This window comes from Candidatus Omnitrophota bacterium, assembly GCA_028693815.1.
GTDB lineage: Bacteria > Omnitrophota > Gorgyraeia > Zapsychrales > Aceulaceae > Aceula.
Genome location: JAQUUP010000004.1, coordinates 57,672 through 106,129 on the forward strand (window position 1 = coordinate 57,672; position 48,458 = coordinate 106,129).

General features: G+C 37.1%; 43 protein-coding genes and 1 tRNA gene (1 of these 44 only partly in view). 42 read left to right on the forward strand and 2 right to left on the reverse strand.

Annotation, left to right across the window (positions count from 1 at the left end; all coding sequences use genetic code 11):
• Window positions 1-136, reverse strand: partial view of a PilZ domain-containing protein gene (locus PHY73_02400; GenBank protein MDD3374557.1) — the 5' end (the start) only. The gene continues 401 nt to the left of window position 1, outside the view; the window shows 136 of its 537 coding nt (coding positions 1-136); the start codon lies at window positions 134-136; the stop codon falls past the left edge of the window.
• 167 nt (window positions 137-303) lie between these two features.
• On the opposite strand from PHY73_02400, the gene PHY73_02405 reads away from it, so the two are divergent.
• The 6 genes from PHY73_02405 to PHY73_02430 all read left to right on the forward strand — a co-directional run bounded on the left by PHY73_02405 (window position 304) and on the right by PHY73_02430 (window position 4,729).
• Window positions 304-1,464, forward strand: coding sequence for a DNA polymerase IV (locus tag PHY73_02405; GenBank protein ID MDD3374558.1), 1,161 nt, complete (start codon window positions 304-306; stop codon window positions 1,462-1,464).
• A gap of 45 nt (window positions 1,465-1,509) precedes the next feature.
• Window positions 1,510-1,890: a cyclophilin-like fold protein gene (locus tag PHY73_02410; GenBank protein MDD3374559.1), complete on the forward strand. Its 381-nt coding sequence runs from the start codon at window positions 1,510-1,512 to the stop codon at window positions 1,888-1,890.
• Between the two features lie 124 nt (window positions 1,891-2,014).
• Window positions 2,015-3,103 carry a DNA recombination protein RmuC gene (gene rmuC, locus PHY73_02415; GenBank protein ID MDD3374560.1) on the forward strand — a complete coding sequence of 363 codons (1,089 nt, stop codon included), beginning with the start codon at window positions 2,015-2,017 and terminating at the stop codon, window positions 3,101-3,103.
• 2 nt (window positions 3,104-3,105) lie between these two features.
• Window positions 3,106-3,813: a peptidoglycan editing factor PgeF gene (gene pgeF / locus PHY73_02420; GenBank protein ID MDD3374561.1), complete on the forward strand. Its 708-nt coding sequence runs from the start codon at window positions 3,106-3,108 to the stop codon at window positions 3,811-3,813.
• An 89-nt stretch (window positions 3,814-3,902) separates the two neighbouring features.
• Entirely contained in the window at window positions 3,903-4,217 is a 315-nt protein-coding gene (locus PHY73_02425) for a divalent-cation tolerance protein CutA (protein MDD3374562.1), read from the forward strand.
• A 14-nt stretch (window positions 4,218-4,231) separates the two neighbouring features.
• Window positions 4,232-4,729 (forward strand): TlpA disulfide reductase family protein, encoded by a 498-nt coding sequence (locus PHY73_02430; protein MDD3374563.1) that lies wholly within the window; start codon window positions 4,232-4,234, stop codon window positions 4,727-4,729.
• A 4-nt stretch (window positions 4,730-4,733) separates the two neighbouring features.
• Here the strand turns inward: PHY73_02430 and PHY73_02435 are convergent, their stop codons facing one another.
• Window positions 4,734-6,230 (reverse strand): peptidyl-prolyl cis-trans isomerase, encoded by a 1,497-nt coding sequence (locus PHY73_02435; protein ID MDD3374564.1) that lies wholly within the window; start codon window positions 6,228-6,230, stop codon window positions 4,734-4,736.
• A gap of 241 nt (window positions 6,231-6,471) precedes the next feature.
• Here PHY73_02435 and PHY73_02440 point away from each other — a divergent pair, with 241 nt between their 5' ends.
• The 36 genes from PHY73_02440 to PHY73_02615 all read left to right on the forward strand — a co-directional run.
• The gene (locus tag PHY73_02440) at window positions 6,472-17,169 is read left to right on the forward strand and encodes a response regulator (GenBank protein MDD3374565.1); all 10,698 of its coding nucleotides are present in this window, start codon (window positions 6,472-6,474) and stop codon (window positions 17,167-17,169) included.
• A gap of 118 nt (window positions 17,170-17,287) precedes the next feature.
• Window positions 17,288-18,163 carry an ATP phosphoribosyltransferase gene (gene hisG / locus PHY73_02445; protein ID MDD3374566.1) on the forward strand — a complete coding sequence of 292 codons (876 nt, stop codon included), beginning with the start codon at window positions 17,288-17,290 and terminating at the stop codon, window positions 18,161-18,163.
• 127 nt (window positions 18,164-18,290) lie between these two features.
• The gene (locus PHY73_02450; GenBank protein ID MDD3374567.1) at window positions 18,291-19,271 is read left to right on the forward strand and encodes a tetratricopeptide repeat protein; all 981 of its coding nucleotides are present in this window, start codon (window positions 18,291-18,293) and stop codon (window positions 19,269-19,271) included.
• Window positions 19,272-19,291: 20 nt separating this feature from the next.
• Complete coding sequence (gene ispE / locus PHY73_02455) at window positions 19,292-20,149, forward strand: 4-(cytidine 5'-diphospho)-2-C-methyl-D-erythritol kinase (protein MDD3374568.1); 858 nt, start codon at window positions 19,292-19,294, stop codon at window positions 20,147-20,149.
• Window positions 20,150-20,181: 32 nt separating this feature from the next.
• On the forward strand, window positions 20,182-20,625 hold the full coding sequence (locus tag PHY73_02460) for a septation protein SpoVG family protein (GenBank protein MDD3374569.1): 444 nt from the start codon (window positions 20,182-20,184) through the stop codon (window positions 20,623-20,625).
• Window positions 20,626-20,642: 17 nt separating this feature from the next.
• Window positions 20,643-20,713 (forward strand) — tRNA-Gln (locus PHY73_02465).
• A 21-nt stretch (window positions 20,714-20,734) separates the two neighbouring features.
• Window positions 20,735-21,997: an NTP transferase domain-containing protein gene (locus tag PHY73_02470; GenBank protein MDD3374570.1), complete on the forward strand. Its 1,263-nt coding sequence runs from the start codon at window positions 20,735-20,737 to the stop codon at window positions 21,995-21,997.
• Window positions 21,990-22,928: a ribose-phosphate pyrophosphokinase gene (locus tag PHY73_02475; GenBank protein ID MDD3374571.1), complete on the forward strand. Its 939-nt coding sequence runs from the start codon at window positions 21,990-21,992 to the stop codon at window positions 22,926-22,928. Before PHY73_02470 ends, PHY73_02475 begins: the two co-directional genes overlap by 8 nt.
• Before the next feature lie 37 nt (window positions 22,929-22,965).
• Window positions 22,966-23,661, forward strand: coding sequence for a 50S ribosomal protein L25 (locus PHY73_02480; GenBank protein MDD3374572.1), 696 nt, complete (start codon window positions 22,966-22,968; stop codon window positions 23,659-23,661).
• Between the two features lie 4 nt (window positions 23,662-23,665).
• Window positions 23,666-24,259: an aminoacyl-tRNA hydrolase gene (gene pth / locus PHY73_02485; GenBank protein ID MDD3374573.1), complete on the forward strand. Its 594-nt coding sequence runs from the start codon at window positions 23,666-23,668 to the stop codon at window positions 24,257-24,259.
• On the forward strand, window positions 24,246-24,575 hold the full coding sequence (gene rpsF, locus PHY73_02490) for a 30S ribosomal protein S6 (protein MDD3374574.1): 330 nt from the start codon (window positions 24,246-24,248) through the stop codon (window positions 24,573-24,575). Before pth ends, rpsF begins: the two co-directional genes overlap by 14 nt.
• Before the next feature lie 21 nt (window positions 24,576-24,596).
• Complete coding sequence (gene ssb, locus PHY73_02495; protein MDD3374575.1) at window positions 24,597-25,037, forward strand: single-stranded DNA-binding protein; 441 nt, start codon at window positions 24,597-24,599, stop codon at window positions 25,035-25,037.
• Window positions 25,038-25,051: 14 nt separating this feature from the next.
• Window positions 25,052-25,321: a 30S ribosomal protein S18 gene (rpsR, locus tag PHY73_02500; protein ID MDD3374576.1), complete on the forward strand. Its 270-nt coding sequence runs from the start codon at window positions 25,052-25,054 to the stop codon at window positions 25,319-25,321.
• Complete coding sequence (gene rplI / locus PHY73_02505; protein ID MDD3374577.1) at window positions 25,318-25,761, forward strand: 50S ribosomal protein L9; 444 nt, start codon at window positions 25,318-25,320, stop codon at window positions 25,759-25,761. Before rpsR ends, rplI begins: the two co-directional genes overlap by 4 nt.
• Window positions 25,743-27,125 carry a replicative DNA helicase gene (gene dnaB / locus PHY73_02510; protein ID MDD3374578.1) on the forward strand — a complete coding sequence of 461 codons (1,383 nt, stop codon included), beginning with the start codon at window positions 25,743-25,745 and terminating at the stop codon, window positions 27,123-27,125. Before rplI ends, dnaB begins: the two co-directional genes overlap by 19 nt.
• Window positions 27,126-27,141: 16 nt before the next feature.
• Complete coding sequence (gene bamA / locus PHY73_02515) at window positions 27,142-29,553, forward strand: outer membrane protein assembly factor BamA (protein ID MDD3374579.1); 2,412 nt, start codon at window positions 27,142-27,144, stop codon at window positions 29,551-29,553.
• 28 nt (window positions 29,554-29,581) lie between these two features.
• Window positions 29,582-30,085, forward strand: coding sequence for an OmpH family outer membrane protein (locus PHY73_02520; protein ID MDD3374580.1), 504 nt, complete (start codon window positions 29,582-29,584; stop codon window positions 30,083-30,085).
• Between the two features lie 126 nt (window positions 30,086-30,211).
• Window positions 30,212-31,243, forward strand: a complete 1,032-nt coding sequence (lpxD, locus tag PHY73_02525) for a UDP-3-O-(3-hydroxymyristoyl)glucosamine N-acyltransferase (protein MDD3374581.1) — start codon at window positions 30,212-30,214, stop codon at window positions 31,241-31,243.
• A gap of 8 nt (window positions 31,244-31,251) precedes the next feature.
• Window positions 31,252-32,586, forward strand: a complete 1,335-nt coding sequence (locus tag PHY73_02530; GenBank protein MDD3374582.1) for a bifunctional UDP-3-O-[3-hydroxymyristoyl] N-acetylglucosamine deacetylase/3-hydroxyacyl-ACP dehydratase — start codon at window positions 31,252-31,254, stop codon at window positions 32,584-32,586.
• A 2-nt stretch (window positions 32,587-32,588) separates the two neighbouring features.
• Entirely contained in the window at window positions 32,589-33,362 is a 774-nt protein-coding gene (gene lpxA, locus PHY73_02535; GenBank protein ID MDD3374583.1) for an acyl-ACP--UDP-N-acetylglucosamine O-acyltransferase, read from the forward strand.
• Window positions 33,362-34,189 (forward strand): UDP-2,3-diacylglucosamine diphosphatase LpxI, encoded by an 828-nt coding sequence (gene lpxI / locus PHY73_02540; GenBank protein ID MDD3374584.1) that lies wholly within the window; start codon window positions 33,362-33,364, stop codon window positions 34,187-34,189. The genes lpxA and lpxI overlap by 1 nt, the downstream gene beginning before the upstream one ends.
• A 361-nt stretch (window positions 34,190-34,550) precedes the next feature.
• A complete protein-coding gene (thiE, locus tag PHY73_02545) occupies window positions 34,551-35,192 on the forward strand; it encodes a thiamine phosphate synthase (protein MDD3374585.1) in 642 nt (213 codons plus the stop codon).
• Complete coding sequence (gene thiS, locus PHY73_02550) at window positions 35,189-35,389, forward strand: sulfur carrier protein ThiS (GenBank protein ID MDD3374586.1); 201 nt, start codon at window positions 35,189-35,191, stop codon at window positions 35,387-35,389. Before thiE ends, thiS begins: the two co-directional genes overlap by 4 nt.
• Before the next feature lie 2 nt (window positions 35,390-35,391).
• Window positions 35,392-36,174, forward strand: a complete 783-nt coding sequence (locus PHY73_02555; GenBank protein MDD3374587.1) for a thiazole synthase — start codon at window positions 35,392-35,394, stop codon at window positions 36,172-36,174.
• Between the two features lie 2 nt (window positions 36,175-36,176).
• Window positions 36,177-37,289, forward strand: coding sequence for a 2-iminoacetate synthase ThiH (gene thiH, locus PHY73_02560; GenBank protein ID MDD3374588.1), 1,113 nt, complete (start codon window positions 36,177-36,179; stop codon window positions 37,287-37,289).
• Window positions 37,289-37,897 (forward strand): sulfur carrier protein ThiS adenylyltransferase ThiF, encoded by a 609-nt coding sequence (gene thiF / locus PHY73_02565; GenBank protein MDD3374589.1) that lies wholly within the window; start codon window positions 37,289-37,291, stop codon window positions 37,895-37,897. The genes thiH and thiF overlap by 1 nt, the downstream gene beginning before the upstream one ends.
• Window positions 37,898-37,962: 65 nt before the next feature.
• Window positions 37,963-38,556 (forward strand): transcriptional repressor LexA, encoded by a 594-nt coding sequence (gene lexA, locus PHY73_02570; GenBank protein MDD3374590.1) that lies wholly within the window; start codon window positions 37,963-37,965, stop codon window positions 38,554-38,556.
• A gap of 319 nt (window positions 38,557-38,875) precedes the next feature.
• Window positions 38,876-40,345 carry a lysine--tRNA ligase gene (lysS, locus tag PHY73_02575; GenBank protein ID MDD3374591.1) on the forward strand — a complete coding sequence of 490 codons (1,470 nt, stop codon included), beginning with the start codon at window positions 38,876-38,878 and terminating at the stop codon, window positions 40,343-40,345.
• Window positions 40,320-41,534, forward strand: a complete 1,215-nt coding sequence (locus PHY73_02580) for an ABC transporter permease (protein MDD3374592.1) — start codon at window positions 40,320-40,322, stop codon at window positions 41,532-41,534. Before lysS ends, PHY73_02580 begins: the two co-directional genes overlap by 26 nt.
• Window positions 41,535-41,536: 2 nt before the next feature.
• Complete coding sequence (locus PHY73_02585) at window positions 41,537-42,208, forward strand: ABC transporter ATP-binding protein (GenBank protein MDD3374593.1); 672 nt, start codon at window positions 41,537-41,539, stop codon at window positions 42,206-42,208.
• Between the two features lie 24 nt (window positions 42,209-42,232).
• Window positions 42,233-43,096: a branched-chain-amino-acid transaminase gene (ilvE, locus tag PHY73_02590; protein MDD3374594.1), complete on the forward strand. Its 864-nt coding sequence runs from the start codon at window positions 42,233-42,235 to the stop codon at window positions 43,094-43,096.
• Window positions 43,097-43,119: 23 nt separating this feature from the next.
• Complete coding sequence (locus PHY73_02595; GenBank protein ID MDD3374595.1) at window positions 43,120-43,650, forward strand: UvrB/UvrC motif-containing protein; 531 nt, start codon at window positions 43,120-43,122, stop codon at window positions 43,648-43,650.
• Window positions 43,647-44,699, forward strand: coding sequence for a protein arginine kinase (locus PHY73_02600; protein MDD3374596.1), 1,053 nt, complete (start codon window positions 43,647-43,649; stop codon window positions 44,697-44,699). Before PHY73_02595 ends, PHY73_02600 begins: the two co-directional genes overlap by 4 nt.
• A 42-nt stretch (window positions 44,700-44,741) precedes the next feature.
• Window positions 44,742-47,162: an ATP-dependent Clp protease ATP-binding subunit gene (locus PHY73_02605; protein MDD3374597.1), complete on the forward strand. Its 2,421-nt coding sequence runs from the start codon at window positions 44,742-44,744 to the stop codon at window positions 47,160-47,162.
• The gene (locus tag PHY73_02610) at window positions 47,163-48,128 is read left to right on the forward strand and encodes a hypothetical protein (GenBank protein ID MDD3374598.1); all 966 of its coding nucleotides are present in this window, start codon (window positions 47,163-47,165) and stop codon (window positions 48,126-48,128) included.
• Between the two features lie 91 nt (window positions 48,129-48,219).
• The coding region (locus tag PHY73_02615; GenBank protein MDD3374599.1) for a DNA repair protein RadA at window positions 48,220-48,458 on the forward strand (239 nt) is incomplete at its 3' end.

Genomic DNA, 48,458 nt, shown 5'->3' on the forward strand with positions numbered 1-48,458 from the left:
CATATTTGTTGATCCAATCAAGCGCAGCTGTTGCAAATCCGATTTCTTTTTTACGTTTTTCACTCTCAATCCATTTGTGCTTGCGGATTTCCATAAGTGCTAAATTATCTTTTAGAAATGAATATTTCTTTTGCATTTCGCCTCCTTTCTTAGGGGTTCGATAAATGATGAAGAATGATTATAGCAATCGAAAAATTGAATTCAAGGGTTAAAACAAATATTTTAAAAATAAAATTTAGAGTTTATAATAAAAATAAGATTCAACAGTCATTCAGAGGAAACAGAAGGAAAAACAATTTATATATGCTTGTAAAAACGATTGTACATATTGATATGGATGCTTTTTTTGCATCTGTTGAACAGGCTGATAATCCTGCATTAAAGGGTAAGCCGGTTGTCATCGGAGCAGACCCGAAGCATGGCAAAGGCCGTGGCGTTGTTTCGACATGTTCTTATGAAGCAAGAAAGTTTGGCATTCATTCGGCGATGCCGATATCAGCGGCATATCAAAAGTGTCCTCATGCGATATTCTTGCCGGGTCGAATGTCTCGTTATCGCGAGATTTCAGATCATGTTTTTAGAATCCTTTATGATTTTACTCCAGACATTGAGCCGATTAGTATCGACGAAGCTTTCCTGGATATTACAGGAACACGTCGTTTGCACGGAACGGCTGTAAAGACATGTTTAAAAATAAAAGAACGGATTAATAAAGAGACAGGCTTGACCGCCTCTGTTGGCATTGCTCCTATAAAGATGGCAGCAAAGATTGCCTCAGATCTTTGCAAGCCTGATGGCATTCTTGAGATTAAAAAAGATAAGATGTTAGATTTTTTGTGGCCACTTCCCATTGAAAAATTGTGGGGCGTAGGACCTAAAACAAAAATATATCTAAATAAACTTGGCATTCAAACAATTAAGGATTTAGCCAAGCATTCCAGGCAAGAGCTTTGTCAGAAACTTGGTGAGTCTGGAGATCATTTTTATTATTTGGCAAACGGCATTGATCCGCGCGGTGTTGAGTTGGAAGGAGAGACAAAGTCTGTTAGTCATGAGCATACTTTTGAAATTGACACGAAAGACAAAGAAGTTTTATATAAAATATTATTATATTTAAGTGAAAAAGTTTCTCGTCGTTTAAGACTTGAGGGGCTGAAAGGGAAGACGGTTACAATCAAAGTACGATATGAAGGCTTTCAAACATATACGCGTGCAGCGACGCTTGGTTTTTCAACGAATTTTGTTGATAACATTTATCAAAAAGCAAAAGAGTTGTTTGAGGGATTTTATTCTGCATCAAATAAAGTGCGCTTAATTGGCGTTAAGGTTTCTAATTTTAAGAATTTGTATGTTCAAGAGAATTTGTTTGAGGATCAGACGGATAAGAAAAAAGAGTGTATTCATAAGGCGGTTGATTCTATTAAGGATAAATATGGCGAGAAGTCTATTCATCGAGCAGCATAAAAAATGCTTTACAGAAATGGTGAGTTTAAGGATACTATATACCATATGAAAAATATTGTTATTCATATAGGGGATTTAGAAATTCGGGCTAAATTAAACGGTTCTCAAACTGCGGGTCTTATTTGGGATAGTCTTCCGATTAAATCGTTTACAAGTCTCTGGGGCGAGGAAATTTATTTTCAGATACCGGTCAAATGTGATTTGGAGGAAGGTTTTTCGTCAGAGGCAGCGGAAATAGGAGATTTGGGATATTGGCCTGAGGGAGATTGTTTTTGTATATTTTTTGGCCCTACGCCAATTAGCAAACCAGGAGAGATTCGTCCGGCAAGCAATGTTAATATTGTTGGAAAGATTGAAGCTGATTGGCAGGTTTTAAAGTCTGTTGGTGAGAATGAGACCGTTCTCATTGAAGAAGATGGTCAATAAATAAAGTTTCAAAATTTAAAGTTTTAATATTCCGACACGTTGCACGTGTGGGATAAATTCGTGCGGCTGGCTTGACGTTGCCTTAAGGGCTTCCGTAAGCCAGGCATTCATTTAAGGAGTATTTATGCAAATTTCTGTATGGGTTTTAATCGGGTCTGTTGCCGCTATTGTTGTTTCATTTGTTGTGTCGATTCTTATATTAAAGGAAATCGTTCGTAAAGAAGTGCGTCAGGAATTTGATTTTTCAAGAGGGCAACTTCAGGAAAAGTCAGAGACAGAAATGGAAATTAAGAAACAAGCTGTTGAAAGCTCTGTCAAAGATTTAAAAGAATCGATTGATAAGTATGCCCAGATGGTGCATCGTTTCGAAAAAGATCGTGATGAAAAATATGGAAGCCTTGCTAATGAGCTTAAGAATACTTCGCAGGCAACCGTTCGATTGCAGGAAACGACAAGTCAATTAACAAATGTTTTGGGGAATAACCAAAAGCGTGGCGAGTGGGGTGAACGAATGGCAGAGGACATTATCCAGCTCTGCGGACTTCGCGAAGGGGTTAATTATAAAAAACAAGCTAAAATTGATTCTTCTGGAACTAAGCCAGATTATACCTTTTTGCTTCCTAATAAGCATAAAATTAATATGGATGTAAAGTTTCCTCTGAGCAATTATCAGCAGATGGTCAACGCTGAAGATGTTAATCAAAAAGATATGCATAAAAAGCAATTTTTGTCTGACGTTAAACAGCGGCTTAAGGAGATTCAGAATCGATCATATATTAATCCTGCAGAAGGAACGCTTGATTTTGTGTTGGTTTTTATTCCTAATGAGCAAGTTTTTGGTTTTATTCAGGAGAATTTTCCAGGGTTGGTGGATGAGGCATTAAAGCAAAAGGTTGTTTTATGCTCACCTTTTACTTTGTATTCGATGCTTTCTGTTATTCGTCAGGCGTTTGAGAATTTTTATTATGAAAAAGCGACAAAAGAAATTATTCGTATGATTGATCTTTTTGTTAAGACATACGCTACGTTCAAAGAACGCTTTGCGTCATTGGGCGATGCAATGAAAAAAACTGTTCATCTGTATGCGGATATCCGCGACAAAAGCTTTAAGAATTTAGATACAAAGATTAATCGCATCGAAGATTTTAAAAAGGGAAAAATGTCCTCTTCAGAGGAACCTCTTATTATTGATGTCAAAGAAGAAGGTGAGTAGAATTGTCTGTTGTTCGTTATTCTAAAATCTTTCCAAAGTCAGTGGTTGCTTTGACAACCGACCGAGGATGTGATTTTTTCTTTTCTAAAAGTACTCCCAACCTAACTCATAAACAAAAGATGTTTTTCGTTCGACACAAAGTTAAAGGTGTTAATAATTTTTATAATATCCAACAAATCCATGGCAAACGTGTTATTCTTGCAAAAAAGAAAGATTTTAATAATCAAAAAAGTATTCCGAAAGCGGATGCTTTGGTAACAAACGAAAAAGGCGTTGTGCTAGCGGTCCGAACAGCGGATTGCATTCCTTTGTTTTTATTTGACCCTAAAAACAAGGCCCTTGGTTTAATTCATGGAGGCTGGCGATCGATTAAAAAAGAGATTGTCGCAGTGACCATAAAAATAATGACGGTTAAATACAAAACAAGGTCAAAAGATCTCAAGGTTGCTTTTGGGCCATCGATTCGAGCTTGTTGCTTTGAAGTTGAAAAAAGCTTTTTGAAGAAATTCCCAACGTCGGCAGTAGAAAAGAATGGCAAATATTACGTTGATCTGGTTTCAGTTGCAAAAAAGCAGCTCAAAGGCCTAGGTGTTCAGCAAAAGAATATTTTTGATGTTAAAATATGCACGTGTTGCAACCATCAATTCTTTTCTTTTCGTCGGGGAGATACTTCTTCTGGAAGAATAGCTTCTGTAGCTGTGCTTACGTAAGGTTAATTTTGGTAATAAACCGTTTGTAAAACAATCGCTTTAAGATAGAATAAGTCACAGATAGAATTATTAATGATTAGGTTTTGGAAATGAATATCGTTATTTTAATTACGGCAAAGAATCAGAGAGAAGCAAAAAAGATTTCTAGTAAACTTCTAGAAAAAAAGCTTGTGGCTTGTTGTAACATCATTAAAGGTGTTCAGTCGTTTTTTTGGTGGAAGGGTAAGATCGATTCGGCTAGCGAGGTCATGCTGGTTTTAAAAACAAAAAAGAGTCTTTTTTTAAAAATTGTTAGTACGGTTAAAAAACTTCATAGTTATGAAACGCCTGAGATTATTGCTTTGCCAATTGTTGCAGGTGATAAGAGTTATTTAAAATGGATCAATGCGTCTGTAGACGTATAAAACGGGAGAAAGAAATGAAAACATTTGGACGTATTTTTATTGTTTGTGCTTTAATTGTTTTTGCATTTAGTTTTTCAAATGTGTCAGGACAGTTTTTTGGTCTTCAGAATCCTCTCGTAGGGGAGCCGGCACCTGATTTTAGACTTTCAACTCTTAGCAAAGATTCTGTTAGTTTTTCTGAGTATCGCAATGGAGGAAGAGCGATTGTATTTTTTTGGGCAACATGGTGTCCTCATTGTCGAACAGCGCTAAGAGATTTGAGTCTTAAAAAAGATATGATTGAGCAAAAACAAATTAAAATTGCTCTTGTTGATGTTGGAGAAAGTGGTGCTAAGGTTGAATCTTATCTTAGAAAAAATAACATTAATCTTGATGTTTTTTTAGATAAAGATTCTTCTGTTGCAGAGGCGTATGCTGTTTCGGGAGTTCCAAGTTTTTATTATGTTGATTCCGACGGTACGGTGACTGCCGTTAATCATGGTTTGCCGCAGGATCTTGAAAGTCTTTTTTAAAGATTTAAGAATTAGTCTTTTTTTGTTCTTCTTTGAGTTTCTTGATATTATCAATAAGATTTGATTTTTGTCTTAGCTGATCTAAGAAGTTTTTAAATGCCGTATTCTTTTTTTCTTCAAGCAATTGTGTTTTTAATTCTTCCTTCTTTTCTTCAAACGCATTTTCGTCAATCGGGACAAATGCATTCAAGTAAACAATGCAATATCCAGTGCTTATTTCTGTTGGATCGCTGAGGCGATTTCCTGCGGTTAGTGCAAAAGCGGCTTTGTGAAAGTTTTGCGCAGTTCCAATACCAGGGAGGTATTGTCCTCGAGTAAAAGGGGCTGGTTTTTCAGCTTTTAGTTCAAGCTGTTTTGCCGCGACATCAAAAGTTTGATTAGACTTATCTTCAAATGATTTTTTTATTTTCTCTAAAACATCTTCAGATTTCTTTTTTGCTAATTCTTTAGATTTGTCATACGCCAGAGCTTCTTTGACTTTGTCTTTTACTTGATCAAGCTCAGGAACATAGGGTTCTTTTTGTTCTTTAAGTTTTAAGACATAGAATCCTTTGGATGTTTTGATAGGGCCGGCAATCGATTCTGGTTTTATGCTCAGGGCCTCTTGAAAGATTTCTAGTGGCCAGCCGAGATTAAGATTTGGGTTTTCTTGACTAAAGAATCCGCTTTCCTGAACTTTAAGATCATATTTCTTTGCTAAATCTAGAAAGTCGATATTGTCGCTGTTAAGATCTAGGGTAAGATTGTCAGCTTGACTCTCGATATTTATTTTTTGTTCATCTGTTGCATCCTTCGGGTATTCAAGCGCTAAATACTCAACATTGATCATAGGAGGAGTTTTAAAATTATTTTGATGTGCTTGATAATAAGAGGCAATTTCTTCATCTGTTGATTGAACATTCTTTTGATATTCCAAGAATGGAATTAGAACATAAGAAATATCGATTTTCTCATTTTGATTCTTGTAAGCTTCAAGCGCTTCCTCATCCGATACAGTCATAAGGTCTGTTTCTTGCTCGTAAATTTTTGTAAATACAAGAGAGCCTCGAATTCCTTCTTCAAAATCACGAGGGCTACATTTAAAGACATATTGAACAATTTGATTGTATAGAGCTGGATCAAATTTTCCATCTCTTTTAAAAAATCCGAGATTAGCAATAGTTTTGATTACTTCATTGTTCGCGATTTTAATTTTTCGTTTTTTTCCTTCGCGCAGAAGAATAAGTCTATCCCAAGCCTCAGATTCTAGATCAAGGAAATTTTTGATCTTAAAGAAATTTTCTCCATAACGCATAATGGCTTGATTTTGGACATGCATTAAAGCATCTTGAAAGTCTTCCATTGAGATCTTTTTTCCAGAAATCTCTCCTGCGTATCGAATAGAATTTGGCTGCATCAAAGAGGAAGAAATACCAAAGAAAACAAAGGACACCGTGATCATGACGGCCATAATCCATAAAAGTTTCTTGGCGACACCTTTTTTACGTAGAATTTTTAACATAAATAACTCCGATTGTTTATTTTGTTCCTGTGAATCGCGCGATTTAGCGTAATAAGGCAGGATTTTTTAATTAATTTTCTTAAAATTATACAAAATTTTTAATAAGAATCAGTATAGCTTTAGGTAGTGCGTTTGGCAAGGGGTTTTCCGCTAAAAATGAGGCTATTAGCACGCCTGGGCGGTTCCTGGCAAAAGGTCTAAAATATGCTATACTTTAAAAAATTTCTACTTATATAAAGATATGAATAAAAATATATTAAAGAATAGACCTTTTTTAAGGGCGATTTCCCTATTTGTTATTTTGGCTTTTGGGGAGAGCGTGCTTATTCCTCAATATGTTCCTAAGGTTTTGGCGCAGAGTGCTTTAGGAGTTCCTTCTTCAGGTGCAGTTATTCATTTAAGTCAGCCATTTACGCCTGTTATTTTTAGGGGTTTAAAGGTTTTCCCAAAAGATCCCCTAAGATTTGATTTTATTGTTGATCGTGCTGATTCTAAGCTTGAAAAGGAAGAATTTAAGTCTGAAACCGAAAAATTAATTCGTTACTTTTTGGCATCTTTGACAATTCCTGAAAAAGACCTTTGGGTTAATCTTTCTCCGTATGAGCAAGACCGCATTATTCCACGAAGTCTTGGAAAAACAGAGATGGGAAAAGATATGCTAGCTCAAGATTATTTGCTAAAGCAAATCACAGCTTCTTTGATTCACCCAGAGGGTGACACAGGCAAGAAGTTTTGGCAACGAGTTTATAGTCGGGCTTATCAAGAATATGGCACAACTGAAATTCCTGTGGACACGTTTAACAAGGTTTGGATTATGCCTCAAAAGGCTGTTGTTTATGAATTTGGAGATCGGGCTTTTGTGCTTGAGAGCAAGCTAAAGGTAATGCTGGAAACAGACTATTTGGCAATGCAAGAAGATAGAAGGGAGAGGATGGAAGATAGAGGAGGTGTTCCGATTTTGACTGCTGGGTCGCAGTCAAAACGGAATAAATTCGCGCAGGCTGACTTGACGTCGACTCAAAGTCTCCGTAAGTCAGGCGCTCATTTAAAAAGCAAGTTAGCCTCTGACATTATCCGCGATATTGTTATTCCCGAATTAGAAAGCGAAGTCAATTTTGGTGAGAATTTTGCGCAATTGCGCCAAATCTATCATTCCATGATTTTGGCAGCATGGTTTAAAAAGAAACTTAAAGGATCGATCCTCAATCAAGTTTATGCGGATCAGAACAAAATTAAAGGCGTTGATTTAGTTGAAGAGAATGTTTCGCAAGAAATTTATGATCAATATTTACAAGCATTTAAAAAAGGTGTTTGTGATTTTATTAAAGTCGAACATGATCCATATACGAATAAGAATATTCCAAGAAAATATTTTTCCGGCGGTATCGAATGGGTGGCATCAAGTAATATTGAATATGTTACAAATATTTCGAGTCAGCCGCCTGTTTGGGTGTCGAGCTCAAGCCTTGAAGGTGTTGATTTGAATCTCAAGCCGGTTTTCGATGCTCCTGATCAAGAAGCAGGATCTAATATCGTAGATCTAATTTCGGCTTTAAGCTTAGCTGGATATCCTCAAAAAAAGAATCAACAAAGAAATATTGTTTTGATTGGTTCAATAGATAGTCTTGAAAGCGCAATCTTTCTTTCAAATAAGTTTCCAAAATCAATTATTTATGTTGTTGAGGAAGATGAACAGTTTTTTGAAGAGCTTAAAAAGCAGCTTAAAGAAGTTGATGACGATCAAAATACGACAGGCATTCAGTTGATCCATGCGCATCCTTCAGATGTTTCGGATTCTTTGGCTAACGAAATGATTGATTTGGTTTTGATGGACAGTCATGTTGATTATTATGGATACATACAAAATGAACTTCCTGATATTTTAAAAGAAATTAAACGTATCCTAAAACCAAAGGGCATTTTTTGTGCTGATTCTATTTCTTATTTTAAAGAAGCAAAACAAGATCTTGAAGTTCTAGGGTTTTTTTATTCGCAGCCATCTGAAAAAAAATATAAGGATTGGATTTTGGTTGCTGAGAAAAAGATTTCTTCATCTGTCACCGATTCCGCGCAGTCTGTTATCTCGGATCTTAAAAAGGACTTGGGTCAAGGACCGTGGGTTTTTTATGCGTTTGGCGAAGTTCCTCATATTTATTGGGATGATAATTTGGATATTGAATTTTTTAAGAAAAAACAACAAGATTTTCTTAGATCCGCAACGCAATTGTCAAAATCAATTCCTTTTGAATTTGATCTAATACAGAGAGGAAGACTAGATTCTTTTACTATTGAGCTTCTTAAGAATGCCTATGATGCCCTTTTAGCTGTTTGGGACAAGGAGCTGCCTCAAAAGAATATTGCTTTGAAAAACTATATTCCACAAGTAATGTTTGATATGAGTATTGATGATGACTCTTTGATTATTTCGGTTTACGATAATGGAATCGGTGACACAGCAAGTCGAGAGATTTTTACAAAACATAAGAATCAAAAAGCTAACGAAGGGAAACGTTATTGTTATCTTGGCGGCGGTGGCTGGGGATTAATAAAGGTGCAGTATATCAAAAGTCTTTATAAAGGGGATTTTTCCTTAACGCTTGGAAACCGATCTAGCCGTTTTACACATGCAAAGATTACTATTCCTTTATCTAAGCTTGTTATCAAAAACAATGAAAAATTAGATAAGCTAAGCTCCTTTTTTATAAAATCTGACTCTGCGCAAGCGAAAGGCAACAAGATTTCTTCGCCTACAACCGACCCCGCGCAGGTGGTCTCAAGCGGAATCCTTTTACCGGTTGACATCGAAAAAGAAAAACAGGGTTTTATTTCAGATTGGAATAAGTATTATCAGGATGGACTTGGCGCTGAAAAAATGAAGCTGATGGTGGAAAAATCTAAAGGGGTCATGTCGATTTATGATTTTATAAAGATATGGATGGTAAAAAGCAAAAAGACGCTCGGAGGATATTCCTTGGGTATCAATGAAGAATCTTATTTTGGATTTTGCGATTTGGCTGGACTCACAAATCATTATGAAGGCTATAAAGAGATGGAAATAACGTTTTTTGGGAATCCAGATCACAGGTATATCCAAAAAATTTCAGCCACAGGAAAACCAATCGTTTTCTTTATTCCTAAAAACATTTTTACCTATTCAGACAATTATGCACAGCATACAAAAACCGAAATGAGATATTTGCTTGAAAATTTTTCTTATTTAGAAAACGTTTATTTCGTCTTTGGAGCTTATGAGATTATTCCCCAAGAATATGAAGAAGAATGGATGGAGAAATGTCCAATCCGGCTTAGCGGAAGAGAATGGTATGCAAAGCTTATCGAGAAGGTTTTTTCTGATGTGAACGACGTACGACGAACATCGAGCGACGCCCGCCTGCCGGCGAGGCAGGATTCACGCTTCACGATCGGCGAAGCTGCCGCCGACCTGCCTGACCGGCAGGCAGGCTCCGCGCAGGCGGGGGGAAAGTCCGCAGCCAATAACGAAAGTAAGTCAATCATCTCATCATCGATAGGGGTCAGGATGACTCAAGAAAAATTTAGTCATGAGCTGGGAAGACCTTTAAGTGAAGGTGAGTGGGCTCTTGTTGATGCGCTTTGGAGAATTGTGCCCTCTTCTAATGAGCAAAATCAATCTCTTTCTATCTGGAAGAGGGTGCGCAATCAGAAAATCTTTTCTAAAAAAGCATCAAGACCACGTTCTGCAGATGAGGATATTTTAGATATTTTTAGAAAGATGGATTTGGTGTTTAGAGGCGATGCTAAGCAAAAAAAGGATTTTATTTATCAAATGGAAAATTATGTTCATTTGTATTTAGAGAAAGAAAAGAATTTTGAAGGTTTGGAGCCTTTTGAGTTGCTAAAAACGGTGTTAGCTCAAGCTAATCAGTCTCGGCCTTTGGATCGGACATTGATCGTGTTGAGCGATGTAATCGACAGAGGATTAATTAAGTCTGAAGAAACTATCGTTGGAATTGCTGAGAAATTTCATTCTGATCCATCTCAATGGAAAGATATTCCTGATCAAAGCTCAAAAAAGAAGTCTATAATCGGGAGAAAACCGGTGGTTTTGTTGGTTGATGATAATCCAGGCCAGATCAGAGAGCTTAAGGTTTCTTTGGAGAATGCGGGATATGATGTTGACTTTGCCATGGCACCTGAAACAGGATTGAAGAAAATTGAGGAATCAATCCCTGATCTTATTGTCACCGATTGGGAAATGGCGCCTTTCATGGATGGCATAACATTTATTAAGAGACTTAAAAAATCTTATCCAGATATTCCGGTTGTCTTTAGGTCAGGTGACGTTGGAGATGGTGATGACAGCCGTAGCATGCGAGGGAGTTTTATTTTAGCTGCGTTTGATAATGTTGTTGCTGTTTCTGGGAAGTTTCGCGAAGAAGATGTCGCATTTCAAAAGATTCAAGAATTCGTCAAAACCTCCAGCCCGATGGGTGATCAGGTATCGATAGATCTTGATATGGAAAAACCGCAAAAAGGATCTGTTTACGTAGGAAACGATGAAGTTTTTCCTAAAGCGGTGAGAGAATTTTTAGGAGACAGAAGAGTTTTGGTTATGGAAAATATATGCGATCAAGAGGTGGATGCGCAAACTCTTTCTTTGGCTCCTAAAAAGATAGACAATCCTGTTGCGCTTAGAGTGATTGTTGTAAGGTCAGCAGATAATCTGGAGGATAAAAAGCCTCTTTGCAATGTCTTTGTTTTGGATGCCTCAGATAAAGATGCTCCTATGTTGGCGTATTCAAGCATGAAGATGAACACGGAAGAAGGCTATTATATGCAGACATGGTCGAAAAGGACAGCTCCTTTTAGTATTCCAAGACAAGCTTTTATTCAACGGTCAATAGTTTTATTGTTAGCTAAGGGAGGCATAAAGGAGCATAGATCTGATACTGAGGGAGGCTTGCAAAATGATCGATCTAACGATAGATATCTTAATATGAAGAACGATTCTCGCCTTGAGGTCATTGCTGATAAGGGCTATATTGTTAGATATATTGGTGCTTCGAGTGGTTTGATGGGGGATGGAAATGCTGAAGACAGTGATCAGGATTTGCATATAACGGAGGCGCTTCGAAAAAAAATATCAGAAAGTGGCATGGTTAAGGCGTTTTCGGAAACCGAATTTTTTGAGGATCAAAGGATTAAGAATGAAGATGATTTAATTGAGGCCCTTAATAAACATTCTCAAGGAGTATTTGATATTAGAGAGTTTAAGCAAAGAGAGTTTTTAGAAGACGTTTATGCGTTTGGACCACGCGGAGAAAGACATAACAAAGTAGTTGAGGAATTAGGATTTATCCACTATATGACATCTTTAGAGCCATATAATTTTGTTTTTTCTCATTTAATTAAGAAATTAATTCAGGAAAAATCTAAAATTGTTTTTTTTGTTGGCAGAAATCTTGATCAGCAACATTTCACGAAGCTTACAACTGAAGAGTTGAGATTGCTTTTTGATAAAGAGGGATCCATAGAAAATGTTTATTTTGTTTTTGGTCTTTATGATCCTTTGCCTAATGTTGAGAATGCGTATCAAATAAAAGAAGATTCTCATGATGATGTAACAGTCGAAATAGAAAAAGGGAGCGAGGACAGGGATCATCGGGTAGTGAAGAAACGCAGAGCCTTTCCCAAAACAGTTGCCAATGAAAAAGCTGTTAAGAAAATTGAAGAATTTTTAAAAACTGAAAAAGGATTTATCCAATATGTTCTTGATTTTGTGGAGAAAGAAAATGGTCTTACTTACTGGTTCTCCGATGGTTTTATCGCCTATCTTAAGAAAAGATTAGAAAAAGAATTTTCAATAAACATAACAACGCGAATGCTTGTCGATTTGTTTGGGCTTAATTCGGGTCTCTATAGCCTAGGGTTAAATGATAAGAATTTGAAAACAGGAGGAATTAGGGATAGCACCCGAGATGTTTTGATGAGTGATTTTATGAGCCATCAAGGGCCAGAGGCAGAAAAATCAAAACGATATTTTATTGAATTATGTTCAAATAAATATGTTCAAAAAATGTTTAAAAATCTTGAGCCAGGAGCGGTATCGATTAGGGATGGTGTTACGCTTTTTGATTATTTGCTTAAACGTCTAAAAGAAAGTTTTTCAGGCTACGTTATCGATTTTATCAATTCAGGTGGAAATTCTTTTTGGGATTTAAAAGGTTCACAAGGACTTTATGCCTATTCAAAGAAAAGGCTTGAGCAACACTTAGGTGGAGAGATAACAAATCTCATGTATTCTAATTTGCTAGGTTTTTCTTTTCCTAGTTCAGAAAAAAGGCGCCTTACAGGTGTTATATATAGTAAAACAAGAGATTTGATAGTTGCAAGATTTAGGCTTGAAGGAGAAGCGAGAAAAGGCATAGATAAAATTTATGAAAATCAAACAAGAAATATCGATGAGGAAAAGCTGCGCACAATAAGATTAAAATCAAAAGCTGAGAATTATATTCGGGGAGGGGCGTTTGAGAAGTATGTAGTTGATTATATTAAGAAATATGGATCAGGAGTTTTTGCAGATACTAAGGGGAAAGAAGGTTTTTATTTTTATGCTAAAGAAAGAGTAGAGCTTGATCTCAACGCCAAGATAGATGATTTGCTTTTTAATCGTATTTTAGGGGTTAAATTTAATTTATCAAAGAAAAAGAGATTTCATACAAGATCTATGCTGATGAACCTTAAAAAGATCGATCTGATATGCAATAAATTTAATATCGACAAAAAAATTAAGAAATATTTAAAAGGTATATGTTTTCAGAGTAGAGAGGGGAAAAAAGCTATTCTTAATGACTTTTATGTCCCATATTTTAAAGAAAAGCTTGAAGAATATTTAAAGCGAGGGGATCAGAATATTGTAAGCCTTTTTGGGAAAGATGGATTTTTTTACTATCTTTTTACTAGGGGATCTTTTTTATTGGAAGCGCACGCGCAATTTCTTGGTGTTGAAGAGGATGTTTTGGCTAATTTAATGGAAGGAAACATCGAAGGGTCCATTCTCGATGAATTAAAATCGATTCCGATTACCATAGGTCTCAGCGCTAAATTGAAAAATATATTTTTGAATCTTTTAGAAGAAGAAAAGGAAAACAAAAAGTTTTCTGGCATAACTAATTTAAAGGAGTTCGCTTTTGGTCCCAAAAGGCAGGTTTTAGAATCGGTAGCTTCTAGCGTTGTTACGCTTAGAGACGGCAGCACGATTCCTGAGAGCGTGTATCGAAATGTGCGTGATGCTCTTGGCTTGCCAGACAACAGAAATCCTGAAAAGAAGTATTTTACAATTTTTCAGGGTGGCAGCAGTGATGAGGCAATAAGGATTTTGAGCCTAATTGCTTCTAAAGAAAATTTTAATAAAAATGATTTTTTAAATTTAGCGATGGGTGGCAACCGGGATTTGTTTAAAGATATTTTGCGTTATTTAGCAGAAAAAAATTTGGTTGTTTTTAGTGGAAAGTTTGAAGACAATATAAAATTTGATCGAGATAGCAGCTTGTCTATGGATAGCACAGTTGCGCTCTTGATTCGCGCAAGCATTGATACGAGCGGAGACCCTTTCAGAGGAACTACATATTTTGCTTTTCAAGATCCGCTTTCGCAGGATAGTAGTAAGATTTCTTCTCCCACCATTGACCTCGCGCAGGCCATGACGGCAGGGGAAAAAACGAGTTCATCAGGTATCAAGCTTATCGATTCGAAATCGGTCAAGCAAGCCATTGAAGAGGCGAGTCCGTTCGATATTCAGGTTAATGGTCAAAAGATCCCCATTTATTTGTATTGTAATTTTTCTGATGATCTTAGGGCATACAAAAAGAATGTTGTTTCGTTGATGATCCAAGCGATGCCTTTTGGCAGGAATGTCCGTTCTCAAGAATACAGAGAGGGGATTGAGGGTCACCCGGCGCTTTCGAACCTTTTGAATATTTCATCTGATCTTGGAGAGCTTGAGAGAGGTGGGTTTTTTGGTTTACTAACTGCGTCCCTTGAGCAAAGATCTGATGGAAGCGTGGTTTTGTATTTTGAAGAGAATCAGTTTTCGAGCAATTTTAAGCGCATTAAGCCGGGTAGTGCGCGCAAAGCATATGAGGAGTGGGTTCCTCGAGCTCATAAACATCTCATTGATGTTTTAAAGAAAAATTTTAATGTGGTAGATGTATATGCGCTTTCCAAAGACGTTATCCATGAACATTATAAGAATGACCGCATTAGTAAGGCGCGGCTGAAAGGTGTATTTAAAAAAGACGCGGATGCGATCTGGAATGATCTTGTCGACCATCAATGGATTTTTTCATATTCTGTTGACGGATATGACATCGCGCGCGTTAATCCTGTGCCGCCTCAAGGCCGTGAAAGATTGGCCGGAGATTGGGATATGGAGAGATTAGATCGCTTTTTAAGTACTCCTCAATCGAAGGTGAGCGGAGAGAATTTAAGAGAAGCTTATAGCCTCCCTTATAATAGACCAGAGTGGCGACGCGTGACCATGCCTCTTCCTGAGGCTTTACGTTTCCAATGGGGAAACTCATTTTGGGGAAACACCGCAATAGTTGGCGATGTTGAACTTTATCATTATGAGCCGATGGGGGATGAGGCGCAAGGCAACAAGATTTCTTCGCCCACCTCCATTGACCCCGCGCAGGGAGGGAAAACTTCCTCTCCAACATTAGCTGAAATGCTTGTAGCATCGGAAGGGATTCCAAAATTTTTAATGGAAACGGCAAAAAGCGTTCTTTTTGAGAATGACGAGAAAATTAAGGAATTTTTAGGTATAGAGCAGATTAGAAGTGTTCGGTGTCGACCTTATTTTTTACATACACCATTGAGCCTTTTAGTTTTTACATTTGAGACTGAAAAAGGACAAAGATCAATTTATGTTAAGCGTAAATGCTCTGACTTTGAACAAGAGCTTACTCTTGACGCTTCTCGGGAAGAGGTCTTTCCTCCAAGTATGATTTTAAATGAGTCCGATGGCAGAAAGGCACTGTTTATTCGAGGAATAGATGATGGGGCTTCTTTGGAAAAAGTTAAAAAAGACCCCGATTGGAAGAAGTTCTTTTTGAACAATGAAGAACATTTCGTTAAAAAAATAGGAAATCAATACGGAAAATTAAATAAAAAGGCAGATGTTATGCATCACGATGTTCTTCTAAGGCATATATTTATTACAAAAAATAAAAAGGTATTCTTAATTGATTTAACAACAGAAGATGATGATGGAAATCCGATGTCGTCTAGATGGAGGGGCATGCTCCACTATCTAGGCGAGGATCTTTATAAGGTAAAAGGAAAAATTTTTAGTTTTGTCCGCGATCTTTATTCGAGCGACTTGGTTTCTGGAAAAATGTTATTTAATGATTTTAAAAAGAAAGAAAATTTTTATCAACAGTGGGTTCAAGGAGGATATGACGAAATACCTGAAGAGGTTAATAGGCCCAGTAAAGAAAAGAATCCCTATTTTCCGGGGAAAGAAGAAATTGCCTCCAGCCCCGCTCAGGTAGGAGAGAGAGTTATTTCTCTGGATGATTATAGTAAGGGTGATTCAGATATTCAAGGAAAAGCAGGTCAGTCGGCTGTCTATTTTTCCGAAGACGGGAAACATGTTTTAAAGATATTTAACAAAGATTTGGTTAAAAAGTATGTAAGTGATGGCGAAATTTCCGATGCACATGTAGTTATTATGGCTAAAATTATATTGAATCTCTCTGAAGAAATGAAAAGAAAGTTCATGGACTCAAAAATAAAAATTGTAGTTCCTGAGCTTGTAAGAATCAAAAATGGTCCTTTGGCCCTTTTGTCAAAAAGAATAAAAGGGGGAGAGCCGTCTTTCTTAGATCGAGGAGCAGTTAAGAAGATAAGTGAATTTCGCGAACGGATTTCCGGCCTTCTTGCGTTTCCTATTCAGGACAGAAGAGAATTAGATTACACAAATTTTTTAATTGATGAGCTCACAGGGCAAATTTATTGTATTGATTTGATTGACATGATTAGCTTGTTCTACATTCTTGATCAGATCGAAGAGAAACCTTTTGACGACCTGGATCGGATTAGTAAAAGATTTATAAAAGATGATTTTGATAAAAAATCCATCTCCTTACCCATCGGCAAAGCCATCTCCGACCCCGCGCAGGCAGGGGATGGTGATCGTAGTCAAACGCTTGTGCAACGCTTTACAGGTAATTCTGTCATGGCAACTATTTCACAACGTAATAATGATGTGATCCAATTTATTAAGAATTTTCTTGAAAGCGATTCTATTTTTATAAAGGAAGCCATTAACCAAGGTGAGAATTTCTCAGATGAAGAAGTTAATAGTAGATGGAAGAAGATTTTAGAAGATTTTAGCAAAGATTTAGGCCCAAATCAGATTGTTGATAATTTAAAAGATTTTTTAAACATAGAAACGATAGGAAATTATGATATTCATCAAATGATATCTCATCAGATAACGATTGCGCTAGGGGCCCTTGAGACTTTAACGGCCATTAAAAAGAAAAAGCCTGAAAAATGGACGGATCAAGAATATAACGCCGCGGTAGCCGAATGGGAGACAAGGGTAAAAGATTACGGCTTCCAAGCTTATATTACTTTGCGCGCTATTGAACTTGCTGCAAGAGAGGAAAAAATATCCTCTGTTTTCATAAACCAAACAACCGGCGGTATTGATTTTGATCGAGACAATTGGGAGCTGGAGACTAGAGGCGAAGGAATTGAATTTGAGATTCCAGCGGAGCTTCAAGGGGTTAATTTTGATGAAATTCAAGGTTTTGTGCCTGTTATCATTAATATTGTGCCAATCACAAATATTTTGCTGATTCTCGGATTAAGTGAAAAAGATATTAAGAATCTTAAGTGGGCACAAGAGTTGCAAGTTGCAGATAAGCCTAGGGAATTAAGTCTGCTTTAGAGATGCGTAATTTTTCCTCTTTACAACTGATACCCTCAAATGTATAATGCAACCTATTCAATTTCTGATATATTAAATAATGCTATTTATATTTATTTTTTAAAAGAAAGCTTAAGTAATGAAAAAATTGAAATTAGGGCTACCTAAGGGAAGCTTGCAAGAATCTACGATCAATGTTTTTGAACGCGCTGGATTTAAAGTTCGCATGTCAAGTCGTTCATATTTTCCTGTGATTGATGATGACGAGATTGAGATTGTGTTGTTGCGTGCGCAAGAAATGTCGCGATACGTGGAAGACTCAGCCCTTGATTGTGGGATTACAGGCAATGATTGGATTGAAGAAAATGGATCGGATATTGTACGTTTAGCAGATCTTCTTTATGCGAAGCAAAGTGCGTCAAAAGTACGTTGGGTCGTCGCTGTTCCAGAATCATCTAAAATTAAGACAGTCAAAGATTTGCAAGGCAAGCGTATCGCTACAGAGCTTGCGAATGCCACAAAAAAATATTTGAAGAAAAATAAAGTAAAAGCAGAGGTTGAATTTAGCTGGGGTGCAACGGAAGCTAAGGTGGCATCGGGTTTGGTTGACGCAATTGTTGAGCTGACAGAAACAGGCAGTAGCCTTAAGGCCAACAAGCTTCGCATTATTTCAACTGTGTGTGAGTCTGCGACACAATTTATTGCTAATAAAAAATCATATCAAGACTCCTGGAAAAGAAAAAAGATGGAGCAAGTGGTCATGCTTTTAAAGGGTGCCTTGGATGCCGAGAGCATGGTGGGTTTGAAGATGAATGCACAAGAAAACGATCTTAATAAAATTTTAAAAGTGCTTCCAGCGCTTCAAAATCCGACGGTGTCACCATTGGCGAAAGAAGGTTGGGTTGCGATCGAAACAGTGATTCGAGAAAATGTTGTTCGTATTTTGATCCCAGAGCTTAAAAGCGCTGGAGCTTGTGGTATTATTGAATATCCATTAAACAAATTGATTAACTAAATTAAGGAACAGTTGTCTTATGCCTTGTGGAAAAAAGAAAAAAAGAAAAAAGATTACTACGCATAAAAGAAAAAAATTAAGAAAATCTTTGCGTCATTTGAAAAAACGTGACCATAAATAATTTTTAATGAGATTTTTTATTAGAAGAATTTTTATTTGGATAAGCATATTCGGACTTTGCATGGCAGGGTTTTTAAGCCCTGCCATTGCTGTTGAATCACGAGATGCAAAGGCTCGTGCGCTTGCGCATTATACGATGGGATTGATCCATGATTGGAATGGATCTGTCGACGAAGCGATCGAGGAATATCAAAAATCGATTCGCATTGAGCAAGATAATTATGCGACTCATTTAAAGCTTGGATCAAATTATGGCCGAGTTGGCGATTTTGAAAAAGCGGTGAAGGAATTAGAAATTGCATCAGACCTTAATCCAAAAGATATTCAAGCCCACTATCTTTTGGCTCTCATTTATTCCTCTCAATCAAAAGAAGTTCAGGCCACAAATGAATACGAAATTATTTTAACGCGCATTGCTGAAGAAAATCCAGAAAGCCCAGAGGCGATTGCGTTTTTAGGTCAGCTTTATTATTCCGAAGGAAAAACAAAAAAAGCCATTGAGCAGTTTGAAAAAATTATTTTGATTGAGCCAAATAATGCAGAAATTTTATCTATTTTAGGTTCGCTTTATTTAGAGGTTCAACAAAGAAAAAAAGCCATTGATTTTTTTAAGCGTGCGATCGCTATTGATCCGATTCATGACGGAAGTCTAAATTCTTTAGGGTATTTGTATGCCGAAGATGGAATCAATATTGATGAGGCGATTGATTTGATTCAGCGCGCGTTGACGGTTGATCCAGAAAATGGTGCTTATCTGGATAGTTTAGGATGGGCTTATTATAAAAAAGGTGATTATGAAAAGGCTCTTTTATTTTTAGAAAGAGCTGCAAAATTTATTGAAGATCCTGTTATTTATGATCATATCGGAGATGTCTATTTAAAGATGAATAAGCCAAAGAGTGCGGTTCGTTTTTGGCAAAAATCAGTGGATATGTTGCCTGATCAAAAAGAAGTTTTGAAGAAAATACAAAAGATACAAAGCCATTAGATTTTAGCGAATTTAAATTTATGAAAAGCATTTGCCTGCGATCTCCCGCCAAATTAAACCTTTCTTTGCATGTTGTCAGCAAAAGACCAGATGGTTATCATAATCTTTCAACTCTTTTTGAGAAAATTAATCTGTTTGATGACATTCGCTTGAGCTTGCGAGCGGATAAAAGAATTCGTATTTTTTGTGATCATCCGAGTGTTCCAAAAGGTCCTAAGAACTTAGTGTACAAGGCAGCTGAAATGCTTCGAAAAGATTGCCAAGTCTCAATTGGCATTGATATTCACATTAAAAAACGCATTCCTGTCGCAGCCGGGTTGGCTGGAGGATCTAGCAATGCGGCCACAGTTCTTTTGGGTCTTAATCAGATTTGGGGTTTGAAATTGACTGAAAACCAACTTGTTTGTTATGCCAAGCGAATTGGAAGTGATGTGCCATTATTTATATATAAATATATATGGGCTTTAGGAGTCGAGCGCGGGGATTGTATTAAAAACGTCAATTTGAGCAATAAAATGTGGCATATTTTGATTATTCCTGGCATAAAAGTGTATTCACAAGAGGTATTTAGGGCATTTAAAATGAAGTTGACAAAGAGAAAAGATAATGCTACTATTCTTACTCGTGCGTTGAGAGAAGGGGCTTATCAGAAGGTTAGCCAGCTTCTTTTAAATGATTTGGAGGCAGCTATTGTGCATGCCCATCCACAATTATTAAAAATAAAGAATAATATAGAATATATGACCGGACTTAATATGTGTTTTTCCGGTAGCGGGCCTTCAATTTTTGGTATTGTTGAATCAGAAAAAGAGGCAAAGAAGATGCAATCTATATTATCAGCTCGCTATAAACAAGTATTTGTTGTTAGGACATTGTAAATTTAGCCTGTAACTTAGGCAAGGAGGCAACAATGGAAATAACAGAAATTCGAGTATTCTTAAAAGACGGACAAGACAAGAAGCTCAAAGCATACACAACAGTTACTTTTGATGATTGTTTTGTCGTTCGGAATATTAAGGTTATTCAGTCGACAAATGGGCTTTTTATTGCGATGCCTTCACGTAAGGTGAGGTTATCGTGTCCTAAATGTCATTTTAGAAATGAAATAGGTAGTAAGTTTTGTAATCATTGCGGTGCTGGATTAAGTGTTAAGAATGTTTCGGCGGCTACGCCTGAAGATTCAAAAGCAGAGCATCGTGATATCGCGCATCCTGTTACGAAAGAGTTTCGTGATCAACTGCAAAAAAAAGTTTTAGAAGCATATGAAAAAGAAGTGGGATCTAGTAGCGCAAAGGAAAAAAAGCCTTTAGAAGAAGACGTTGCAGATAGTATTTTAGGGACTGAAGATTATTAAAAGAAGGTTTTAAATATTGCCCGGTGGTGTAATGGTAACACACAAGAATTTGGATCTTGCGTTTCAGGTTCGAGCCCTGGCTGGGCAGTTTTTTTAAAGAAGTATAACCATGGTTCAAACTGGCTCGATTATTTTGGCTGCAGGTAAGGGGACCCGGATGAATTCCGAGGAACCAAAAGTTTTGCATAGCGTTTGTGAGCGAGCGATGATTGATTATGTGGTTGATACGGCTAAAGCAGCTAGTTCGAAGATATGTATTGTTTTGGGTCACGGGCACGAGCTCATTGAAAAGAAGTTTGGATCAGATATCCATATAGCGCTTCAAGAGAAGCTTTTAGGTACAGCTGATGCCATTAAATCTGCGCAATCTTGTTTTAAAAATTTTAAGGGTGATATTTTAGTTTTATGCGGAGATGTGCCACTTTTGAAAGTGGCAAGCGTTCGAAAGCTTTTAGTTGCCCATCAAAGATCTAAGGCTGCGTGTACGTTTTTAAGCGCAGAACTTAAGAACCCTAAAGGGTATGGACGGGTTATCCGTAAAAATGGAAATAATGTGGTTGCAATTCGCGAAGATAAAGATGCAACGCCAAAAGAAAAGTCTATTTGTGAAATTAATACAGGGCTTTATTGTTTTAAGGCGCAGGATTTGTTTGACGGCTTGAAGAAGATTGCAGTAAATAAAAAAAAGAATGAATATTACCTAACAGATATTATTTCTGTTTTTGTTAAAGAGAATAAAGATGTTCGCGTTATAAAGTTAGACAATCCTGCAGAAGGATTAGGCATCAATACGCGCAAAGATCTCGCAGAGGCAAATCGTATTTTGAACAAAAGAACGTTAGATAAATTAATGGATCAAGGTGTTACGATTGTTGATCCGAACACAACCTATATTGGAGCAAACGTTAAGGTTGGACAGGATACCATTGTTTATCCGTTTGCATTTATTGAAAATGATGTTGTTATTGGCAAACGATGTAAACTAGGTCCATTTTGCCATATTCGTCCTCAGTCTCGTATTAAAGATGGTGCTCAGATTGGGAACTTTACTGAAGTGTCTCGATCAACAGTTGGCGAACAAAGCTTGATGAAACATTTTGGATTTTTAGGTGATACGGTTGTTGGTAAAAAGGTTAATATTGGTGCAGGTGTTGTGACCGCAAATTATGATGGAATAAAAAAGAGTAAAACGGTGATTGGTGATCAAGCTTTTATTGGGTCAGATTCGATTTTAGTGGCTCCTGTTAAGATTGGCAAAAAAGCTATGACAGCGGCTGGATGTGTTGTCCCTAAAAATAGAAATGTTCCCAATGGAAAAACAATGGTTGGAGTTCCTGGAAGAATAAAGTCGAAAGGAAAGACGAATGAATAAATTAGCAATTATTACAGGTAACGCTAACCCTGAATTAGCAAAAGAAATTTGTCAGCATCTCGGGATATTTTTGACAAAAGCGCTTGTTGGACGTTTTAGCGAAGGTGAGATTCGAGTCCATATTGAAGAAAATGTTCGTGGAAAAGATGTCTTTATTGTTCAGTCAACGTGTCGTCCGACAAATGATAATTTTATGGAACTTTTAATTTTAATTGATGCGATTAGGCGTGCATCGCCTAGACGAATTACAGCGGTGCTTCCGTATTATGGATATGCAAGACAAGATAGAAAAGATCAACCAAGAGTTCCAATTACGGCTAAGCTTGTCGCTAATCTTATTACTGGTGCTGGGGCTGATCGCGTGTTGACAATGGATCTACATGCAAGCCAGATTCAAGGTTTTTTTGATATCCCAGTCGACCATGTTTATGCGATTAATACGATTAGCGAATATTTTATTAACAAGAAAATGAAAGATTTAGTGGTTGTTTCTCCTGATGTCGGTGGCATTAAAATGGCGCGGGCTTATGCTAAAAAATTATCTGCAGATTTAGCCATTGTTGACAAGAGACGAGATAGCCCAGAAAAAACAGAAGTTATGCATATTTTGGGTGATGTGAAAGGTAAGAAAGTTGTTTTGGTGGATGATATTATCGCAACTGCCGGTTCGTTGGTTGAGGCGATTGAAGAGCTGAAAAAACGAGGCGTTATTGAAGCGTATGCGGCTGTAAGTCATGGCGTTTTGTCCGGGGATGCGTTAAAAAGAATTGAAGAATGTGACATTTTAAAAGAGGTTGTAATTACCAATAGTATTCCTCTGGAAGATTCTAAAAAGAATCCAAAGATAAAAGTTTTAAGTGTTGCTGCTTTGTTGGCAGAAGCGATTAAGAGAACTCATAACGAAGAATCTATTAGTTGCTTATTTGATTAATCAAAAGTGAAAAATAAGAAGGCGGGTAGATGACAAAATGGAAGAAATAAAATTAGACGTACAAATTAGAAGTCAAATAGGAAAAGAAGGTTCTCAAAAAGTTCGTAAGGAAGATTGTATTCCGGCGATTGTTTATGGTGAGCATAAAGATCCAACTGCGATTAAGGTTGATCGTAGGTCATTTGAGCGCATTAGGCGTGAGCATCGAGGAGAAAGCGTTGTTTTTCATTTAAATGTTTTAGATGGTGAAAAAAAGTTACGCGATTATGCAGCTCTTGTTAAAGAGGTTCAGCATCATCCAGTGAGCGATTCCCTTTTGCATATTGATTTTATTCGTATTTCTTTGACAGAAAAAATTGAGGTTAAAATACCAATTCATGTTCAAGGTGATGCTGTTGGTGTCAAGAAAAACGGTGGATCTGTGGATCACCATCTTCGGGAAATTGATGTTATTTGTTTGCCGACAAAAATTCCTTCGCATATTGATGTTGATGTTTCTGATCTTGATATTCATGATGCGCTTCATGTTAAAGATCTTGTTTTTCCAGAGGGTGTTGTGACAGAACATGACTTGGAGTCTATTGTTGTTTCGATTGCTCCTCCGATGAGAGAGATTGAAGAAGAGCCTTCTGAAGAGGACGCGACGACAGAACCTGAAGTTATTAAAGAGAAGAAAAAAGAAGCTGCTTCTGAAAAAGCAGATTCTGAAAAAGAAGAAAAATTAGAAGGTTAGCCGCTTGTCTCAAAGTTATCTTATTATTGGGTTAGGAAACCCTGGAAAAGAGTATCAATTTACGCGGCATAATTTTGGATTTTTAGTTGTTTCAGAATTAGCAGAAAAGTATAAAATAAAATTTATTCGAAGTTCAAAATACCAAGGTTTTTTGGGCCATGGCAATATTGAAGGAAAAGATGTTTTTTTGCTGTTACCCCAAACGTATATGAATTGTTCTGGTGTTTCTGTTCGAAAGGTTGTTGAGGATAAAGAAATTGCGCAACAGAATCTTTTGGTTGCGTATGATGATTTTCATATTGATTTTGGTTCTTTGCGTATACGAAACAAAGGAAGTGCTGGCGGACATAACGGACTTCAGTCGATTATTGATAAGTTGATGACACAAGAGTTTTCGCGATTAAGACTTGGTGTTGGATCGCCGAATGGAAAGAAGAGTGCAACCGATTTTGTTCTTTCTGATTTTAGCGCGAGAGAAAAAAAACAGCTAGATGAGCAAATACAAAAAGCTGTTAGTTGTTTTTTGGTTTTTTTAAAAGAAGGAATAAGTCAGGCAATGGCCATATTTAACAAAAGGAATAAAAATGAAGAAGTATGAATTAGTTGTTATCCTAGATGCTCACTTAAGTCAGGATGAAAAAGAAAAGGTTATTAAGGCAGCTGCTGATGGTATCGCCAAAGGCGAAGGTAAGGTGATCAATAGTCAAGTTTGGCTAGAGAAGCATAAGTTTACATTTAAAATTAAGAATCGGACAGAAGGAACATATTATCTGATTAATTTTGAAAGTAAGCAAGCTTCTGTGATAAAGATCCATAAGATTTTGAGCGCAAACGAAGATATTCTTCGCTTTGTGATTACTAATGTTGAGTCGAAATCCAGCGGTGAGTCGAAATCTAATGCTGAGTCGAAATAAGGAAAAGAGAGGAATAAAGGAATGGCGAGTTTAAACAAAATATTTTTAATTGGAAATTTAACAAAAGACCCTGAATTGCGTTATACGCCTAACGGTGTTGGAGTTGTCAATTTACGCGTTGCGGTGAATCGAAAATATCGCGATCGAGCCTCAGGAGAGCTAAAAGAAGAAACATGTTTTATTACAGTAACGGCTTGGGACAAGCAAGCAGAAGCATGTAATCAGTATTTGGCAAAAGGGAGTCCTATTTTTGTTGAAGGAACACTTCAATCGCGTTCATGGGAAACAAATGATGGGCAAAAAAGAAATACTATTGAAGTTAGGGCTGAGCGAGTTCAATTTTTAGGTTCTTCAAAAGATTCTGCATTAAAAGGTGAAGAAAGCCTTGATGCAGATACTCAGGTAGAAGATTCTCTGAAGCCAGAGAATATTTCTTGGGATGAAGAAGAAAATGCAGTTTAAAAAAGGAAAAAATAATGCTAAGAAAAAAAGATGATAAAAAGAAATTAGATCGAAAGAAGGTCGCTCGACGTCCACGCGTTCGAATTGGTCTTCCGAAGGATACAAAAATTGACTATAAGAGTATTGATTTGTTGTTAAGAGTCACGACAACAAATGGCAAAATTATGTCTCGACGATTTACCGGGGCAAATTCAAAGCAACAGCGGGATCTAACAAAAGCGGCAAAGCAAGCTAAATTTTTAGCTCTTGTTCCTGTCGGATCATCAAAGAGGTTTTTAAAATGAAAGTTATTTTATCACAAAGCATAGATAAGCTAGGAAAAGTCGGGGATGTCATAAAGGTTAAAGATGGTTTTGCTCGAAATTTTCTAATTCCTCAAAAACAAGCCTATCTTGCAACGGCTCAGAATTTAAAGAGGGTTGAAAAACAAAAAGCAAAGCATCAAGCTGAAGCATTAGAGAGAAAAGCACAGGCAGAAGAATTTTCAAAGAAATTGTCAGGTGTTTCTTGTACGATTAATGTTGAAGTTAACGATTTAGAAAAATTGTATGGAGCTATTTCAGAGACTGATATTGCCAAAGCAATTAATGATGAAGGTTTTGACATTAACAAAAAAGATATTGTGATCGAGCAGCCAATTGAAGAGTTGGGCATTTTTGAAGTTGGTGTTCGTGTCCATCCAGAGGTAACAGCAAAAGTTAGAGTATGGGTAACCAAGAAATAAAAACCGCACGTAACTCTCAGGATGTTTTTCAATCTTTTGCAGATGGAAAAGTAACGCCTCAGAATATTGAGGCAGAGAAATCAGTGCTAGGATCAATGATGATTGATCAAGAGGCCATTGGTTTAGCTGCAGAAAATTTGAGCGCTGAATCTTTTTATGAGTTTTCTCATCAACGAATTTTTGATGCGATTTTAAAACTTTACAATGATCGAAGAAATGTTGATCTTATTACACTTTCTGACGAACTAAAATCTCAGGGAATTTTAGATGAAGTTGGGGGTGTTAGCTACTTAACAGTATTGATTGATTTGGTTCCTTCTTCGGCTAACATTGAGCATTATGCGCGCATTGTTAAAGAAAAAAATATCCAGCGACAACTTATTAAAAATGCAACACAAATTATTGCCGAGAGTTATAAGCCGGGAGTTGACATTGATGAGCTTGTGGATGGCGCTGAAAAGCTTATTTTTCAGATTGCAACAGCACGTCTTAAGCAAGATGCTATGCATATTAAGGAGCTCATTAAAGAGACCATCGAAACAATTGATAATTTGTACCAACGAAAAGAATATATTACTGGTATTTCAACAGGTTTTACTGAATTTGACAAAATGACTTCTGGCCTTCAGAAGTCAGATTTGGTTATTGTGGCTGGGCGTCCATCTATGGGAAAAAGTTCATGGGCGATGAATGTGGCAGAATATGCTGCAGTAGAAAATGGAGCGGGAGTTGCGATTTTTAGCTTGGAAATGTCAAAAGAACAACTTGTTCAACGTATGCTTTGTTCTCATGGACGCGTTGATGCGCATAAGGTTCGAAGTGGATTCTTGCTTCCATCAGATTGGCCCAAGCTAACAGCAGCTGCAGGAAAATTATCAGCGGCACCTATTTTTATTGATGATACGCCAGCGATTTCTGTTTTGGAGTTACGTACAAAGGCAAGACGATTGAAGGCAAGCCATGATATTCAACTTATTATTGTTGATTATTTGCAGCTAATGCGAGGAAGTGCGCGCGCGGATAGCCGGCAACAGGAAATTTCTGATATTTCTCGATCACTTAAAGCTCTTGCGCGTGAAATTAGCGTTCCTGTTATTGGCATTAGTCAGCTTTCTCGTGCTGTAGAAAGTCGACAAGACCATAGGCCGCAGCTTTCTGATCTTCGTGAATCTGGCGCGATCGAACAAGATGCAGATCTTGTTGTTTTGCTTATGCGCGAGGAATATTATAATCCTACCGAAGAAAACAGAGGCATCGCTGAAATAATTATTGCGAAACAAAGAAATGGACCTGTTGGAACAAATAAGGCGACATTTATTAAAGAATATATGAAATTTGAGAATTTAGCAACCAGATCTGAATAAGCAGAGAGGACGTGTGATGAAAAAGATATTTTGCCTAATGATTTTTTGCTGTTTAGGATTAGCGCTAACAAGTTTTTGTTTTGCTCAGTATGATACGGCAGAAAGCAAAATGGATGATTCTCTTTTAGAAGAACAAAAGGGTGAAACTCCTGCAAAAAAACAAATGGATGAATTTCTTTCAGAAGAGCAAGCAGATCAGGATAAAACGTCTAAAATCGTTAAGGTTATTGATATTCAAGGAAATAAAACAATTGGTACAACCGCTATTTTAGCAAAAATTAAAATACGAGTTGGAGATGAGTATTCATCAAATATTGCTGGAGATGATATTAAAAGACTTTTTAATACTGGATATTTTTCTGATGTTGCTATTGAAAAAGAAGATTATGAAGGTGGTGTAAAAGTTATTATTTATTTAACGGAAAAGCCTGTGATCGATAAAATTACATTTTCAAAGACAACTTATTATAGTACGCGTGCATTGACATTAAAAATTGAGAGCAAAGAAGGACGTTTCTTTGACCGAAAGAATTTGAAAGAAGACAAAAAGATTATAGCAGATTTGTATGCCAAGAAAGGTTTGACAGATGTTGTCATTGACGTTGATGTAACGACTGATGAGCAGAACAGCAAGGTGACGCTTCATTATATTATTGAGGAAGGCCAGCGGGTTAAGATTAAAAAGATTAATATTTCAGGAAATAAATTTTTTAGCTATAAACAAATAATCCGTGCGATAAAAACTAGGGCAGATTCTCTTTTTACTTCTGGGTATTTAAAGAGTGATATTTTAGAAGAAGACATGGAGCGTATCGCATTTCTTTATGCGGATGATGGCTTTTTAGATGCAAAAGCGACATATGCTATTGAACAGGTTGAAAAATCAAAACTGATTATCAACATTAGCGTTGAAGAAGGAAAACAGTATTTTGTTGGGGATATCGTTTTTGAAGGTAATGACATTGTTTTTACAGATAAAGAAATTGTTGAGGCCTTAGGAGAGCTAAAGTCAGATGAGACGTTTACGCCTAAAAAAATGGACGAAGCAATTTCTCGTCTTAATTCGAATTATTTTGATAAAGGATATATCTTTGTTAATATTCAGGACGCAACTTCGATTAATCCTGAAACAGGAAAAGTGGATGTGCGTCTTAACATCCAAGAGGGTGATATTGCGTATGTGAATAAAATCAATATTCAAGGAAATACAAGGACGAGAGATATCGTTGTTCGTCGTGAATTGCGCTTAAAGCCAGGAGATGTTTTTGATGGGGCTAAGCTGCGTCGCAGCAAAGAGCGTTTGAAGAATTTAGGATATTTTGAAGAAATTGATTATGACGTTCAAGATACGTCTTATTCGAATAAAAAAGATTTAGTTGTTCAGGTTAAGGAGGCTAAAACAGGGAGTTTTAGTTTTGGTGGCGGATATAGTACCGTCGATCAATTGGTTGGTTTTTTTGAGATTGAACAAAAGAATTTTGATTTTGCAAATTGGCCAACATTCACAGGAGGAGGTCAGGATATTTTGGTTCGTGCCGAACTTGGTTCTGTGCGTAATAATGCACGTTTAAGCTTTACCGAGCCATGGATTTTTGATTATCCAATATCAGGTGGGTTTGATCTTTACCAAACAAAAACTGATCGTGAGTCAGACACAGGCTATGCGTATGACGAAGAGCGAACTGGAGGCGATCTTCGCCTTGGAAAACAGCTAACAGAATATTTGTCTGCAGGGACAGTATATCGCATGGAAGAAATCACAATTAGTAATTTGGATACGAGTGCTGGTTCTGAGTTGCAAAAAGAGGTTGGAACAAATACGATAAGTTCGTTAAGTTTTAGTTTAACGCATGATTCTCGCGATAATATTTTTAGTCCAACAAAAGGACTTGTTTTAGGGGGAACTTTTGATTATGCGGGTGGATTTCTAGGAGGTGACAAGAATTTTTATCGCATCCAAACAAGGACAAGTTATTTGGTCCCGATATTAGATGATACAGTTTTAGAATTTCGCCTAAGAACGGGATTGGTTACTGCTTTTGGTGATTCTGACGAGGTTCCAATTTATGAACGTTTTTTTGCTGGTGGAGCCAGGACAATCCGAGGGTATGACGAAAGAAAGGTTGGTCCTCTTGATTCAGCAACAAATGATCCTATTGGAGGAGATAGCTTGTTGATTTTCAATGTTGAATACACTATTCCTTTGGTTGATTTTATTAAACTTGCAACATTTTTTGATGTTGGTAACGTTTGGACAGATATGGAAGACTTTGGAACAGGAGATTTAAAATCAGGAACAGGTTTAGGGCTTCGGATCAAGACGCCAATTGGCCCGATTAATTTAGATTACGGATATCCTCTCAATGATGTGTCAGGAGAAGATGACAGAACAGGAAAGTTTTATTTCAGCATTAGTCGATCGTTTTAATATATAATTAATTAATAAGGAGGTTTTTATGAAAAAAGTTATTGGTTTGTTCTTGGCAATGATTTTAGCATTATCATTAACAACGGTTAGCTATGCACAGTCTTCTCTTAGAATTGCATATGTTAATCTGAGTCGTGTTTTTGATGAATATTCTAAAACAAGTAATTATGATCAAACGTTAGAAAAGAAGAGCACAGAATATCAAAAGGAACGAAACAAAAAGCTTGAGAAAATTCAAGAAGCAGAGCGTAAACTTGTTTTGCTTAAAGAGGAAGAAAAAGAAAAATTAAAAATAGAAATTGATAAGAATAAAAATGATCTTATTGAGTTTGATCGTGAGAAACAAACAGATTTGCGCAAAGAGCGTGATGAGAAAATTCGTGAAATCTTGTTAGAAATTGAAGAAGTTGTTAAGGTTTATGCCGAGAAGGAAAAATACGATATTATTTTAAACGATCGTGTTTTAATTTATGGTAGTAAAGAATTAGAGATCACTGAAAAAGTTTTGGATATTCTTAACAAAAAGAATTAATAGGCGCTGTTTATCGACCTTTGTTCCACCAGAAGATGTATGGAAGTTAAAATATTTTGGTCTTTCTTTGGAAAGCAAAGGATGTTGATATTAGTTCTATTTTATTTCTTTGGAAAAGATTGATAAATGCAAAAAACTCTTGCTGAAATCGCACAGCTAATTGATGGAAAAGTCTTGGGAGATGAAAAGGTTTTTGTTACAGGTATCTCCGGAATTAAAGAGGCCAGGGAGGGAGATATCACCTTTGTGGCTGACCCAAAGTATTTTCCTTTAATCGAAGAGACAAAAGCTTCGGCGATTATCGTGTCTGAAAATATTTTATCAACAAAGAAAAATTTGATTTGCACAAAAGATCCATCTTTTGCATTTTCTAAGCTAGCAGTTAGTGTTGTTGGTGATTTGTCTCATCATATTCAAGGTATTCATCCAACAGCTGTTATTGCAGATGATGCTGTGATTGGCAAAAATGTCTGCATTGGCCCTCATGCGGTTATTCAAAGTAAAGTTGAAGTTGGAGACAATAGTATTGTCTATAGCGGATGCTTTATCGGATATGAGACTAAGATCGGAACAAAATGTTTGATTTATCCGAATGTGACAATCCGAGAGCGAGCTATGATCGGCAATAACGTGATTATTCATTCCGGAACAGTGATCGGATCTGATGGTTTTGGATTTAATGAAGTTGGCGGCGCGCATGAAAAGATTCCTCAAATTGGGACTGTTGTGATTGAAGATGATGTGGAGATTGGTTCTAACGTCACTGTTGATCGTGCGCGATTTGATAAGACGTTTATTGGCAAAGGGACAAAAATTGATAATTTGGTTCAGATTGCACATAATGTTACCATTGGCCGTCATTGTATTATTATTTCACAAACAGGTATTTCTGGTAGTGTTCAATTAGGAGATCGAGTGACGATTGCTGGTCAAGTCGGCATTGCTGGACATTTAACAATAGGGGAAGGAACTATTGTTGCTGCCCGTTCAGGCGTGACAAAATCAATTGCTCCCAAAATGATTGTTTCGGGATTTCCGGCTAAGCCACATGATAAGGCAAAAAGAATTAATGCTGCGGTTCAGCGTTTACCCGAATACGTGAAGACCATTAATGATTTGAAAAAAAGAATTGAAATTCTTGAACAAAATCAGAAATAACAATAGATATGAATCGAAAACAAAAAACAATTAAAAAAGAAGTTTCTGTTGAGGGCATTGGTCTTCATACAGGAAAAAAGGTAAAGCTTCTTTTTAGACCAGCAGAAAAGAATACAGGGATTCAGTTTGTAAGAGTTGATCTTGCCGAGCATCCGGTGATTGAGGCAAATTGTTCAGCTATTGTTGATGGAAAGGGAATGCCGCGCTGTACTTCTATTGGTAGAGACGGAGTTATTATTCATACTGTTGAACATGTGATGGCAGCGCTTTATGGCATGGAAATTGATAATATTATTATTGAAATTAACGGAGAGGAATTGCCAGGGCTTGATGGAAGTTGTATTGAGTTTTTAAAAGCTTTGAAGGTTGTTGGTGTTGTTGAACAAGATGCGCTAAAGGAAGTTTTTGAAGTTAAAGAGCCGATTTGGGTTGAAGACAAAGGGGCTTCTATTTTTATTGTTCCTTCAGATAGTTTTAGAATTTCATATACGTTGGATTATGATCACCCTGCTTTGTCTGCTCAAGTTTTTAATAAAAAGATTGATGGGACAATTTTTGAAGAACAAATTGCTTGCTCGAGAACTTTTTGTTTAGAAAGTGAGGCGAAAGCGCTTCAAGAAAAAGGATTGGGAAAAGGCGCTAATTATACAAATACGCTTGTTGTTGGGGATGATGGCGTTAAGGAGAATACGCTTCGCTCTCCTGAAGAATTTGCTAGACATAAAGTTTTAGATTTTATTGGAGACTTGTATCTTTTAGGAATGCCGATTTGTGGGCATGTGGTTGCTATGAAAAGTGGGCATAATTTAAATCGAAAGCTTTTGCAAAGAATTTCTGAACAAAAAGAAAAATATGCTTCTCAATTTGTAGAAACGGGCCATGAATTCGCTGGTAAGACGGTTCTTGATATTAACGATATACAGAAAATATTGCCACATCGTTATCCTTTCTTGTTTGTAGATCGCGTTGTTGAGCTTGAGCCCGGAAAGCGAGCTGTTGCTATTAAGAATGTAACTGCAAATGAAGGATTTTTTCAGGGACATTTTCCTGGAAAACCTGTTATGCCAGGAGTTCTTATGGTTGAGGCGATGGCGCAAGTTGGAGGTATTGCCGTATTAACAGATCCTCAGAATAAAGGCAAGTTGGCTCTTTTTATGGCAATTGATAAAGTTAAGTTTAGAAAAGTTGTAGAACCTGGCGATCAACTTGTTTTTGAAGTCGATGTGATGCGATGCAAATCTCGCATTGCGCAGGTTAGGGGTGTTGCTAAAACAGGTGACAAGGTTGTTGTTGAGGCAGAATTAATGTTTTCATTTACGGATTTTTCTTATTTAGACAATTGATCATGAAAATACATAAAACAGCGATTATCCATTCTAAGGCAAAAATAGACAAAACAGTCATTGTAGGACCTTATGCGTCTATTGGGGAAGGTGTTGTTTTATCTGATGGTGTAAAAATAGGGCAGGGTTGTGTCGTCCAAGGAAATACAACGATAGGAAAGAATTGTACATTGTTTACAGGGGCAGTTATTGGAAGCATTCCTCAGGATCGAAAATATAAGGAAGAGGAAAAGACTTATCTTGAGATTGGAGAAGATAATATTTTTCGTGAGTATGTAACTGTTAATCCTGGAACAGGCGAAGGCGGAAAAACTGTTATTGGAAACAATAATCTTTTGATGGCCTATTCTCATGTGGCGCATGATTGTGTTATTGGAGATAATTGTACGCTTGCTAATGTTGGAACTCTTGCTGGTCATGTAACATTAGAAGATGGAGCTGTCGTCGGTGGTTTGACGGCTATTCATCAATTTGTTCGATTAGGAAAGCTTTCAATTATTGGTGGATGTTCTAAGGTTGTGCAAGATATTCCGCCTTTTTCAACGTGCGATGGGCATCCAGCGCGTGTGTATGGATTGAATTCTATTGGCTTAAAGCGCGCCAATTTTTCTTTAGAAATAGTGAGACTTTTAAAGCAAGCTTTTAAATTATTATTTTTTTCTAATTTAATAAAAAAGCATGCTGTTGAAGAAATCAAAAAGAAAGTTTCGCTTACTGAGGAAATTCAGCATCTTATTAATTTTGTTGAGAGTTCCAAAAGAGGACTTTGCAGTTAATGGATAAAGAAAATAAAGAAAATAAAAAGAATCTTGGGCTCATTGCGGGAAACGGAAAGTTTCCCTTTCTTTTTGCTCGCGAGGCTCGACGACAAGGATGCCGAGTGACAGCGGTTGCGATTAAAGGAGATACGTCTATTTTGCTCACGCCGTTTGTTGATAAGATTTTTTGGTCAGGGGCAGGAGAACTTAAAAAACTTTTTGAATTTTTTAAAAGTGAAAACATCGAAGATGTGGTTATGGCAGGTCAGGTAAGCCAAAGAAATCTTTTTGATGAGAATCTTCCGATTGATGAGGAGTTCAAAAATCTTTTTGATGCAATTAAGGATCGAAAAGCAGATACTATTTTTTCTGCGATAGCAGATGCTTTAAAGCAAAATGGAATGATGCTTTTAGATTCGACTGTATTTTTGAAAGATTATTTAGCTTCAAAAGGAACGATTACTAAAAGGGGCCCGAGTCAACAAGAGCTTGATGACATTGAGTTTGGAGTTATTATTGCAAAACAGATGGGAGAGCTAGATGTTGGACAGACTGTTGTGATAAAAGATAAGGCGATTGTTGCGATTGAAGCGATGGAAGGAACAGATCAGGCAATTTTGCGTGGAGGAAGAATTGCGCAAAAAAAAGCTGTTGTAGTTAAAGCAAGTAAGCCGAATCAAGATTTACGATTTGATGTTCCGGTGGTAGGCGCAAGAACAATAAAAAATATGATTAAAGCAAAAGCTTCTTGTCTTGCGATTGAGGCTGGAAAGACGATTGTGATTGACGAAGATCGCTGTTTGCGATTAGCGAATAAGCATAATATTTGCATTGTGGGTATATAAAAATTTTTAGGAATATTGAAGTTTTGTTTTGGGCCACTTTCGCTGCGAAAGTGGCCCAAACTATGAAATTTTATTGACAGAAAAGGTCTCGTATGGTCTAATCAGTTAACATAAAACCGGGGAGGGCGCCAGGACGCTTCTGAGAACGCTGTGATGTAGACAGAAGACCCGTTATTCTGCCGTTTAAAGCAGATTTTACCTGATCTGGATAATGCCAGCGTAGGGAGAAAAAGTAGTTCTATTTTCCACTTCAGATCAGAAGTGGAATTTCTTTTTTCATCTACCTTGTAGGTTTTTTGAAGAGAAGATGTAAAGAAAGCCCAACGTAAGTTGGGTTCTTTAAGAGAGCATAAAAATAATAATGCAAAAACTCAAAGACCATAGCTTATATTTCGTTACTGGAGAAGAATATAGCGGTTCAAAAACAACTAAAGAAGTTGTGCTAGACGCGATTTTGGGCGGAGTTGATATTGTTCAGATGCGGGAGAAGAAAAAGTCTAAAAATGAGCTTTTGGCTTTGGGCCAAAAGCTTAAAGAAATTTGCCAGATTAATAATGTTCTTTTTATTGTCAATGACGATCCTTTTTTGACCAAAGAACTTAATGCTGATGGGGTTCATTTGGGTCAGCAGGATATTGAAAAATATCCTATTGAACAGGCGCGGGCTATTTTAGGTAATGAAAGAATAATTGGTGTCTCAACGCATTCGATTGAACAATTTCAAAATGCACAAAATCAGGATTGCGATTATTTAGCTTTTGGCCCAATTTTCTATACAAAAACAAAAGATTATTTTATTGGCCTTAATGATGTTAAGAATGTTTTAGAAGTTGCCCGAAAGCCTGTTGTGTTTATTGGTGGGATTAATCTAGAGAATATTGATTGTCTTCTGGAAGAAGGGGCAAGAAACATCGCTGTGATTCGTTGTATTGCAGCGTCGGAGGATGTTGTGAAAAGTACAAAAGAATTAAAGAACAAAATTATGCGAAAGGCTAAAAGATGAAAGTTCGCATTAATGGAAAAGAAGAAAATATAGAGGTTGAACTAACATTGTTAGCTCTTTTAGAGCAAAGAGGTTTGAGTCAAAAGAAAATTGTTGTTGAGCACAACGCAAAGATTGTAGATCGAGAAGATCTGTCTTCTTTGGCAATTAAAGAAGATGATGTTATTGAAATTATTAGTTTTGTTGGAGGAGGTTAAAAGTGAATGATATTTTAAAGATTGCGGATCAAAATCTTGAAAGTCGTTTGTTTATTGGGACGGGGAAATTTCCAAGTAAAAAGATTATTAAAGATGTTTTAGAAACTTCAGGTGCGTCTGTTGTGACTGTTGCGCTCAGGCGCGTTGATCAAGATTCAGAGGATGAAAATATTTTAGATTATATTCCGAAAAGTTGTTTGTTGATGCCAAATACATCTGGAGCTCGCAACGCTGAGGAGGCGATTCGTATTGCACGTCTTTCTAAGGCTGTTGGTTGTGGCAATTGGATAAAGATTGAAATTATTTCGGATAATAAATATTTGCTTCCTGATAATTTTGAAACAATTAAGGCAACAGAAATTTTATCGAAAGAAGGATTTGTGGTTCTGCCTTATATGAGTCCTGACTTGATGGCTGCAAAAAGATTGGTTGATGCTGGTGCAAAAGCTGTGATGCCTTTGGGTGCACCGATTGGGAGTAATCGGGGACTTAAAACAAAAGAGTTGGTTCGCATCATGGTTAATGAAATAAACATTCCGGTTATTGTTGATGCTGGCATTGGAAGTCCGACGCAAGCGGCTGAGTGCATGGAACTTGGGTGCGATGCTGTTTTAGTCAATACCGCTGTTGCCATTGCCGAGGATCCTGTTTCGATGGCAAGAGCATTTAAGTTAGCGGTCCAAGCTGGGCGCCTTGGGTATCTTTCGGGTTTAGGTTCTACAGGAAGTGAGGCTAGCGCATCGTCGCCTTTAACTGGATTCTTAAGAGAGGAAGAAAAAGTTTAGTTATGAGCTTTTACGATGTTTATAAGCAATACAAGGATTTTGATATTCAGAATTTTTTTGGTAACGTTGAATCTCAGATGATTCAAAAAGCTTTGAATGTGCCCAATGTATCAGAGTATCAATTTCTTTCTTTTTTATCATCAAGGGCAGAACCTTTTTTAGAGCAAATGGCGACACGATCTAGTCAGCTAACTCGACAGTATTTTGGAAAAACAATTCAGCTATATACTCCAATGTATGTTTCAAATTATTGTGAGAATGAATGTGTTTATTGTGGGTTTAATCGAAAAAATAAAATTCAAAGAAAGAAATTAAGTTTTGATGAGGTTAAGAAGGAAGCTGAGTTTATCTCGCAGACAGGGCTAAAGCATATTCTTCTTTTGACGGGTAGCTCGCGCGCGCAAAGTCCTGTTGGATACGTGAAAGAATGTGTTAAGATTTTACAGAAATATTTTAGTTCCGTTTCGCTCGAGGTTTATACGTTAACAACCGATGAATACAAAGAGTTAATTGATGCTGGCGTTGATGGATTAACTGTTTATCAAGAAGTTTATGATGAAGTTGTTTATAGTCAAGTTCATCAGGCAGGACCTAAATCAGATTATTTGTTTCGTCTTGATGCACCAGAGAGAGCTTTAAGCCAAAGAATGCGCACGGTTAATATTGGCGTTTTGCTAGGGCTTTCCCAGTGGCAGAAAGAAGTTTTTTTGCTGGGGCTTCACGCACAATATTTACAAGACAAATTCTTTGATTCAGAAATAAGCATTTCTCTTCCGCGTTTGCGTCCTGCCAAAGGGATGTTTCAACCAGCTTGTGTTGTAGAGGACAAAAGCATTGTTCAGATGATTTTGGCGCTTCGTATTTTCTTGCCACGACTAGGAATCACATTGTCGACGAGAGAAAGTGCACAATTTCGAGAGAATTTATTATCGTTGGGTATTACGCGAATGTCGGCAGGATCAACAACTGAGGTTGGTGGACACACAGCTATTGTTGACGAGAATAAGAAAAATGTGCAATTTGAAATATCAGATACGCGCAGTGTTTTGCAGATGATAAAGTTTTTGGAACAAAAAGGATATCAGCCGGTTTTAAAAGATTGGATGGCGATTTAATGGCGAACAGTTTTGAGCAAAAACTTTTGGAAGTTTTTGGAGAAAAGAAGTTCCAGAAGATTCAATCGGTAAAAATCGGCATTGCTGGCGCCGGAGGACTGGGGTCTAATTGTGCGTTTAATTTGGTGCGCGCTGGATTTAAGAATTTTTGTATTGTGGACTTTGATTTGGTAGAGTTTTCAAACCTGAATCGACAATTTTATTTTTATGATCAAAAAGGAATGAAAAAAGTTGAAGCCTTAAGCGAAAATCTTAAACGAATTAATCCTGACATCAGTCTTGAGGTTTCTGATCGAAAGATCGAAAGAAACAATATTGATGATTTGTTCGCTGATTGCGATGTTGTTGTTGAGGCTTTTGATAAGGCGGAGTATAAAAGCATTTTTGTTGAACATTTCTTGAAGACAGATAAATTCATTGTTTCTGCCTCAGGCCTTTGCGGCATCGGGCAAAGCGATGAGATTAAAACGCATCAGATAAAAAAGAATTTTGTTCTTATTGGTGATCTGAAAACTGATAGCGAAGAGAACTCGCCGTTGTCTCCACGCGTTAATATTGCAGCTGCTAAACAAGCGGATGCTGTTTTAGAGCATGTTTTAAGCTTGTAATATTTTTTTTAGAAAATTGATTGAAAATTATTGACACCCACACGCCCGTGTGGTAGTATTTATCTATGGTTAAGAATCTTACTGGTAAGCAAAAGAACGTTCTACGTTTCATTTTTAATCAGATTAGAAATGAAAAGATCCCGCCGACAATTCGAGAGATTGCTCAAGAATTTGGTTTTTCCTCAACCGGGACAGTGCGCGATTATCTCAAAGCTCTTGTTGATAAGGGCTATATTCGCGTCAATGAGGGGAAGGCAAGAGCTATAGAGTTGGTCAAAGAAGCTTTTCGCGTTCCTATTTTGGGTGTTGTGGCTGCTGGGAATCCTACGTTGGCTGTTGAAGATATCGAAGGATATGTGGATTTGGATGATGTTTATTTTTCAGATTCAGATATTTTTGCATTGCGCGTAAAAGGAGATAGCATGATCGAAGCCGGCATTATGCCCGATGATCTTGTTATGGTCCGACGACAATCCGTGGCTCAGGTTGGCGAGATTGTTGTTGCTTTAATAGGAGAAGAGGCTACAGTCAAGCGTCTTAGTAAGATAGGGACACATTATTTTCTTGTTCCGGCCAACCCAAAATATCAGCCTATTTCTGTTACAGCAGAGACTACCATTATGGGCAAGGTTATGACAAGCATTCGAAGATATCTTTAGGCAGAAATTTATTCTTTAGAAAAAAATCTTCCATTTTTAATTTCCTAATTCTTTTATTTGCTAGATATTAAGCATTTCTTGGTTTTTTATACCTATTTCTTGAGTGTTTTTTGCTAGGTGCTTTTCGTTGACACCTTTTGTGCTTTTCTATATAATAACATACTAATATTTAATATTAATACTAATTCCAATATATTAGAATTATCAAGCTTGTTTGAAATTATGATTATTGGGATTGCCCTGTGCTTTTTCTTGGTTTCAAATAGGAAGGCTAATTTTGTATAAACGTAAAACTTGGGTTAATAGCTAGGAGAATCTTGTGGAAATTGAAGAAATTAAACGAATTCGTAATGAAAAATTAGATAATCTTAAATCAAAAGGTCTAAACCCTTATGGTGGAAAATTTATCCGAACAACAAGTGTTTCAGGTGCTTTAAGCAATTTTGAGGAAGGAAAAGAGGTAATTGTCGCGGGTCGCATTATGGCTAGCCGAACACATGGTAAGGTTATTTTTATGGATCTTGTTGATTTAAGTGGAAAAATACAACTTTTTATAAAATTAGACAATGTTGGAGAAGCACTTTTTGATATAGCGCATCATTTGGATATTGGAGATATTATTGGTGTTAAAGGCCAGCTTTTTAAGACAAAAACAGAGCAGGAAAGTATTCGTGTTTTTGAAATTACAATTTTATCAAAATCTTTGATGTGTCTTCCCGAGAAATGGCATGGGCTAAAAGATGTCGAGATTCGATATCGTCAGCGTTATGTGGATCTAATTGCTAATGGCGAGGTTAAAGAGCTATTTGTTAAAAGAAGCAAGATTGTCTCGATGATTCGTTCTTTTTTAGATAAAAAAGAATTTTTAGAGGTTGAAACTCCGATGCTTCAGCCTATGGCTGGCGGTGCGCGCGGAAGGCCTTTTAAGAGTTTGCACAATACCTACGATATGGATGTTTTTTTGCGCATTGCTCCGGAACTTTATCTTAAACGACTTTTGGTTGGTGGCCTTGAAAAGGTTTATGAGATGAATCGTAATTTTAGAAATGAAGGCATTTCGACGAGACATAACCCAGAGTTTACTATGCTCGAGGTCTATGAAGCATATGCTGATTATAATGACATGATGAATTTGACAGAAGAGCTGATTAGTTCTTTAGCTAAAGAATTGCATGGAAGTTACAAAGTGATGTATCAAGGAAAAGAAATTGATTTTACACCCCCTTGGGAAAGACGGTCTTTTACGAAAATTGTAAAAGATAAATTTGATATCAATTCAACTGATGATGCTGTAACAATGCTTAAAAAAGTAAAACTTGAAAGAAAAGTTGCAGCGGTTGATACTTTGACACGTTCAGCGGTTATGAAAATTGTTGAGGATCTTTTGGATGAAGAAGCGACAATGAATCCAATATTTTTAGTTGATTATTTTACATTCTTGTCTCCGCTTGCAAAGGCAAAGGACGATGATCCTTCTGTTGCACAGCGCTTTGAATGCTTTGTTGCTGGCATGGAAGTTGGAAATGCTTATTCTGAGCTCAATGATCCGACAGAGCAGCGTCAGCGTTTGATTGAAGATTTAAAGGATGACACTGAGACAGGTTTGCGAAATGTTGACGAAGACTTTTTAAATGCTCTTGAATACGGTATGCCTCCAGCAGGAGGATTGGGTATTGGCATTGATCGACTAGTGATGCTTTTGACAGATGCGCCGTCTATCCGAGATGTTATTTTGTTTCCACTTTTAAAGCCACAGGCAAAAAATGATAAGGGTGAAAATGAATTATGAGAGCTGGATAAGTTTTCGCTATTTGTCGGCTAAAAAAGAGCCGTTCTTAGCACTTATTAACTTTGTGGCTATTGCTGGTGTTGCAATTGGTGTCACAGCGCTTATTATTGTCATTGGAGTCATGACAGGATTTGATCGGGATTTACGTGAAAAAATCATTGGAACAAATGCGCATATTGTGATCGAAAAAGAAACGGGTGTTCAGTCTCCTCAGAAATTGGAAGATAAAATTAAGCTCATTGACGGTGTGGAAGCTGCAACTCCATATGTGCAAGGTCCACTTTTTTTAGAATATGATAATCAGGTTATGAATATTGTAGCGCGCGGCGTTGATCCTAAAACAGCAGGAGATGTTACAAAAATAAAAGAATATCTTGTTAAGGGTAGCCTCGAAGACTTATCTGGTAATGGCGTAATTATTGGAAGCGAGCTTTCAAATTATCTAGGGAAGAAAATAGGTGACATTCTTACTGTGATTGCACCGGTAGCAGGGCGTGCTGGCAATGGGTGGCGCCATGAGCTTGTCATTACAGGTATTTTTAGTTCTGGGATGTATGATTATGATATGACGTTGGCTTTGATTAGTCTTCCAAAAGCGCAGGAAATTTTTGGTCTTCCTAAAAACACTGTGAACGGAATTGCGCTAAAACTTAAAGATGTATATGCAGCACCAGAAATAAAGAAAGAAATTTATCAAGCCATGGGGTATAGTTTTTTGGTAAAAACGTGGATTGATTCAAATCGAAACTTTTTTGCAGCGCTCAAGCTTGAGAAGTTTGCTATGTTTATAATTTTAACGCTCATTGTTTTGGTTGCTTCATTTAACATTGTTAGTACGCTTATTGTTACGGTAACTAGTAAAATTAAGGATATCGGTATCTTGAAGGCTATTGGCGTACCGCGAAAAGCAATTGAACGAATTTTTGTGATGAAAGGTATGGTTATTGGAATTGTCGGAACATTTTTTGGTTTTGTTGGAGGCGTGGGCCTAAGTTTGCTTTTGAAGAAATATCAGTTTATTAAATTGCCCCAAGAAATTTATTATATTGATCGATTGCCCATTCTTTTGGAGCTAGGAGATCTTTTGATGATTGCAGCAGCAGCTTTCGTGATTAGCTATTGCGCAACCATTTACCCTGCAAAAAAAGCAGGTGCATTAGAACCCGTGGAGGCGTTGCGTTACGAATAAAAATGTTTAGCACAGTCAATGTCCATAAAACATATTACGATGTTGGTCAACCGGTAGAAGTCTTGCGGGGCGTTGATCTGACAATTTGCGAAAAGGAATTTGTTGCTCTGGTTGGTCCTTCGGGTGCTGGCAAATCAACGCTTTTGCATATTCTAGGAGGGTTGGATAAGCCAAGTAAGGGCTATGTTCTTTTTAATGAAAAAGATATTTATGAATTAAATGATGCAAAGCGTTCATTTCTGCTTAATACCGAAATAGGTTTTGTTTTTCAGTTTTATCATCTCTTGCCGGAGTTTACGGCTCTTGAAAATATTATTTTGCCAGGGTTGATTAATCAAACTTTTAGCAACAAGAAAAAATTGGAGAAAACAGGACAAACGCTGTTGGAAAAAGTTGGGCTTGGTCATCGTGCTCATCATAAGCCTGCTCAGTTATCTGGTGGTGAGCAGCAAAGAGTGGCTATCGCCCGTTGCTTGATTAATGATCCAAAAATTATTTTGTGTGATGAGCCGACAGGAAATTTAGATTCAAAATCTGGTGAAAAAATTATGAATCTTTTGCTGCAGCTTAATCAAGATTTTGGTCAAACAGTTGTGATGGTAACACACGATCAAAGCATTGCTCAGAGGGCAAAAAGAGTTGTTTGCATTCAAGATGGAAAATTATCTATTTAAACTATATTTTAAAAAGGGGACAGTATGAAAATTTATTTAGATGGAAAGCTTGTAGAAAAAAAAGATGCAAAAATATCTGTATTTGATCATGGCTATCTTTATGGAGACGGAGTGTTTGAGGGAATTAGATCCTACAAGAATAATGTTTTTAAATTAAACGAACATGTTAAGCGCCTTTATGAAACAGCGCATACCTTGATGCTAGAGATTCCATTAAGTAAAAAGGAAATGATCCAAGCAATTATAAAAACGCTTAAAGTTAACCATCTGTCGGACGCCTATATTCGCGTTGTGGTTAGTCGTGGAGCAGGAGATCTTGGTCTTGATCCTAAAAAATGTACAGGGAAAGCAACTGTTGTAATTATTGCAGATAAAATTACTCTTTATCCAAAAGAGCTTTATCAAAATGGCATGGAAATTATTACGGTTCCGACTGTGCGTAATTTAAACGAAGCGCTTAATCCGCAGTTAAAATCTTTGAACTATCTTAATAATATTCTTGCAAAAATTGAAGCTAGCACCTCTGGGTATATGGAAGCGTTAATGCTTGATTCGCAAGGCTATGTTGCTGAATGCACGGGTGATAATATTTTTATTTTAAGAAATGGAGAACTTTTGACACCACCGAATGCACGACTGTGTGGCATTACGCGCGATGCTGTTATTGCTCTTGCGAAAAAGAATAAAATAAAAACATTTGAGCGGTTAATGACACGTCATGAAGTATATACGGCGGATGAATGTTTTCTAACAGGAACAGCGGCTGAAGTTATTCCGATTGTTAAAGTTGATAGTCGGGTGATTGGCTCTGGAAAACCAGGAAAAACAACATTAAAACTTATTAAGCTTTTTAAGATGATTACGTCAAAAGATGGTGTGAAATATTAAAATTATTATTTGGAGGATATTTTATGCAGTGCGATGCTTGCGGAAAGAAAAAAGCAACAGTTCATTTAACAGAGATTATTGACGGACAAATGGCAGAGATGCATATTTGCGAAGATTGCGCTAAGGAACGTAGTGTGCAAATGGAGCAGCAATTTGGGTTGGCTGATCTTTTAGCTGGATTATCTGATTTTGGCAAACAGATTAAAGCTGAAGAAAAGGTAAAGCTGCAATGCCCAAACTGTTCGTTAAGTTATGATGATTTTAGAAAATTTGGACGATTAGGATGTAGCGAATGTTATTCATCTTTTCGTTCCCATTTAACTTCGCTTTTAAAAAAAATTCATGGATCGGGCCATCATTTGGGCAAGGCGCCGTTGCGTTTTAAGGAAGAAATTAAGACAGAATCCTTAGGGAAAAGCTCAGGAGGTAAAGAAGACTCGCTTCAAAGTTTAAAAAATAAATTACAACAAGCGATTTTGTCTGAAGATTTTGAACAAGCTGCAATTTTGCGAGATAAAATTCGATCCCTTGAGAGCAAAGGAGAGAGCGTATGAATCTAGAAGATCTTATTCACCATACCGGTGAATGGCTTAAAGGCACAGGGCCGCAGTCACATATTGTTATGTCTTCTAGAATTCGATTAGCTAGGAATTTAGAAAAAATTCCATTTCCGACAAGAGCGAACCGAAAAGATTTGGCTGAAGTTTTTGAGACAACGCAGAATGCGATTGCATCAACTGATTATTTTAAAGATTCAATCTTGCTTAAGATTAATGAGATGGATAATTTAGATCGTCAATTTTTAATTGAGCGCCATTTGATGAGCCATGATCATGCGGCTTCAGGCGAAGGGAAGGCGATTGTTGTTTCAACAGAAGAAGTTTTGTCTATTATGATTAATGAGGAGGATCATCTTCGTATTCAGGTGATGCAATCTGGATTTGATTTATCAGAAACTTGGAAAATTATAAGCATGATTGATGATTTATTATCTGAGAAAATTTCTTATGCGTTTAGATCAGATTGGGGCTATTTAACCGCGTGTCCAACGAATACAGGAACAGGTATTCGCGGATCGGTGATGCTTCATTTGCCAGCACTTGTGATGACGAAGCAGATTAATAAAGTTTTAGAGGCAATTGCTAAGTTGAGTTTTGCGTCGCGTGGATTTTATGGTGAAGGGACACAAGCGATTGGAAATTTCTTCCAGATCTCTAATCAAGTTTCTTTGGGTCATAGCGAAGAAGATATTTTACAAAACATCAATGGACTTGTTCGCCAAATTATTGAACAAGAAGAGCAAGCTCGTCAGGCATTATTAGTTCAAAATAAATCTATTTTGGAAGATAAGATTTGTCGATCTTTAGGCATCTTAAGGAATGCGCATATTATTTCAAGTCAGGAGACTGTTGATTTATTGTCGATGGTGCGATTAGGCATTGATTCTGGAATTGTTAAAGAGGTAAGCACACAATCAATTAATGAATTATTTATTATGATTCAACCAGCACATCTTCAAAAGATTGAAGGTAAAAAATTAGGCGCCTCTGAGCGGGATGCTAAAAGAGCGGCGCTAATTCGAGATAAATTAGGCAAAGCATAAAAATTATTTTAATATTATTTTTTTATTATTAGGAGGTTGTATATGTTTAACAGATTTACAGAGCGCGCAAGAAAAGTTATTGTCTTAGCAAAAGAAGAAGCTAAACGATTTAATCATGATTATATCGGAACAGAGCATTTGCTTCTTGGGCTTATTCGAGAAGGCGAGGGTGTGGCAGCTGCGGTTTTACAGAAATTGGGGCTTGATCTTGAATCTATTCGAATCGAAGTTGAGAAGGTTGTCCAACCTGGGCCTCAAACACAGGTTATGGGAGACATTCCATTTACTCCGCGTTCTAAAAAGGCGCTAGAGCTTTCAGCTGAAGAAGCTAGAGCCTTGGGTCATAATTATATTGGAACAGAGCATTTGCTTCTTGGGCTTATTCGAGAAGGCGAGGGTGTGGCATATCGTGTATTTTTAAATATGGGTGTAGATTTAGAAAAAGTGCGAAATGAAATTATGGAACTTCTTGGCTCCGGTATTCCAGGATTTGGAGCAGAAGAAGAGAAGGTCAAAAAAGGAAAGACGCCCGCTATTGATGCCTATGGACGAAATTTAAACAAACTTGCACAAGAGGGAAAGCTTGATCCTGTTATTGGTCGTTCTATGGAGATTGAACGGATTGTTCAAATTTTAACACGTCGCAATAAGAATAATCCTGTTTTGATTGGTGAAGCTGGCGTTGGAAAAACAGCGATTGTTGAAGGCCTTGCACAATTGATTGAGGCAGGTAATATTCCTGAGAATTTAAGAGGTAAAAATATTATTGTTCTTGATTTGGCCATGATGATTGCTGGAACAAAATATCGAGGTCAGTTTGAAGAACGAATCAAAGCGATTATGGACGAGATCAAGCGTTCAAAAAAAATTATTTTATTTATTGATGAAATTCATACACTTGTTGGGGCTGGTGCGGCTGAGGGTGCGATCGATGCGGCTAATATTCTTAAGCCGGCTTTGGCTCGAGGAGAAATTCAATGTGTTGGAGCAACGACGATTGATGAATATCGAAAGAATATTGAAAAAGATGCTGCTTTGGAAAGGCGTTTTCAGACGATTATGGTTGAACCGCCATCGGTAGATGAAACGATCCAAATTTTACGAGGACTTCAAGATAGATATGAAGCGCATCATAGGGTTAAGTATTCTCCTGAGGCCATTGAGGCTGCGGCAAAATTATCAGATCGTTATGTTTCGGGGCGTTTTTTGCCAGATAAGGCCGTGGATCTTTTGGACGAGACAGGTGCACGTGCAAGTTTAGATGCGATGGTTGTTCCTGAAGACATTAAAAAGTCTGAAGAAGAGATTGATCAACTTAAACATGAAAAAGAAGCTTTTATTAAAAGTCAAAATTTTGAGAAGGCAGCGCAAATGCGTGACACAGAACGAGAAGCAAGAGAGAAGCTTGATTTAATGCGAAAAGAATGGATGCAGCATCGGGATAGCGTGACGCCAACAATCACTGAAGAGGATATTGCTCGAGTTATTGCTCAGTGGACTAAGATTCCTTTGTTTCGTTTAGAGCAGAAAGAAAGCGAGAAGCTCTTAAAACTTGAGGAAAACTTATCTAAAATCGTTATTGGTCAAAAAGAAGCGATTAGTGCGATTGCACGTGCGGTGCGTCGTTCACGTGCAGGGATTAAGAATCCTGCGCGGCCGATTGGTTCTTTTATGTTTTTGGGCCCAACAGGTGTTGGAAAAACGCTTCTAGGGCAGGTTCTTTCTGAATTTATGTTTGGCGATCAGAATTCTATTATTCAAATCGATATGTCTGAATATATGGACAAATTCAACGTGTCTCGTTTGATTGGTGCGCCTCCTGGATATGTTGGGTATGAAGAGGGTGGTCAGTTGACCGAAAAGGTGAGGCGCAAGCCTTATGCTGTTGTGCTTTTAGACGAAATTGAAAAAGCTCATCAAGATGTTTTTAATCTTTTGTTGCAAGTTTTGGAAAATGGCCGTCTTACAGATAGTTTAGGTCGACGTGTTGATTTTAGGAATACAATTATTATCATGACTTCTAATGTTGGTGCAGAACTTTTAAGACAAAAAGGTTCGCTTGGGTTTGCATCGCAGAACAAGGAAGTGACATATCAAGATTTAAAATTGCATCTTTTAGATGAAGTCAAGAAAACATTTAAGCCAGAGTTTTTAAATCGGCTAGATGATATTATTGTTTTTCAATCTTTGACTAAAGAAGATCTTATTAAGATTGTTAATCTAGAAGTTCAAGAAGTAACGGATCGGCTGAAAGAGAAAGATATTCATATTAAACTTTCCGATGAGGCAATTGAGTTTTTTATTGAGAAAGGATTTGATCCGACTTTTGGTGCGCGTCCTCTTAAAAGGACTATCCAGCGATTCTTGGAGGATCCTTTGGCAGAAGATATGATTTCTGGTCGATTTAAAGAGGGCAGTACGGTTACTGTTAAGAGAAAAAATGAAGAACTGACATTCGAATAAATGATAAAAAAAATTATTATTGGTGCTAGCGTTTTCCTGCTATGGGCAAATATAGCTTGCGCAGATTTTTCTTTTCGGGGAACCGCAAATTTATTAACTAAGGAAGTGAATCTAGAGCTAAATGCTTCTGATCACGGGACTGTTTTTTTTCGAGGCGTTAGCGTAGATGACAGGACTATTGATTTTGATTTGTCGCTTTATGAAGTCAAGGTGCTTATTTTTGATATTTCGACAGCACTAAAAGGAACTGCAAAAGTTATTGAGCGTCCTAACGCAGAACCTTTTATTCGTGGGTTTGTTGGGCGAGATGAGCAAGATTTTAAGACAGATGAGAGAAAATATATTTCTCTTGGAGCATTTGAATTCAAAGATGATAAGTTTTTTCTTGATCCGGTGTCTTTTAATGGATTGACCGCTCGAGGATATCTTTCATTGCTTAAGCCGTACGATATTGATTTGTCGCTTCTTTTTTTAGATGTACTGCTATCTGATTTCTTGTCTTGGGTTAATCCAGGGCATAATATGTATGCAGAAAGTGATATTTCAGGAAAGATTCAGCTAAGCGGTGTTGCAGATCATCCATTCGTGGATGGAAAATTAAGTTCATATGACGGACAGATTGAAGATTTTAAGTACGATAATATTGTTTTAAATTTTCAAGGATCGTATCCTATCTTTGAACTAATTCAGACAAGCGTTACAGAGCAAGGTGGTGTTAGCGGCAATGTCGAAGGGACGATTGATCTTTCTGAAGGGTTTGTTGATTTTGAGAAACAAATAGCAAAATTAAAAGTTTCTCCTTTGATTCGTGAAACAGATATTCAGAAAGAGTGGACGATTAAGCAGCAAAAAGGCCGTAAAAGAGAAAGTGAGACGCAATTTAAATATCGTATGCGCAAAGATCAAGGTTCTCCTGGATATGGAGAAGCGGATATGCTGACGATACAGCGAAGCATTAAATTTTAACTCTTTTCAGTGTGTTTTATCGAGTTGCGCTGAAGCAAAATTAATCGAATAACTTACGTTGACTAATGTTTTGTAAGGTATGGTTTTATTTATGAAAACAAAAACGTTGTATGTTTGTCAAGAGTGCGGCGCGCAATCATCGGGATGGCTTGGGAAATGCTCGAGCTGTCAGAGTTGGAATTCGTTTGTTGAAGAGCGTATGAATCCCGTTGAAACGCCTAGGGATGAAATGTTTTTTAAGCAATCTCCTGTTTTGTTAAGCGAGGTGCCGACTCAAGATGAATATCGGTTTAAAACAGACAATGAAGAATTTGATCGTGTTTTAGGTGG

Bases quoted from the DNA above. Each gene is read 5' to 3' on its own strand.
- PHY73_02405 (MDD3374558.1), top strand. From the start codon at position 304: ATGCTTGTAAAAACGATTGTACATATTGATATGGATGCTTTTTTTGCA.
- PHY73_02410 (MDD3374559.1), top strand. From the start codon at position 1,510: ATGAAAAATATTGTTATTCATATAGGGGATTTAGAAATTCGGGCTAAA.
- rmuC (MDD3374560.1), top strand. From the start codon at position 2,015: ATGCAAATTTCTGTATGGGTTTTAATCGGGTCTGTTGCCGCTATTGTT.
- PHY73_02425 (MDD3374562.1), top strand. From the start codon at position 3,903: ATGAATATCGTTATTTTAATTACGGCAAAGAATCAGAGAGAAGCAAAA.
- PHY73_02430 (MDD3374563.1), top strand. From the start codon at position 4,232: ATGAAAACATTTGGACGTATTTTTATTGTTTGTGCTTTAATTGTTTTT.
- PHY73_02435 (MDD3374564.1), bottom strand. From the start codon at position 6,230: ATGTTAAAAATTCTACGTAAAAAAGGTGTCGCCAAGAAACTTTTATGG.
- PHY73_02440 (MDD3374565.1), top strand. From the start codon at position 6,472: ATGAATAAAAATATATTAAAGAATAGACCTTTTTTAAGGGCGATTTCC.
- hisG (MDD3374566.1), top strand. From the start codon at position 17,288: ATGAAAAAATTGAAATTAGGGCTACCTAAGGGAAGCTTGCAAGAATCT.
- PHY73_02450 (MDD3374567.1), top strand. From the start codon at position 18,291: ATGAGATTTTTTATTAGAAGAATTTTTATTTGGATAAGCATATTCGGA.
- ispE (MDD3374568.1), top strand. From the start codon at position 19,292: ATGAAAAGCATTTGCCTGCGATCTCCCGCCAAATTAAACCTTTCTTTG.
- PHY73_02460 (MDD3374569.1), top strand. From the start codon at position 20,182: ATGGAAATAACAGAAATTCGAGTATTCTTAAAAGACGGACAAGACAAG.
- PHY73_02470 (MDD3374570.1), top strand. From the start codon at position 20,735: ATGGTTCAAACTGGCTCGATTATTTTGGCTGCAGGTAAGGGGACCCGG.
- PHY73_02475 (MDD3374571.1), top strand. From the start codon at position 21,990: ATGAATAAATTAGCAATTATTACAGGTAACGCTAACCCTGAATTAGCA.
- PHY73_02480 (MDD3374572.1), top strand. From the start codon at position 22,966: ATGGAAGAAATAAAATTAGACGTACAAATTAGAAGTCAAATAGGAAAA.
- rpsF (MDD3374574.1), top strand. From the start codon at position 24,246: ATGAAGAAGTATGAATTAGTTGTTATCCTAGATGCTCACTTAAGTCAG.
- ssb (MDD3374575.1), top strand. From the start codon at position 24,597: ATGGCGAGTTTAAACAAAATATTTTTAATTGGAAATTTAACAAAAGAC.
- rpsR (MDD3374576.1), top strand. From the start codon at position 25,052: ATGCTAAGAAAAAAAGATGATAAAAAGAAATTAGATCGAAAGAAGGTC.
- rplI (MDD3374577.1), top strand. From the start codon at position 25,318: ATGAAAGTTATTTTATCACAAAGCATAGATAAGCTAGGAAAAGTCGGG.
- dnaB (MDD3374578.1), top strand. From the start codon at position 25,743: ATGGGTAACCAAGAAATAAAAACCGCACGTAACTCTCAGGATGTTTTT.
- bamA (MDD3374579.1), top strand. From the start codon at position 27,142: ATGAAAAAGATATTTTGCCTAATGATTTTTTGCTGTTTAGGATTAGCG.
- PHY73_02520 (MDD3374580.1), top strand. From the start codon at position 29,582: ATGAAAAAAGTTATTGGTTTGTTCTTGGCAATGATTTTAGCATTATCA.
- lpxD (MDD3374581.1), top strand. From the start codon at position 30,212: ATGCAAAAAACTCTTGCTGAAATCGCACAGCTAATTGATGGAAAAGTC.
- PHY73_02530 (MDD3374582.1), top strand. From the start codon at position 31,252: ATGAATCGAAAACAAAAAACAATTAAAAAAGAAGTTTCTGTTGAGGGC.
- lpxA (MDD3374583.1), top strand. From the start codon at position 32,589: ATGAAAATACATAAAACAGCGATTATCCATTCTAAGGCAAAAATAGAC.
- lpxI (MDD3374584.1), top strand. From the start codon at position 33,362: ATGGATAAAGAAAATAAAGAAAATAAAAAGAATCTTGGGCTCATTGCG.
- thiE (MDD3374585.1), top strand. From the start codon at position 34,551: ATGCAAAAACTCAAAGACCATAGCTTATATTTCGTTACTGGAGAAGAA.
- thiS (MDD3374586.1), top strand. From the start codon at position 35,189: ATGAAAGTTCGCATTAATGGAAAAGAAGAAAATATAGAGGTTGAACTA.
- thiH (MDD3374588.1), top strand. From the start codon at position 36,177: ATGAGCTTTTACGATGTTTATAAGCAATACAAGGATTTTGATATTCAG.
- thiF (MDD3374589.1), top strand. From the start codon at position 37,289: ATGGCGAACAGTTTTGAGCAAAAACTTTTGGAAGTTTTTGGAGAAAAG.
- lexA (MDD3374590.1), top strand. From the start codon at position 37,963: ATGGTTAAGAATCTTACTGGTAAGCAAAAGAACGTTCTACGTTTCATT.
- PHY73_02580 (MDD3374592.1), top strand. From the start codon at position 40,320: ATGATAAGGGTGAAAATGAATTATGAGAGCTGGATAAGTTTTCGCTAT.
- PHY73_02585 (MDD3374593.1), top strand. From the start codon at position 41,537: ATGTTTAGCACAGTCAATGTCCATAAAACATATTACGATGTTGGTCAA.
- ilvE (MDD3374594.1), top strand. From the start codon at position 42,233: ATGAAAATTTATTTAGATGGAAAGCTTGTAGAAAAAAAAGATGCAAAA.
- PHY73_02595 (MDD3374595.1), top strand. From the start codon at position 43,120: ATGCAGTGCGATGCTTGCGGAAAGAAAAAAGCAACAGTTCATTTAACA.
- PHY73_02600 (MDD3374596.1), top strand. From the start codon at position 43,647: ATGAATCTAGAAGATCTTATTCACCATACCGGTGAATGGCTTAAAGGC.
- PHY73_02605 (MDD3374597.1), top strand. From the start codon at position 44,742: ATGTTTAACAGATTTACAGAGCGCGCAAGAAAAGTTATTGTCTTAGCA.
- PHY73_02610 (MDD3374598.1), top strand. From the start codon at position 47,163: ATGATAAAAAAAATTATTATTGGTGCTAGCGTTTTCCTGCTATGGGCA.